Annotated in this window: 49 protein-coding genes (1 of these 49 only partly in view); 32 read left to right on the forward strand and 17 right to left on the reverse strand. The window is 46.2% G+C overall.

Translation table 11 applies throughout. The annotated features are described in order from the left end of the window. Window positions 1-192 precede the first annotated feature (192 nt). Both grxB and J8Z23_RS19515 read left to right on the forward strand, forming a co-directional pair. Window positions 193-822, forward strand: coding sequence for a glutaredoxin 2 (gene grxB, locus J8Z23_RS19510; RefSeq protein ID WP_301658772.1), 630 nt, complete (start codon window positions 193-195; stop codon window positions 820-822). Window positions 823-832: 10 nt separating this feature from the next. Further along, window positions 833-1,957 carry an alkene reductase gene (locus tag J8Z23_RS19515; RefSeq protein WP_140134970.1) on the forward strand — a complete coding sequence of 375 codons (1,125 nt, stop codon included), beginning with the start codon at window positions 833-835 and terminating at the stop codon, window positions 1,955-1,957. 82 nt (window positions 1,958-2,039) lie between these two features. Here J8Z23_RS19515 and J8Z23_RS19520 read toward each other — a convergent pair whose 3' ends face one another. From J8Z23_RS19520 to J8Z23_RS19530, 3 genes are read right to left on the reverse strand one after another with little or no spacing between them, the layout of a single operon-like run. Then, window positions 2,040-3,098, reverse strand: coding sequence for a zinc-binding dehydrogenase (locus J8Z23_RS19520; protein ID WP_301658771.1), 1,059 nt, complete (start codon window positions 3,096-3,098; stop codon window positions 2,040-2,042). 4 nt (window positions 3,099-3,102) lie between these two features. Then, a complete protein-coding gene (locus tag J8Z23_RS19525; protein ID WP_434635788.1) occupies window positions 3,103-3,615 on the reverse strand; it encodes a 2,4'-dihydroxyacetophenone dioxygenase family protein in 513 nt (170 codons plus the stop codon). A 49-nt stretch (window positions 3,616-3,664) separates the two neighbouring features. Further along, window positions 3,665-4,426: an SDR family NAD(P)-dependent oxidoreductase gene (locus tag J8Z23_RS19530; protein WP_258627101.1), complete on the reverse strand. Its 762-nt coding sequence runs from the start codon at window positions 4,424-4,426 to the stop codon at window positions 3,665-3,667. 131 nt (window positions 4,427-4,557) lie between these two features. Between J8Z23_RS19530 and J8Z23_RS19535 the strand changes: the two genes are divergently transcribed. Beyond that, a complete protein-coding gene (locus J8Z23_RS19535; RefSeq protein WP_434635789.1) occupies window positions 4,558-5,559 on the forward strand; it encodes an AraC family transcriptional regulator ligand-binding domain-containing protein in 1,002 nt (333 codons plus the stop codon). A 64-nt stretch (window positions 5,560-5,623) separates the two neighbouring features. On the opposite strand, the gene J8Z23_RS19540 is transcribed toward J8Z23_RS19535, so the two are convergent. From J8Z23_RS19540 to J8Z23_RS19550, 3 genes are all read right to left on the reverse strand, one after another. Next, window positions 5,624-6,901, reverse strand: coding sequence for a TRAP transporter large permease (locus J8Z23_RS19540; RefSeq protein ID WP_005392736.1), 1,278 nt, complete (start codon window positions 6,899-6,901; stop codon window positions 5,624-5,626). Next, window positions 6,898-7,455, reverse strand: coding sequence for a TRAP transporter small permease (locus J8Z23_RS19545; RefSeq protein ID WP_434635790.1), 558 nt, complete (start codon window positions 7,453-7,455; stop codon window positions 6,898-6,900). Before J8Z23_RS19545 ends, J8Z23_RS19540 begins: the two co-directional genes overlap by 4 nt. A 132-nt stretch (window positions 7,456-7,587) precedes the next feature. Further along, entirely contained in the window at window positions 7,588-9,021 is a 1,434-nt protein-coding gene (locus tag J8Z23_RS19550) for a PLP-dependent aminotransferase family protein (protein WP_434635791.1), read from the reverse strand. 273 nt (window positions 9,022-9,294) lie between these two features. On the opposite strand from J8Z23_RS19550, the gene doeA reads away from it, so the two are divergent. From doeA to J8Z23_RS19600, 10 genes are all read left to right on the forward strand, one after another. Beyond that, complete coding sequence (gene doeA, locus J8Z23_RS19555) at window positions 9,295-10,482, forward strand: ectoine hydrolase DoeA (RefSeq protein WP_005392731.1); 1,188 nt, start codon at window positions 9,295-9,297, stop codon at window positions 10,480-10,482. Window positions 10,483-10,536: 54 nt separating this feature from the next. Further along, a complete protein-coding gene (gene doeB, locus J8Z23_RS19560) occupies window positions 10,537-11,544 on the forward strand; it encodes a N(2)-acetyl-L-2,4-diaminobutanoate deacetylase DoeB (RefSeq protein ID WP_006741395.1) in 1,008 nt (335 codons plus the stop codon). A gap of 332 nt (window positions 11,545-11,876) precedes the next feature. Further along, the gene (locus tag J8Z23_RS19565; RefSeq protein ID WP_053808060.1) at window positions 11,877-12,890 is read left to right on the forward strand and encodes a TRAP transporter substrate-binding protein; all 1,014 of its coding nucleotides are present in this window, start codon (window positions 11,877-11,879) and stop codon (window positions 12,888-12,890) included. 91 nt (window positions 12,891-12,981) lie between these two features. Next, complete coding sequence (locus tag J8Z23_RS19570) at window positions 12,982-13,461, forward strand: Lrp/AsnC family transcriptional regulator (protein WP_006741393.1); 480 nt, start codon at window positions 12,982-12,984, stop codon at window positions 13,459-13,461. Between the two features lie 155 nt (window positions 13,462-13,616). Further along, entirely contained in the window at window positions 13,617-15,137 is a 1,521-nt protein-coding gene (locus J8Z23_RS19575; protein WP_074190437.1) for an NAD-dependent succinate-semialdehyde dehydrogenase, read from the forward strand. Window positions 15,138-15,178: 41 nt separating this feature from the next. Then, complete coding sequence (locus tag J8Z23_RS19580) at window positions 15,179-16,585, forward strand: aspartate aminotransferase family protein (RefSeq protein ID WP_074190436.1); 1,407 nt, start codon at window positions 15,179-15,181, stop codon at window positions 16,583-16,585. Window positions 16,586-16,671: 86 nt separating this feature from the next. Further along, window positions 16,672-17,646: a hydroxyectoine utilization dehydratase EutB gene (eutB, locus tag J8Z23_RS19585; protein WP_048624770.1), complete on the forward strand. Its 975-nt coding sequence runs from the start codon at window positions 16,672-16,674 to the stop codon at window positions 17,644-17,646. Window positions 17,647-17,660: 14 nt separating this feature from the next. Next, window positions 17,661-18,620 (forward strand): cyclodeaminase, encoded by a 960-nt coding sequence (locus J8Z23_RS19590; protein WP_046875814.1) that lies wholly within the window; start codon window positions 17,661-17,663, stop codon window positions 18,618-18,620. A gap of 56 nt (window positions 18,621-18,676) precedes the next feature. Further along, entirely contained in the window at window positions 18,677-19,453 is a 777-nt protein-coding gene (locus J8Z23_RS19595; protein ID WP_005392716.1) for a maleate cis-trans isomerase family protein, read from the forward strand. A gap of 47 nt (window positions 19,454-19,500) precedes the next feature. After that, entirely contained in the window at window positions 19,501-20,022 is a 522-nt protein-coding gene (locus J8Z23_RS19600) for a DUF2058 domain-containing protein (RefSeq protein WP_301658763.1), read from the forward strand. A gap of 94 nt (window positions 20,023-20,116) precedes the next feature. On the opposite strand, the gene J8Z23_RS19605 is transcribed toward J8Z23_RS19600, so the two are convergent. The 3 genes from J8Z23_RS19605 to J8Z23_RS19615 form a co-directional block, all read right to left on the reverse strand. Next, entirely contained in the window at window positions 20,117-20,731 is a 615-nt protein-coding gene (locus J8Z23_RS19605; RefSeq protein ID WP_047008055.1) for a LysE family translocator, read from the reverse strand. 79 nt (window positions 20,732-20,810) lie between these two features. After that, a complete protein-coding gene (locus tag J8Z23_RS19610) occupies window positions 20,811-21,203 on the reverse strand; it encodes a ribosome recycling factor family protein (protein WP_301658762.1) in 393 nt (130 codons plus the stop codon). A gap of 3 nt (window positions 21,204-21,206) precedes the next feature. After that, the gene (locus J8Z23_RS19615; protein ID WP_006741384.1) at window positions 21,207-22,076 is read right to left on the reverse strand and encodes a LysR family transcriptional regulator; all 870 of its coding nucleotides are present in this window, start codon (window positions 22,074-22,076) and stop codon (window positions 21,207-21,209) included. Between the two features lie 105 nt (window positions 22,077-22,181). Here J8Z23_RS19615 and J8Z23_RS19620 point away from each other — a divergent pair, with 105 nt between their 5' ends. Both J8Z23_RS19620 and ansB read left to right on the forward strand, forming a co-directional pair. Then, on the forward strand, window positions 22,182-23,438 hold the full coding sequence (locus tag J8Z23_RS19620) for an adenylosuccinate synthase (protein WP_104973443.1): 1,257 nt from the start codon (window positions 22,182-22,184) through the stop codon (window positions 23,436-23,438). A 369-nt stretch (window positions 23,439-23,807) separates the two neighbouring features. After that, window positions 23,808-24,872 (forward strand): L-asparaginase 2, encoded by a 1,065-nt coding sequence (gene ansB, locus J8Z23_RS19625; protein WP_434635794.1) that lies wholly within the window; start codon window positions 23,808-23,810, stop codon window positions 24,870-24,872. An 84-nt stretch (window positions 24,873-24,956) separates the two neighbouring features. Here the strand turns inward: ansB and ppsR are convergent, their stop codons facing one another. Beyond that, entirely contained in the window at window positions 24,957-25,793 is an 837-nt protein-coding gene (gene ppsR, locus J8Z23_RS19630; RefSeq protein WP_005392709.1) for a posphoenolpyruvate synthetase regulatory kinase/phosphorylase PpsR, read from the reverse strand. A gap of 251 nt (window positions 25,794-26,044) precedes the next feature. On the opposite strand from ppsR, the gene ppsA reads away from it, so the two are divergent. The 4 genes from ppsA to tyrS all read left to right on the forward strand — a co-directional run bounded on the left by ppsA (window position 26,045) and on the right by tyrS (window position 31,709). After that, window positions 26,045-28,417 (forward strand): phosphoenolpyruvate synthase, encoded by a 2,373-nt coding sequence (ppsA, locus tag J8Z23_RS19635; RefSeq protein WP_006741382.1) that lies wholly within the window; start codon window positions 26,045-26,047, stop codon window positions 28,415-28,417. A gap of 170 nt (window positions 28,418-28,587) precedes the next feature. Then, window positions 28,588-29,367: a hypothetical protein gene (locus J8Z23_RS19640; protein ID WP_434635795.1), complete on the forward strand. Its 780-nt coding sequence runs from the start codon at window positions 28,588-28,590 to the stop codon at window positions 29,365-29,367. Between the two features lie 193 nt (window positions 29,368-29,560). Then, on the forward strand, window positions 29,561-30,367 hold the full coding sequence (locus tag J8Z23_RS19645; protein WP_041853148.1) for a response regulator transcription factor: 807 nt from the start codon (window positions 29,561-29,563) through the stop codon (window positions 30,365-30,367). An 82-nt stretch (window positions 30,368-30,449) separates the two neighbouring features. Continuing rightward, entirely contained in the window at window positions 30,450-31,709 is a 1,260-nt protein-coding gene (gene tyrS / locus J8Z23_RS19650) for a tyrosine--tRNA ligase (protein ID WP_434635796.1), read from the forward strand. Window positions 31,710-31,787: 78 nt separating this feature from the next. Here tyrS and J8Z23_RS19655 read toward each other — a convergent pair whose 3' ends face one another. Then, on the reverse strand, window positions 31,788-32,147 hold the full coding sequence (locus J8Z23_RS19655; protein WP_434635797.1) for a DUF6559 family protein: 360 nt from the start codon (window positions 32,145-32,147) through the stop codon (window positions 31,788-31,790). Window positions 32,148-32,259: 112 nt separating this feature from the next. On the opposite strand from J8Z23_RS19655, the gene J8Z23_RS19660 reads away from it, so the two are divergent. From J8Z23_RS19660 to J8Z23_RS19680, 5 genes are all read left to right on the forward strand, one after another. After that, window positions 32,260-33,141 (forward strand): LysR family transcriptional regulator, encoded by an 882-nt coding sequence (locus J8Z23_RS19660; RefSeq protein ID WP_005392703.1) that lies wholly within the window; start codon window positions 32,260-32,262, stop codon window positions 33,139-33,141. A gap of 104 nt (window positions 33,142-33,245) precedes the next feature. Beyond that, entirely contained in the window at window positions 33,246-34,328 is a 1,083-nt protein-coding gene (locus J8Z23_RS19665; RefSeq protein WP_434635798.1) for an efflux RND transporter periplasmic adaptor subunit, read from the forward strand. A gap of 10 nt (window positions 34,329-34,338) precedes the next feature. Further along, on the forward strand, window positions 34,339-37,401 hold the full coding sequence (locus J8Z23_RS19670) for an efflux RND transporter permease subunit (protein ID WP_434635799.1): 3,063 nt from the start codon (window positions 34,339-34,341) through the stop codon (window positions 37,399-37,401). Next, window positions 37,398-38,900: an efflux transporter outer membrane subunit gene (locus J8Z23_RS19675; RefSeq protein WP_434635800.1), complete on the forward strand. Its 1,503-nt coding sequence runs from the start codon at window positions 37,398-37,400 to the stop codon at window positions 38,898-38,900. Before J8Z23_RS19670 ends, J8Z23_RS19675 begins: the two co-directional genes overlap by 4 nt. Before the next feature lie 185 nt (window positions 38,901-39,085). Beyond that, window positions 39,086-39,340 (forward strand): hypothetical protein, encoded by a 255-nt coding sequence (locus J8Z23_RS19680; RefSeq protein ID WP_006741374.1) that lies wholly within the window; start codon window positions 39,086-39,088, stop codon window positions 39,338-39,340. An 87-nt stretch (window positions 39,341-39,427) separates the two neighbouring features. On the opposite strand, the gene J8Z23_RS19685 is transcribed toward J8Z23_RS19680, so the two are convergent. Beyond that, a complete protein-coding gene (locus J8Z23_RS19685) occupies window positions 39,428-41,836 on the reverse strand; it encodes a glycosyl hydrolase 2 galactose-binding domain-containing protein (RefSeq protein WP_434635801.1) in 2,409 nt (802 codons plus the stop codon). Between the two features lie 304 nt (window positions 41,837-42,140). Between J8Z23_RS19685 and J8Z23_RS19690 the strand changes: the two genes are divergently transcribed. After that, complete coding sequence (locus J8Z23_RS19690; RefSeq protein WP_005392697.1) at window positions 42,141-43,727, forward strand: BCCT family transporter; 1,587 nt, start codon at window positions 42,141-42,143, stop codon at window positions 43,725-43,727. A gap of 61 nt (window positions 43,728-43,788) precedes the next feature. Here the strand turns inward: J8Z23_RS19690 and J8Z23_RS19695 are convergent, their stop codons facing one another. Next, window positions 43,789-44,517 (reverse strand): UTRA domain-containing protein, encoded by a 729-nt coding sequence (locus J8Z23_RS19695; RefSeq protein WP_006741372.1) that lies wholly within the window; start codon window positions 44,515-44,517, stop codon window positions 43,789-43,791. A gap of 210 nt (window positions 44,518-44,727) precedes the next feature. Between J8Z23_RS19695 and J8Z23_RS19700 the strand changes: the two genes are divergently transcribed. Genes J8Z23_RS19700 through J8Z23_RS19725 form a run of 6 tightly spaced genes read left to right on the forward strand, consistent with a single transcriptional unit; the run spans window position 44,728 to window position 49,988 of the window. Further along, window positions 44,728-45,795, forward strand: a complete 1,068-nt coding sequence (locus tag J8Z23_RS19700) for an ABC transporter substrate-binding protein (RefSeq protein ID WP_005392695.1) — start codon at window positions 44,728-44,730, stop codon at window positions 45,793-45,795. 12 nt (window positions 45,796-45,807) lie between these two features. Continuing rightward, complete coding sequence (locus J8Z23_RS19705) at window positions 45,808-46,632, forward strand: alkaline phosphatase family protein (RefSeq protein ID WP_248379434.1); 825 nt, start codon at window positions 45,808-45,810, stop codon at window positions 46,630-46,632. Next, window positions 46,629-47,519 (forward strand): ABC transporter permease, encoded by an 891-nt coding sequence (locus J8Z23_RS19710; RefSeq protein WP_085343277.1) that lies wholly within the window; start codon window positions 46,629-46,631, stop codon window positions 47,517-47,519. The genes J8Z23_RS19705 and J8Z23_RS19710 overlap by 4 nt, the downstream gene beginning before the upstream one ends. Before the next feature lie 2 nt (window positions 47,520-47,521). Beyond that, a complete protein-coding gene (locus J8Z23_RS19715) occupies window positions 47,522-48,310 on the forward strand; it encodes an ABC transporter permease (protein WP_074189833.1) in 789 nt (262 codons plus the stop codon). After that, complete coding sequence (locus tag J8Z23_RS19720) at window positions 48,307-49,326, forward strand: ABC transporter ATP-binding protein (RefSeq protein ID WP_301658755.1); 1,020 nt, start codon at window positions 48,307-48,309, stop codon at window positions 49,324-49,326. Before J8Z23_RS19715 ends, J8Z23_RS19720 begins: the two co-directional genes overlap by 4 nt. Window positions 49,327-49,328: 2 nt before the next feature. Further along, on the forward strand, window positions 49,329-49,988 hold the full coding sequence (locus J8Z23_RS19725) for an HAD family hydrolase (protein WP_134645433.1): 660 nt from the start codon (window positions 49,329-49,331) through the stop codon (window positions 49,986-49,988). A gap of 534 nt (window positions 49,989-50,522) precedes the next feature. Here the strand turns inward: J8Z23_RS19725 and J8Z23_RS19730 are convergent. The 4 genes from J8Z23_RS19730 to J8Z23_RS19745 all read right to left on the reverse strand — a co-directional run bounded on the left by J8Z23_RS19730 (window position 50,523) and on the right by J8Z23_RS19745 (window position 56,678). Then, window positions 50,523-51,356 carry a DNAase gene (locus tag J8Z23_RS19730; RefSeq protein ID WP_074189829.1) on the reverse strand — a complete coding sequence of 278 codons (834 nt, stop codon included), beginning with the start codon at window positions 51,354-51,356 and terminating at the stop codon, window positions 50,523-50,525. Window positions 51,357-51,745: 389 nt separating this feature from the next. Then, window positions 51,746-52,012, reverse strand: a complete 267-nt coding sequence (locus J8Z23_RS19735) for a hypothetical protein (protein ID WP_046873807.1) — start codon at window positions 52,010-52,012, stop codon at window positions 51,746-51,748. A gap of 342 nt (window positions 52,013-52,354) precedes the next feature. Then, complete coding sequence (locus J8Z23_RS19740) at window positions 52,355-55,507, reverse strand: efflux RND transporter permease subunit (protein ID WP_301658754.1); 3,153 nt, start codon at window positions 55,505-55,507, stop codon at window positions 52,355-52,357. Between the two features lie 13 nt (window positions 55,508-55,520). After that, complete coding sequence (locus J8Z23_RS19745; RefSeq protein WP_006741362.1) at window positions 55,521-56,678, reverse strand: efflux RND transporter periplasmic adaptor subunit; 1,158 nt, start codon at window positions 56,676-56,678, stop codon at window positions 55,521-55,523. A 518-nt stretch (window positions 56,679-57,196) separates the two neighbouring features. On the opposite strand from J8Z23_RS19745, the gene J8Z23_RS19750 reads away from it, so the two are divergent. Further along, a protein-coding gene (locus J8Z23_RS19750; protein ID WP_046873810.1) for a phospholipase D family protein crosses the window boundary here: on the forward strand, window positions 57,197-57,671 show its 5' portion. It continues 1,043 nt past the right edge of the window; only the first 475 of its 1,518 coding nucleotides appear in the window; its start codon is at window positions 57,197-57,199; the stop codon falls past the right edge of the window.

A 57,671-nucleotide genomic window follows, 5' to 3' on the forward strand; every position in this document is an offset into this window, starting at 1 on the left:
GCCCTTATTATTTGGAAAAACTGAATAATCAATTCAGATATTACCCAATTATCAAATTAAATCGAATCCATATACTGACCCTATCGACATTGTTTAGACCCAGAACGTTATGTGACAGGGCAAAGTTAAACGCCGTAACGCTGTTCAACGCACAACAACACGCCCTGCCCAGCCAAGAGATAGGAAACAAAAATGAAACTGTACATTTATGAACATTGCCCCTTTAGCGCCCGCGTCCGTTTTGTTGCAGGCATGCTGAATATTCAGCTCGACGTCATCAACATTGCTTATGACGACGAGAGCACCACCACAAACATCATCGGCGCAAAACAAGTTCCTCTTTTGATCAAAGACAATGGTGAAGCCACGGCGGAAAGCTTAGACATCATCAACTACTTCCTTGAATTGGCATCTTCCAACGAAAGCAGCCAACCCTCAACACCGGTTTTAGACTGGCAAAAACAAGCGTTTTTACCGCTACAAAAAGTCGGGTATCCGCGTTGGTCAAACATGACATTACCGGAATTTGCAACAGAAACCGCTAAACAAGCATGGCGTGAAAAAAAAGAAACCGAAGCGTTAAATTTTGAAGCTTTGATTAACGATACACCTGCGATTGCGAAAGAAGTCGCCGCTTTGATAGAACAAACCAAACCCTTGCTCAACCTAAGTTCAGAAAAGCAAACATCACTGGTTGATCAGGCCATTATGTTCTCCATTCTACGCGGTTTTTTCAGTGCGCCCGAAGTGCAATGGGATCCAGCCGTACTTCACTGGATGGCAACCGCTCGTAAAGCGACCAACGTGCCAGTACTTATCTAAGGAGCGCAACATGAAACAAAGACCAAATAAGCTGTTTGAACCAGCTCAACTGAAATCGTTGTCACTACAAAACCGTATTGTCATGGCACCAATGACTCGCGCACGCACCACTCAGCCGGGCAACATCCCGAATGAGATGATGGCAACGTATTATCAACAGCGCGCTTCTGCCGGGCTGATCATTTCCGAAGCCACACAAATTTCGGACGATTCTCAAGGCTATTCGTTCACACCAGGCGTTTACACCGATGCGCAAGTGGCGGGCTGGCAGGGTGTGACCCAAGCGGTCAAATCACAAGGCGCAGCGATGTTTTGTCAGCTATGGCATGTGGGCAGAGTGTCTCACCCAACATTCCAAAATGGTGAACAGCCTATCGCACCATCTGCGCTCGCTCCGGTAGAGACGCAAGTTTGGATTGCAGATGAACAAGGCAACGGCAATATGGTCGATTGTGTTGAGCCACGCGCAATGACACAAGCGGATATCAACCGAGTTGTCGGTGATTTCGCGAACGCAGCCAAACGCGCCATTGAATCGGGTTTTGATGGTGTAGAAATCCACGGCGGGAATGGGTATCTGATAGACCAGTTCTTAAGAACCAATTCAAACCATCGAACAGACAACTACGGCGGTTCACGAGAAAACCGTATCCGTTTTCTTATCGAAGTAGTGGATGCAGTTATCGCCGCTGTTGGTGCGCATCGAGTTGGAGTGAGATTGGCACCATTCATTACGTTTAAAGATATGGACTGCCCAGATATCGTGCCAACGATCTTAGAGGCATCAAAACAGCTACAGGAGCGCGACATTGCCTACTTGCACTTGTCCGAGGCCGATTGGGCCGATGCACCAACGATTCCCGAGACGTTTCGAATCGAACTTAGAAAGCGCTTTCGCAACGCTATCATTGTCGCAGGTCGCTACGATCCTCAACGAGCAAACGAAGTGTTAGAGAAAGGCTACGCGGATCTTGTCGCATTCGGACGACCATTCGTAGCAAACCCAGACTTAGTCTCTCGCTTGCAACATCACCATCCGTTGGCAGAACTCGATGGCTCAACGTTGTTTGGCGGAAACGAACGAGGCTACACCGATTACCCTGCTCTGCAACAGGAATGCGCAGAACAGGCCTGATAAAAAAGCCCCAACCTGGCTGCTACGGTTGGGGCTGTCACCAAACTAAAATGGTTTTTGGCTGGCTTAAGCCGGCTAAGAGTTAAATCACTTCTAACGCGCCGCGGCGCCAAGGTTCGATAACGACTTTAATATGGTCATTTGGCGTCATTAACTGTCTAAACGCATCTTCCACACCATCGATTCCCACTTTGGCGGTAAGCATTTTCTGCCAAGGCAACTTGTGTTCGGCAATCGCTTGTAGGCATTGCTCAAACTCGTGCGGTTGATAGTAATAAGAGAATCTCAAATCGAGCTCTTTTACGGTCGCGTACGCGTAGTTAATGATTGCGGGTGTCGTATGGATACCCGAGATGACGATTCGCGCTCGGGCAGGAGCGCGGCGCATAAAATCGTCAATCAAGGTATGCTTGCCCACACACTCATAAATGACCAGACGTGAGTTCATCGCGTACTGCTCACCAACGGCGATCTCGTCTTCCTTGGTCGGGTTGATCAATCGATTTGCGCCAAACTCGCTAGCAAGTTGCAGCTTCTCTTCCTGAAGGTCGACCGCAAGAATATTGATCACACCTCGTTGTTTCAGTGCAGCAATCACCGCCAGCCCTATAGGGCCGCAACCGACAACCAGCGCTGTATCTTCCGTTTCGATTTCACTGCGATTGACCGCATGCAAACCGACCGCCAGCGGCTCGGTTAACGCTGCCGCTTCAGACGGCATTTCGTCGGGCACTGGCAGTAGGAGCGCTTCATCAAGTAGGAAATACTCAGAGTAAGCGCCGTAAGTACCCGGAGTGACACCAACGCCTGCGCCATTTTGGCTGAGCAACATCGGCACAGAGGTGACTCGGCTACCGACAGGCAACGTTTGCTGCGTGTCAGCGCCGTATTCGACAATTTCCGCACAGAACTCATGTCCCAACATCACTTGAGCGTGCTCACCTACTTCATCAGGCATCAATCCAAGCTGGTGGAATACATCAAATACTTCATCGGCGTGTCGAGTAATGTGTAGGTCGGAGCCACAAATCCCACAGGCAAGGCTGCGAACCAACACTTGTCCTGCTGCGGGCTGGGGTATTTCGACTTGCTGCAGGCGGACACAGCCATCCAGCATTACGATACTGTTCATCTGTTGCATGGGGTTACTCCGCTAGCTCATCGCTGAGACCAGCAATCGCACCCGGTTTGATGTAGCGCGCGGTGAAGCCTTGTGCTTTCGCTGTTGCAATAACAACTTGCTCAATCCAACCTGCGTCCATGATGTTGAGAAAGTTACCCTCTTCGTCAAAGTTAATGTTCGCACCTTGGATCACCATAAAGCCATCTGCACCACCCGACTCTTCTGGACAGTGGAAGGTATGAATCGAACCACCTGGCTCATATAAATAGCTACCTGCGGTTTGAACTTGGTCTGGGTATTCAATGTAGTGCCAAGCGCCGCTTAGGGTATAGAAGTGCACCACACCAGTGTGGAAGTGCTTAGGCAGAGTGATACCCGGTTTGAATTTGGCACGAATCACCCAAGTACCGTTTTCTGGGTCAAGAAACAACGGATAAACATCAACACCCGGTAACGCGTCTTTAATGATCGACTCTTCAGTAGTATTAAGAGTTAATAGGAAATCTTGATGCTGAATAACTTCTGGTAATGACATAACTTACATCCTCACTATTGCTGTAATTTGGCGTGCTCGCCTATTCCATCTATCCCATGAGCGGGTACTTAAAATTCTCGAAACCGTCAGATGCGCTAATGGTGCAGCCGTTGATACAGTTGGCTTTCTCGCTGACAAGAAACGCCACCACGTTGGCAATCTCTTCTGGTTGCGTGAAGTTTTGACGCATCTGTTCTTTGCGGATGTGGTTCCACAAGCCAATCTCTTCGTATTGCCTTAACATCGGAGTATCAACGCGTCCCGGAGCGACCGCGCACACACGAATATCCAGAGGCGCTAACTCTAAAGCGGCGCATTTGGTCATCATATCGACTGCGGCTTTGCTGACGTTGTAGGTAAACGTCATCTCGGAGGCCATTTGGGCGTAAACGGAAGAGGTATTGAGGATCACGCCCGGTGTCCCTTGCGCTTGGAATTGTCGTCCAGCGGCGAGAATTCCATAGTAAACGCCGTTTTGGTTGACTTTAGAGATAGGCTCAAAGTCGGCGATAGGATCATGTTCAAGCAGAGGTTTCGGTGCGCCGATACCTGCATTGTTGACCATGATGTCAAGTGAGCCAAATTGTTCGCCCGCGTACTTCACCATGGCTTCGACTTGTTGGTAATCGGTGACGTCCGCAACAAAGGTTTCCAACTGCTTAGGGCCAAAACTTGCGTACATTTGCAGTGATTGCTCTGAAATATCGACAGCAAGCACTTTGGCTCCTTGCTCTCTTAGCTTTGCAATAATAGCTTGCCCAATTCCACCCGCAGCGCCAGTCACGATGGCAGTTTTATTGATAAGTTCCATACAGCTTCTCATCCATGCGTTGTTGTTATCGAAATGTAACTTAGATCAACTCACTGGCACTCACTTGACCTTTTACGAAGTAAATTTGATATATTGCGATTTACAATCTGTTAACACTTTAAAATCGAGACATGTATATCGTACGAAGTGGCGCTGCCGATAAATTTGATAGCTTGGTTTCAGAATTAGGTCAGAATCCGCAAGAGATAATGGCCGCTGTTGGCCTGTCTGCCGCGCAGTTTCGCGATCCCGATACCTATCTCGCCTACCCTAGGTTGGCTGAATTACTGGAAGAAGCGGCTGCTCGTTGTCAGCAACCGTTGTTTGGTGCGTTACTCGCCGAGCGCCAAAACCTGCAAAGTTTAGGCGACTTGCCGATGCTGGTTTCCCGTGCTGAAACGGTCGGTGATGCATTGGCGCGGGTGAATGATTATCTCTATCTGCATTCGTCAGGCGTTACTCTCAACATGACGCCACAAGATGATTGGGTACGATTGTCGCTCAATATTGATGTGAATAGTGACCGCGGCATTGCGCAGTTGATGCAGCTCAGTGTGTCACACTTAGCCATGTTTATCGCCAGTTTGCTCGATATTGAAGCAAGCCACTTCGCGCTACATTTGACTCAACACGCAACCTTGGAAGTAGAGCAAAGCAAGTTTGCCCAACAGAACAAACTGCGTTTCGGTGATAAGTTTGACGGTATCCTACTTAAAGCGAGTCTGCTTAACGCTAAGAACCACCAAGACGAAGACGCACTAGAGCGCCATTTTCAGCAACACCTCAAAGAGCTGCAAACTCGCTATCCCAACAATCTTAGTGACCAAGCGGCCAATATGATTGGTCGTTTGCTATCGACTGGAGAATGCAGCGTCGAGCGCGTTGCAAGAGCATTGGATCTGCATCCGAGAATGCTGCAAAACAAGCTGAAACAGCAGGGCACGAGTTATCGACAGCTATTACAGCAAGTGCGTCAGGATTTCGCCGAGCAGCGTTTAAGTGAGAATATTCAGAGTATTACCGATATCGCGTTGCAACTGGGCTATGCAGAAACTGCGGTATTCAGCCGCCACTTTCGCAGTTGGACAGGAAAGTCGCCTAGCCAATGGAGACTGGAGAACAGAATAAGTTGAACCAGTTTGAGAGCATAGATTAAAAAGCCGCCGATATTCAGCGGCTTTGAGCGTTTAGTCGATACTATCTAAACGCTAAATCACGTAAGAAAAGTGAAATCGAAGGGAAGAAAATCAGCATAACAGAGACCAAAAGCAAGATGAACACAAACGGTGGTGTCCCGCGAATCACTTCCACATAAGGACGTTTAAACACGGCAATCGCGGTAAAAATATCACAACCGAATGGCGGCGTTGCAGAACCTATCGCTGCTTGCAAGGTCACGATGGTGCCGACAAGTACTGGGTCAATGCCAGAGGACTTAATCACAGGTGCAAAGATAGGGATCAAAATCAGCATCACTACGATTGGATCAACGAACATACAACCAATAAAGAACGCAATTGAAATAACGACCAGTAACTCGGTCTGCGAAAGATCATTAATCCCGATCATACCCAACAATTCTTGCGGGATCTGGGCAAATGAAATTACCCAAGAAAAAGCAGCCCCTGCTGCGACTAAGATAAATACCACCGCGGTAACCATGCCCGTAGAAAGCGCGATTTCGCCAAGCTCCTTCCATTTCACTTTACGGAAGATAACCATTTCTAATAACACAGCGTACAACACCGAAACCGACGCCGCTTCGGTAGGGCTAAATACTCCAGCATAAATACCGCCAACAGTAATGATCGGAAAACCAAATGGTAAAACCGCTTTACGTATTGTGGTCCAACGTTCTTTCCAGCTGGCTCGCGGGGCATTTTCTACAGAGCTTTTGCCTGCATAAAAATAACAGTAGGCAGAAAACATCAATAAAATCACGATCGCCGGTCCAATACCAGCAATAAACAGCTCAGCAACCGATGTTCCAGACACCACACCATAGATGATCATACCGATACTCGGTGGAATAAGGAGCGCTAAGTCAGAGGCGTTAATAATCAAAGCCAGAGCAAAGCTGTCTTTGTAACCATACTCCAACATTTTCGGTCGCATAATAGAGCCAACAGAAACAACGGTGGCTTGTGTAGACCCAGATACCGCACCAAACATCGCACAGCTAAGCGATGAGGTGATCGCCAGACCGCCACGAACGTGCCCAACAAACGCCATTGCGACATCTAGCAAGCGCGTTGCTGCCACGCCTCGGGTAATAATTTCTGCCGCGAGAATAAACATCGGTACTGCGATCAACGCAGCGGGTTTGATGCCAGCAAGCATTTGCTGGATCATAAAATCTGGCCCCAGACCAAGAAAAACAATAAATCCCAACATGGTCGCCGCTAATAGCGGTACCAACATCGGAAAGCCAAAAGCCAACAACGTGATCATCGTTGCAACAAGAGCGGTCGTCATAGCGCTTTCTCCTGCTTAGTGGCAGAGCCGATGCCATCTGGTCGAGATGAGCGTGAAAGCTTTGTCAGCGTTATAAAACGTTTGATATGGCGACCACCCACACGCGCGAACTGAACCGTGCTAAAGAAAAGGCCAACCGGTGCGATTAAGTACACCCAACTCAAAGGTACTTGCATTGCAGGAGAAAGACGCCCCATTTGGCTCACCTTGCCAATGTATTGCCACGAATACCAAGTTAGTACCGCCACCAATGCAGCGGTGAGTAAATAAATAATGCCGTTGGCTAAAGTTTGTATACGCTTTGGAAGCATATCGGTAAATGCCGTCATACGGATATGGCGAGATTGGCGGGCAGCATAACTGCAACCAATAAACGTGACGGCGATAATGAGGAAATAATTGAGTTCTTCTGAAAAGTAGATGCTTTGGCTAAAGAGGTAGCGCCCTAATACGTTAGCAATTGAGTTCAACGCAATAAGAAGCACCGAGCCAATGAGCAGTGCCGCCTCCGCTTTCTGTATATATTTATCTAGCCACTGAAAAATCCCTTTCATCCGCGCTGCTCCTGATCAACAAAAATGTTAATGAAACGTTATCTTTTTCATGACAATCAAGTCAATCAGGTGAATAAGAAAGATTTTCTGAACTTGGCGCTTTCGCAGAAAAAATTGGTCAGAGCATACTGCTCAGACCAAAAAGTGAGAGGTTGGAGGGTTTGTATCGAGAATTTCTGCAATAACAGATAACCCATGCTTGATGTAGCCTCGATTAGTCTCTGCTCCCAAACTGATTCGCACGTAAGGCATTGGCTGATTAGTATCGAGAACAAAAGGTTTATACCCCGTGATCTGCACCCCAGAACGCTTAGCCGAAGCGACCAGATCATCACTGCTCCACTGCTCAGGTAACCTCAACCAAATGTGCTGACCATTCGGGTGTGAGCTATAAACATGCCCTTCTAAAGTGGCTTTTGCTATTCGCTGGCGCTTGGCAAATTCATTGACTTGAAATCGAATAAGTCGATTTAATGTACCGTTCTCGATCCACAAATGAGCGACTTCAAACGGTAGCGGGGTCGCAGACCAACTCGTCGCTGCTAAACGGCCAATCGCATGCTGCAAAAAATGACGTGGGACCGTTAAATAGCCCGTACGCATACCTGGCGCTACGACTTTGGTTAAACTGGTGACATAAAAAGCCTGCTCGGGTAACAGTGCGGCGAGAGGTGGGACACGATTCGGCTCTAGTGCCCCATACACGTCATCTTCAATCACGTAGATCTCATACTGCTTCGCAATATTTGCTATCGCCTCTCGGCGCGAAATGTCCATATGCGCACTATTCGGATTGGCCATGCTCGGTGTGCAACACAGCGCCTTGATTGGCTTGTGTTTACATGCCCATTCAAATGCATCCGGCGTGATACCAAACTCATCCATCTCAAGCGGTTGTAACTTAAATCCAAGCATTCTCGAGCGAGAGATCAAGCCATGATCGACTAAGTGGCCACAAGCGACTAAATCACCGTGTTCAACAACGGTGCTTAAAGCCAAGGTCAAGCCATGGCATGCACCATTTGTGAGTAATATTTGATCGGTACCAACGTCTAACCCTTGGCTACTGAGAAATCGCGCTCCGGACTCAATATGATGAGGCTGACCTGTTACTGGCTTTGCTTTACTGATCAAACTGCGATTGTTTGTTTGCCCAGCAATTTCCATTAACGCCTGATTAAAAAGCGTAATGTGGCGATCGGTTACTACCGGATGAGCGATCGACATATCAATTTCATCCGGCGTTTCTTTCATCTCTTGCGTCAGCATGAACTCCGTGTCCGTGCTTTCATCCACAAAGCCTGACTTTACAAACGTACCGTTTCCCACCCAAGACTCGAGCGCACCTTTTTTCTCCGCATAACCATATGCATGGCTGACGGTTTGTACGCTCACGCCAATTTGCTCCGCAAACTCACGATGTGTGGGTAGTCGAGTACCGGGTTTTAGGTAACCACTGCGGACACATTCGACAAGATAATTGCCAATGGAGATGTACTTAGCGGTGCCTGGGCGAATGATCGGGTTCAAAGAAATTGTCATGACACAATATTGTAATTGATTCATTTTTAATGCTCATTGTAACTTCAATTTAACAAATGGCGAGTTTTTAGCCATCAAATGCGGTGTAATGCACAAAAATGAGCCACAATTGTAATGATTGACATGAGAAATATAGATTCAACAAAAATGTTAAATGGCATCGTTTAATCCAAACCCAGCCGCAGTGGTGAGTTGCAATAGTTTTTAAACGCAGGTCTGGCTGACCTGGTGGAAGGTAGAAATACCTCAACGTCTCCGAAGGCCCATAAGGCGTCGGATTTTTAACAAGGAGAAAATATGAGAGGCGTTGCTTTGCATTTTACACTGGATGAGTTCCAGGACCGATTAACAAAAGTTCGGCAGTCGATGGAAGAACGAGAGCTGGATGTCCTTATCATTCACGACCCTTCTAACATGGCATGGCTGACAGGTTATGACGGTTGGTCTTTTTATGTCCCACAATGTGTCGTTGTAGGATCATCTGGCGAGCCTGTTTGGTTTGGGCGCTGCCAAGATGCCAATGGGGCATACAGAACTGCGTATATGTCGGCAGAAAATATCACCTACTACCCAGACCATTATGTGATGAACCCACCATTGCACCCAATGGATTTTCTGGTAGAAGCGGTACTCGCCCCACGTCTTTGGGATCGCGGCCGTATCGGAGTGGAAAAAGATAACTATTACTTTAGCGCCACTGCTTACGAGTCACTCACCACGCACTTACCGAATGCTCAACTTCTCGATGCAACCGGGCTAGTCAATTGGTGTCGCGCCGTTAAATCTGATCAAGAACTGGCTTATATGTACCGCGCAGCTCGCATTGTTGAAAACATGCATCGCGTCGCGTTCGATATGATCGAGCCAGGATTGCCGAAACATCACCTTGTCGCCGAGATTAACCGCCAAGCAGTACTTGGGCATGAAGATCACTTTGGCGATTACACCGCGATCGTGCCGCTTTTGCCATCTGGTTCTGATGCTTCTGCACCTCACCTAACGTGGGATGATAGACCTTTCAAAAAAGGCGAAGGTACTTTTTTCGAAATCGCTGGCGCGCATCGCCGTTACCATTGCCCACTCTCTCGTACTATTTTTCTTGGGGAACCGGACGACAAATTCAAACGTGCAGATGAAGCATTAACTTTAGGTCTCGAAGCAGGCTTAGAAGTCGCAAGACCAGGCAATACTTGCGCCGACATCGCCAACGCATTGAACCAAGTTCTGGATAAAGCAGGATTCTCACGTGAAGGCGCCCGCTGTGGTTACCCAATTGGTCTGAGCTACCCTCCTGACTGGGGCGAACGAACCATGAGCTTGCGAGACACCGATAAAACCGTATTAAAAGAAGGCATGACATTCCACTTTATGCCGGGGCTATGGTTTGAAGATTGGGGGTTAGAAACCACCGAAAGCATTGTGATCACCCGTGATGGTGCAAAAACACTGTGTGATTTTCCACGCCACTTATTTGTTAAACACTAATTTTTCAAACCGTAAGTTCTGTTGAACTAGGCTTAAGAACAAAAAGGACTCGATATGCAAAAGAGCTCGATCACAGCCACCGTAGACTTTGACCGAGAAGGCGTGCAGCACGGCTTTTTAGCGCTGCCCTATTCCCATGATGACTCCGCTTGGGGAAGCATCATGATACCTATCACCGTGATCAAAAATGGTCACGGGCCAACGGCGCTGCTTACTGGCGGTAATCATGGTGATGAATACGAAGGTATTACCAGCCTGCTTAAATTGGCAAACTCGCTTCAAGCAGAGCAAATCCAAGGTCGCGTCATTATTGTGCCAATGATGAACTTACCTGCGGTACAAAATGCCTCGCGCACATCGTCTATCGATAAAGGGAATTTAAATCGCAGCTTTCCCGGAAACCCTGTAGGCTCAGTGACCGAAAAAATCGCGGATTACTTTACTCGTTACTTAGTACCCATGTGCGACTTTGCGTTAGACATTCATTCAGGTGGTAAAACGTTAGATATCGTGCCTTTCGCCGCCGCCCACCGCCTCGACAACCTCGATCAAGAAGAAGCATGCATCTTAGGTGCGAAACTGTTTGGCGCACCTTACACCATGATCTTGCTCGAAATGGACGCCACCAGCCTGTACGACACCGCAGTGGAATCTCAAGGCAAAATCTTCGTCACCACAGAGCTCAGAGGTGGCGGAACCAGCACTCCAGAAACCATCGCTTATGCCGACCGTGGTATTCGTAACTTCTTGCGTTTTTCGGGCAACTTATCAGGTGATTACGAAAAACCAACCCTGCCAACTAGGTTGCTTGATATGCCCGATGCAAGTTGCTACGTGCAAAGCCAGCACAACGGTATCACCGAATACTTATTTGAGCTTGGCGATACCATCAAACAAGACGATGTACTGGCAAGAATCTATTCAACCGAGCGTACAGGGAGCGACCCAATCGAATACAAAGCGCAGCGCAGTGGGATTTTTGCTGCACGTCGTTTCCCTGCCATGGTCAACATTGGTGACACGGTCGCCGTAATTGCCGAAGACTGTGGCGAATTAAACTAACTCTTACTAGGGCGTATTGACCTTTCGCGGTTAAATTTTGTTCGAGGTAAAATCGTTTTAGGCGCGGCGAAGACTATGCAGCCTAGTCATTCTAAGCAAATGGTCTTCAACAAAGCATAAAACGATTTTTGCGGGGGCGCCTAGCTCGAACCCTTCGGGCAGCCTTTGTGGTTCATTTCTACTGCGTTATCGGCTTTTTATGCAGGCCACCCACAAATCGCTGCAAAAATCAGCTCGAAAGGTCAACACGCCCTAAACACGACACAACATCGGGTCTGGTGTATCACCTGCCGTTGGTGAATTGACTCACAAACTGATTAAGGAAGAAATGGATGAATCCGATGAAACACAGCTACCTAACGAGTGCCATACTGATCGCTGCCAGCTTTGCCACCAGCAATGTTTATGCAGAGACGTGGAAATTCGCTCTAGAAGAAGTCAAAGGCTCGGTGCAAGATGCTTATGCGCAAGAGTTTAAAAAGCGCATCGAAAATGCAACCGATGGCGACGTCACAGTGGAAGTCTATCCATACGGCACATTAGGTCAGTCAGAAGATCTTACCGAGCTTACTGCGAACGGTATTATCCAATTTACCAACGCATCGCCAGGTATTTTTGGTTCATTCGTGCCCGAAATGCAGGTTTTCTCCATCCCTTACCTTTTGTCGCAAGACAATGATGTGAATAAAAAAGTGCTGAGTTCAAGCCCTACTATCTATGACACACTCGGCGGAAAGCTAGAACAGAAAAACCTCAAACTTCTCACTATGTATCCAGAAGGTGAAATGGTGTGGACGACCAACCGTGAGATTCGTTCTCCAAAAGATTTTGATAACTTCAAAATACGCGTGATGGCATCGCCAATGCTGGTTGAGGCTTATAAATCGTTTGGAGCCGACCCTACGCCTTTGCCCTACTCAGAAGTCTATGGTGCTCTGCAACTTAAAATGATCGATGGTCAAGTAAACCCCGTTTTTGCTATCGAAGAAATGAAGTTCTACGAAGTGAATGACTACATGATCTGGGCAGGACAACAACAATTTACTACTACTGTCATTACCAACAACAGCTGGTTCGAAACCCTCCCACAAGACCGCCAAGATCAGGTCAATAAAGTCATCGCTGGTATGACTGACTTTATATTTGAAAAACAGGATGAGTTTAACCAAAAACGTCTTGATCAAATTAAGCAAGCAAAACCAGATATGCAGATGATCAAACTCGACAGTGACGAACGTGCAGCATTTAAACAAGCCTCTATGCCGATGCGGGACAAATACATCGAGCTTACAGGCGACAGCGGTAAAGCAGTGCTGAGCTCACTGGAACAAGAGTTCAATCAATAACAGAAAAAGGAGTGGCCTTCGGGCCACCTTATAGCGGTTGACCAGTCATCAACTATTCTGAACTGATTGGTATTTTACAGGGAGACCAATTATGCGCCTCGATCGCTACGACGTAAAAATTCTACAAATACTTCATGACAATGGCCGTATTACCAAATCTCACCTTGCCGAGGCCATTAACCTATCCGTGAGCCCTTGCTGGGAGCGTGTCAAAAAACTGGAAGAAGCAGGCATCATTGAAGGCTACGGGGCAAAAGTAAATACCGATGTTTTGTTCAAACGAACGTCGGTCATGGTTGAAGTTACGCTCAAAGAGCACAGCGCCCAAGCGTTCAAACGTTTCGAGCAACTGGTTCAACACTCACCAGAAGTCACTGATTGTTATGCCACAGGCGGCGGTGTCGATTACATCCTCAAAATTCAGTCGGAAGATATTGATCAATATCAGCGGCTTATCGACAACTGGTTAGAGTCAGAAGTGGGCATTGAGCGCTACTTTACTTACATCGTGACGAAAACAATCAAACGTGATGCAGGCACATTAGAAGTGAACCAAAACGCCTTGTTCTAAAAGGGAAAACACGCTTAAAAGACAACCAGAAAAATCACCATATCTAACGGTGTGGAAAAGAAAGTTTTGATGGTTTAAACCTCGGCATCAGAAATTATTTCGGTCACTTCTCCATTACAGTTTAACTATGGACAACGACGCTGGGAGAAGGACTCATGACAGCACTGCACAGCTTACATGCTGAGGAATTAAAAGCCTCACACGACATGATGGCGATAATGAAAGACGTACGTTTGGTGAGAGGTTTAGCGTACGTAAATGGCAAATGGGTAAGTGGTGACCAATTTCATCCGGTGGATAATCCAGCGGATGGGACGGTCATCGGCTACATTACCAAGCTATCTCAGCAACAACTCTATCAAGCGATTGATGAAGCCGACCAAGCCTTTCGTCAATGGCGAAAAATGCAAGCAGAAGAACGCGCTGAAATTCTCATGCGTTGGCACGATCTGATTTTAGAATCAAAACAAGATCTTGCTCGTTTGATGGTTATGGAGCAAGGCAAAACATTAGGTGATGCTTTGGGTGAAATCGACTACGGCGCATCCTTTGTTCGTTGGTTTGCAGAGGAAGCACGCCGCAGCTATGGCGAAACCATCCCAAGTCATATTCCGAATGCGCAGCTATCGACGGTACGCGAACCGATTGGTGTCGCAGCTCTGATTACACCATGGAATTTTCCTAATGCAATGGTCACCCGTAAAGCCGCCGCAGCATTAGCGATAGGCTGTCCGGTGCTCATCAAACCTGCCAGTGAAACGCCTTTCTCCGCATTGGCCTTGGCAGAATTAGCAGACCGAGCCGGCTTTCCACCTGGTGTATTTAACGTGATCACTGGCGATGCGGTGATGGTGTCACAAACCTTGTGTCACTCCGATAAAGTCAAAGCACTCTCGTTCACAGGTTCAACTCGAGTGGGTAAGTTGCTGCTGCGCGACGCGGCACAAACCGTGAAGAAGTGCAGTATGGAGCTCGGCGGTAATGCCCCTTTCATCGTGCTGCCAGATATGGATGTCGAGCAAGCAGCCAAAGCTGCCGTGGATGCCAAGTTTCAAACAGCAGGACAAGACTGCTTGGCCGCAAACCGTATTTTCGTCCCCGAAGATAAGTACGAAGCATTTTTGGAAGCGTTTGCCAAAGAAATGAGCCACATCGTTTTAGGCAATGGTTTAGATGAAAAAGCCACCATGGGGCCGCTGATCAATCGCACTGCGGTGGATAAAGCGCATGATTTGGTGCGTGACGCACTCGACAAAGGCGCGCGATTGGTAGCGGGATACCACCAGCCCGTACCAGGCGAAAACTTCTTCGCGCCGACATTGCTGGCCGATGTCACCCCTGATATGGCGGTGTATCGCGAAGAGAATTTTTGTCCTGTGGCAGGCGTATTGCCTTACCAAGACTTAGATACCGTGATTGAAATGAGCAACGACACTGAGTACGGCTTAGCTGCCTATGTTTATGGCCACGATATTCACCAAATTTGGCGCTGTATGCGTGGTTTGGAGTTTGGCATGGTGAGCGTGAACTCCGTCAAGATGACTGGGCACCCTATCCCATTCGGCGGTGTGAAACAGTCTGGACTTGGACGAGAAGGCAGTCGCCACGGCTTTGAAGAATACAGTGAAATCAAATACTGCTGCTTAGGCGCTTTACCAACCGTCAGTGGCAGTTAAGGCACGAAATATGGATATCCAATTATTCGAGGAGAAGGATCATGAGCAACAAAACCCAACAACTTTTAGAGATCGACCGTCAGAGAGTATTTCATGCCTCAACCCACCTGAAGCAGTATGCGGCTGGGGAGCTTTCGGGAAGAATTATCTCGAGCGGAAGCGGAATACGCATCACCGATTCAGAAGGCATCGAGCTGATAGACGGCTTTGCCGGGTTGTATTGTGTGAACATTGGCTATGGCAGGACTGAAATGGCCGATGCTATTTATGAACAAGCCAAAGAGCTGGCGTACTACCACACTTACGTCGGTCATACGAACGAAGCACTAGTGACACTGTCAGATCGCATCATCAAAATGGCGCCTGAAGGCATGAGTAAAGTCTACTACGGCATGTCAGGCAGCGATGCGAACGAAACTCAACTTAAGTTGGTGTGGTATTACAACAATGCTCGTGGTCTACCAGAGAAGAAAAAAATAATCTCCCGTGATCGCGGCTACCATGGCTCAAGTATCGCTTCGGGTTCAATGACAGGGCTACCTCTGTTCCACGCACATTTTGATTTACCGCTTGAGCGCATCAAGCACACCATGGCGCCGTATTACTATCGCCGTGAAGACGAGAGTATGTCTGAGCTTGAATTCTCTCAATATTGTGCGGATCAACTCGAAGCGATGATCTTGGAAGAAGGCCCTGAAACGGTGGCAGCGATGATTGCGGAACCAGTGCTCGGTACTGGCGGTATTGTGCCACCACCAGAAGGGTACTGGCAGGCGATTCGTAAAGTACTAGACAAATACGATGTACTCTTGATTGCGGATGAAGTGGTCTGTGGCTTTGGTCGCCTCGGCTCCGATTTTGGCTCACTGCACTACGACATGAAACCGGATCTCATCACGGTAGCGAAAGGGTTAACCTCAGCGTATCAACCGCTGTCTGGCGTGATCGTCGGTGAACGAGTTTGGAGTGTGCTAGAAAACGGCACCGACCAATGGGGTGCTATCGGACATGGTTATACCTACTCCGGTCACCCAATGGGAGCGGCAGCCGCGAACTGTAACCTCGATATCATTGAACGTGAAGGCTTGGTGCAAAACGCAGCCGAAGTCGGCGCTTACTTGCAGCAACGTATGGCGGAGACGTTTAACGATCATCCATTGATCGGTGATACTCGTGGCGTTGGCTTGTTGCATGCGTTGGAGTTTTCTTCAGACAAACTCCGCCGAGCACACTTTGATCCAAACTTGAAAGTGGGTCCGCAAATAGCGGCGGCCTGTTTAGAGCAAGGCTTAATCGCTCGCGCCATGCCACATGGTGACATCCTCGGCTTTGCTCCACCGCTTATCGCGAATCGTAATGACATCGACACTATTGTCGACAAAGCGCACCAAGCGGTCAATAAAGTGATGGATAACCTCGTCACGTCTAAACAGTGGCAGCCAAAATAGCCGCGAATTAACCAACTCACAAACCTACCAATGATTACCGCCCCCTCTGACCAAATTAGAGGGGGCGGTCCTAAGAGACGTACTACATGGAAACACAAGCAATCTTTGCCGCAAAGAAAGCGATTAACGGATTAGTCAGTCGCACACCATTACTTCACTCACCACGGTTATCGCAACAATATCAATGTGAAATTTGGTTAAAACTGGAAACACTACAACCTATTGGTGCTTTTAAATTGCGTGGAGCGACTCATGCCATGAACAAACTGAATGAGGAACAAAAACAACATGGCGTCGTCACTTGCTCTACTGGTAACCACGGCCGTGCCGTGGCTTATGCTGGGCAACGACTAGGAGTCCGCACCGTGATTTGTATGTCCAATTTAGTGCCACAAAACAAAGTCGACGCAATTAAAGCATTAGGCGCAGAAGTTAGAATAGTTGGTCAAGCTCAAGACGACGCGGAGCGAGAAGCATTGAGGCTAACAGAAGAAGAGTCGATGACCTATCTCTCACCATTCGAACACCCAGACATCATCGCCGGACAAGGGACCATTGGGCTAGAAATCATTGAAGATCTTCCTGATGTCGACGTCATTTTCGCCGGGTTATCTGGCGGCGGATTGATTGGTGGTATTGGCTTAGCCGCAAAATCAAACAGCAGCAAAGTGAACGTGTATGGCGTTTCCATGGACAAAGGCGCTGCGATGGTAGAAAGCATTAAAGCAGGAAAACCAGTACAAGTTGAAGAGCACGAATCGTTTGCTGACAGCTTAGGTGGCGGCATAGGTTTAGACAATCGCTATACCTTCAAACTCGTGCAAGAAGTCATGGATAAAGCGTTTTTAGTCAGTGAACACAACATCGCCAAAGGCATGGCAGATATTTTCGATGCAGAAAAATTTGCCGTAGAAGGCGCGGCCGCAGTGGGGCTTGCCGCCATTCACCAGCATCAACTGGACTTACGCGGTAAGAAAGTCGTTTTGGTGCTCAGTGGAAAAAACGTCTCTTCAGACACTTTTGAGACGGCATTAAAAATTGGCCGCCAAGTCAAAGAATAACCGAGGTCGTGCGAATGAAAATCTATAATAAATCTCAGATAGAGCAAGTGACTCAGTTAGATCTTAATGCGTTAGCGGCCGTGGAAAATGGCTTCAAAGCGCTTGGGCAAGGCAACGTCACTATGCCTCCGATTCTTAGTATGGCAATCGAAGAGCATAACGGCGAAGTGGATGTAAAAACGGCGCATATCAAAGGTAATGAGCGCTTCGCGATAAAAATCAGCCCAGGTTTTTTTGATAACCCAAAACTGGGACTACCCAGCCTAAATGGTTTGATGGTGCTCTTTAGCGCGAAAACAGGGCTGGTTGATAGCGTATTGTTTGACGAAGGGTATCTAACCGACATTCGTACTGCTCTCGCCGGCGCTATCTCCGCGAAATACCTGTCGAACTCAGAAGCATCCAAAATTACGGTTATTGGCAGTGGGCTTCAAGCAGAACTCCAAGTCGCTGCAATAAAATTAGTTAGGCCAATCTCCCAAGTGAACATCTGGGCAAGAGACAACACAAAATCGCAGGCTTACAAACAACGCATGGAGCAACGATACGATCTATCCGTATCCGTACACTCCTCTATCCAGCAAGCATGCCAAGAAGCCGACATTATTGTCACGACAACACCATCAAAAGAACCTTTGCTAAATTGGGAAGATATCCCATCAGGAGCACACGTGATCGCTATGGGTTCAGACAGCCCTCATAAACGTGAGCTTGCCACCTCGGTCATCCTAAACGCTGAGCATCTGGTGGTTGATCGAATCAGTCAGTCAGAATCACTTGGCGAGCTACGCAGTGTAGATAAACCGCTCACCCGTAGCCTAGTCGAACTTGGCGACATCATTTGCGGCAAGCACCCCTACTCAAGGCGTGTTGACGATGTTTCGGTATGTGATTTAACAGGGACTGGCGTTCAAGACACCGCAATCGCTGACTATACCGCTCAACAACTCACCAGCATTCAATCCACGATGTAACTTATTCCCTGTGACTTTGGCGGTGGGCAACCACCGCACTTTTTGAGGGCCGTAACATGCCAGAGCTCTGTACGTTTCAATCTTTAACCACTCAGTTTGATTTTTCGGCGGATGTATCCACTTATCAACGTTCAATCGGACTCATTCAACTCGCGACCGACTATGTGCTAGAAAACGAATGGCGCGAGCATTTACCCGCAGATGTTCGCTTATACACTTCACGCTTTCTCACCACAGGTACTGTCGATCCTCTGCACTTAACAGACATGCAAAACAGTATCCGCGAGTGTGTACGCACCATCGTGCCAATGTGGCCAATCAACGTCATGGCGTTTGGCTGTACGTCAGCTAGTGTGCTCATTGGCTCCGATCAAATCACTGATTTAATTCGTCAAGAGAGACCCGAAGCCATAACAACTAACCCTTGGCAAGCCGCACTGAGAGCGCTTGAACACCATCAAGCTCAAAGAATCGTTATGCTGACGCCGTATACCAATGACGTCAATCACCCACTTTATGAGTCCATGACCGAACATGGCATTGACGTTCTGGCCTTTGGGTATTTCAATCTCGACTACGATCCCCATATCCCAACCATTGGAGGGCAAGACGTAGAAAATGCCTTAGCGCAGCTGCTTGAGTCGATTGATTGCACTGTGGACGCGGTATTTATTTCATGCACGAACATGCGAGTCATGCATCTACTGCCTTATTTCTCAAGCCGCTTTGGTATTCCTGTACTAAGCTCCAACCAAGTGATGCTTTGGGACGCATTGCGTTTGCTTGAGTCCGATAATTTCTCCGACGTGTCATCATCGCCCTTTCCTTGCTGATAAGGACTCGCTAAAATGCACAAAATTGCGCACTAACTGGATGAAACATGGCAAAACTTACCCTTCAAGAACAAATGCTGAAAGCTGGCTTAGTTAATGAAAAGAAACTAAAGAAAGCGAAGAAAGGCTCTAAAAAATCACGCGTTCAAGCACGCGAAGTAAAAGCGGCGGTTGAAGAGAATAAACGCCAACAGTTAGAGCGTGATAAACAATTGAGCGAACAGCAAAATGCCGAACGTTTGAATAAAGAGATCAAAGCGCAAATCAATCAATTGATTGAGATGAACAAGATCGACTTAAAAGATGGCGATATTAAGTACAACTTCACCCATGGCACCTTGGTTAAGTCACTGTATGTTGATGCTCTCATCCGTGAACAGTTGATTAAAGGCATTCTAGCCATTGCGATTGTCGGTGAAAGCTACGTTGTCATTCCACGCGGAGTAGCGAATAAAATTGCTCAACGTGATGAATCCGTCATCATCGAACAGAAAGAACCAGAATCGGACATTCCAGGAGAAGACGACCCATACGCAGATTTCGTCGTGCCAGATGACTTGATGTGGTAACAACAAACAATAGATGCATCAACGAAAAGAGCCGCTGATATAACATCCGCGGCTCTTTTTTAATAGAAAAAATACGCTACAGACATGATGTGCGTTATTGCTTACTTAGTAGCAAATTCACACCAGATGCGGCTAAAAACAGCGAACATCCCCGATTAAAACGTTTCGCCATTTTTGGATTTGAAAACCAATGTCTAAGGTACAAACCAAAAATCGCGTAAATTGAAATGGCGACCATTTCTAAAATCAAAAACGTGGAGCCAAGGGCAAAAAACTGCTCTTGAACGTTGGCGTTCACGTCTACAAACTGCGGCAAAAATGCAGTAAAAATAAGAATCGCCTTCGGGTTACCGGCGGCAAGCGTAAACTCTTGTTTCGCAAGCCCTGCATAGTTGCGTGAGTTAGTTAACTCAGAGATCGGGCTCGAGTCAGAACGCCAAAGGTTGAATGCAATCCACAATAGATACAACGCACCCACCAGCTTTAACGCTAAAAACAGCATTTCTGATGTGTACAAAATCACGGCGAGCCCAGAGGCAGACAACGCGATCATGCCAGAAAATGCCGTAATACGCCCTAAACTAGCGACAAACGCGGCACGAAAACCGTAACAACGCGCATTATTCATTGCCAATAAGTTGTTTGGGCCTGGAGTCATATTCAGAGCAAAGCAAGCGGGAATAAAAAGGAGGAGCTTCCAAATATCCATGATAAAAAATGGCCTTAATTTTTAGTAATAGCCCGCACCGTAACATTGGCTGCTAGAATGAGTAAATAAAAATTCTACGCTAGAGCATTTCCGCTTCAAACCGAGCTGATCTGGCTTGCGCAATCGTACAGTGCGTTTCTGTCATTAACTCCGCCAAGGTGATATTTGGGTTTTGCGCCACCAACCGAATCAGTTTTTCTTCCAACGGTTCCAGTTTGTCCTGATGAACGGATAACCCTTTCTCCAACTTATTCATCACAAACCTTAGCTCTTCACACTGCCCTGCTTTTAGCTGATCAAGTAACGCTTTTAAGTTCAAAGCTTCTCCAGAAACTTGCCAATGACGTGAGCGCCTAACTCGCTTAACGTCACACCCGCAATCCGCCGCAATGACTTTAATGCGTTTAGCATTCTCACCGCCAATGCGATGAATCAGAGAAGGCAGCGAAACAATAATGTCGTCATCTTTCATCCGTTACTCTCCCACCACTGACACATTCTCTCCAACCCAAGTGAGTAGCTGTTTGGCGGCTTTGGAGAGTACCTGATTTTGGCGCACAATGTAGCCGAAATCGGTGTTTGGAAAACTAGGCAAAGGCGTGACTTCTCGGGAAAGCATTAACCTCGGATCAAGAGAGAAATCCGGCACAATGGCGGTCCCAAACCCCGCTTCTGCCCAGTCGATTTGTGCTTCCACACTGCCCACTTCCATCACGCGATGCTTCGGCAGATTTAACTCAGGTAAAGACGCATCTATCAGCTCACGGGTTCGCGTGTCGTGCCCTAGCAGAATCAACGTCTGGCTCTCTTTTCGATTGTCCTGCCACTCAAAAATGTTATCGCCGAACGCACACCAATGAATCTGCGTGAGAGGCGTAAAATGCAGCGGTTGACTCTCTTTTTGTGCGATAACAAAGCCGATATCGGCACGCGCACTTTTCACCAAATCCACCGCTTGAGAAGACGTGGTATTGAACAATGCCAAGTCGATACCCGGGTATTCACTTTTGAATTGCTGAAATGGTTTGATAAGCAGTAAACGCGAAACGATATCACTTGCCGCGATAGAGAGCGTCCCTTGCGTGAGATCGTTGATGGCATTGAGATCCGATTGGCAAATTTGCAGCTCATTAAGCATCCGCTGCGCCGTATCTAACAAACGCTTCCCCGCCTGCGTCAGCTGTACAGGGTTTCGCTCAATCAATTTCGTGCGCGTGGCCTGCTCCAACTGCTTGATATGCAAACTTACGTTCGGCTGCGTCATGTGCAGTTCCGTCGCTGTTTTGCCGAAATGCTTTACCTCTGCAAGAGTTACGAAGGTTCGCAGCCAGTTCAAATCTAACATTGCCAATTCCGATATGAAATTCTTATCAAGTTAATGAGTATAATTAATTTCTCTTATTATGGCGAACGCCTTAAGATTTTTGCATCTGTTTTTGGAGATTAAATTATGTCGTCTATCGTTGTTGTGGGTGCAAACTGGGGTGATGAAGGCAAAGGCCGCATCGTTGACTTTTTGGCAGAGCAAGCTTCTGCGAGCATTCGTTTCCAAGGTGGTAACAACGCGGGTCACACCGTGGTTAACGATCTAGGTACGTTTAAGCTGCACCAGCTACCAAGTGGCGTATTCAACCCAGACTGTTTGGCAGTGTTAGGTCCGGGTATGGTTATCAGCCCTGCGTTGCTGTCTCAGGAGATTGCGGAAGTTGAAGAAGCGGGCGTAAAAGTGAATATGTGCATCTCTGATCGCGCAACACTGTGTCTACCTCTACACGCACTAGAAGATACGCTAGAAGAACAGCGTTTAGGCGACAAAGCATACGGCTCAACTCGTCAAGGTATTGCACCTGCGTACGGTGACCGCGTAATGAAGAAAGGCATCCTAGTTGGTTGGTTGAAGCAACCAGAAGTATTGGTTGAACGCCTTCAATTCATGATGGATTGGAAACTGCCGCAACTGCGTGCGCTTTACCCGACGTTCGAGTTTGAACAAACCGCTGAAGAAATGGCGAACTGGTTGCTAGAGGTGTCTGCACCTTGGCGCGATTCAATTTGCAACGTAACGCTTCCTCTAAAAGAACTACAGGCGAAAGACAAAACTCTATTGTTCGAAGCGCAGCTTGGCGCGGGTCGTGACCTTGTTTACGGTGAGTACCCTTGGACAACATCTTCTAACGTTGTATCAATGTACGCGGGTATCGGCAGTGGTCTTCCAGCACTTCGTCCTGAACGCGTTATTGCGGTTGCAAAAGCATTCAGCTCATCAGTAGGTACTGGTACGTTGATCACGGCAATGGAAGAGCAAGACGCTTTCCGCGAACTTGCAGGCGAGTTTGGTGCAACTACAGGTCGCCCACGCGATATGGGTTACTTCGACGCAGTAGCAACAAAGAACGGTGTTGAACTTCAAGCCGCAACTGAAATTGCACTAACGAAAGTAGACTGTTTGACTGGTCTTAACGATCTGAAAATCTGTGTTGGCTACGAAGGCGACCACAGCGAAAACCCAATCTGGCCTCAAACTGCATCTCTTGCGCCAATCTACGAGAAGATGGAAAGCTGGAGCGAGGACATCACAGGTTGTCGTAAGTTTGAAGAACTTCCAGTAGCAGCACAGAAATACGTTCTACGCATTGAAGAACTGATGGGCGTACCAGTAAAAATGGTCTCTGTTGGTCCAGGTCGTGAACAAATGATTATGCGATAAGATGTGAATTAACACATCATTGGCAAGCGGCTTTTATCTGTTCCGGGGTAAAGCCGCTTTTTTTACACTGTAAACTTTGAAGAAATTGCACTTCTCAATTCGTGTTTAGTAACCTAATCGCGCCTACCTTCCCTCTTTATTTATCAATCAATAGATTAGAGCATATAACGCATTGTGCACGTTATTAGTACATCTCACTTGTTAAAGAAGCACGTTATTTAAGTTAATTGTTTGAATTAATGTTCTTTAACTGATTGCTTGATCACGATCTTCATCTGCAATTTGTTGAACTAGTGCTCAAAAAATCTAACCCGCTGTTTTTAGGATAGATGAGTTCCCCAACATCCAACCTAACAGCAGGTGATTCCCATGACGAAAAATCTTTTCCGCCTCAGTACAATAACTCTCGGTTTATGCATCAGTTCGTTCTCTTTTGCGCAATCCGATCTTCCGAACATTAAAATCCTTGCCACTGGTGGCACCATAGCTGGAGCAGGTCAATCTGCGACAGAGTCAAACTACACCGCAGGTAAAGTCGGTGTCGAATCATTGATTTCTGCCGTTCCGAGCATGACCAACATTGCCGATATTTCCGGAGAGCAAGTGGTCAGTATTGGTTCACAAGATATGAATGATGAGGTATGGCTTAAATTAGCCAAACGAGTCAACGAACTGCTCGCTCAAGATGATGTTGACGGTATCGTCATCACTCATGGTACTGATACGATAGAGGAAACCGCGTACTTCCTTGATCTGACCGTCAAGAGCAAAAAGCCAGTCGTGATCGTCGGTGCAATGCGTCCTTCCACCGCAATGAGTGCTGATGGCCCAGTTAATTTATACAACGCCGTCGTGACAGCCACCGATGAAGATTCTGAAGGGCGCGGCGTGTTAGTCGCGATGAATGACACTATATTCGATGCGCGAGACGTAACTAAAACAAACACCACTTCCGTCAGTACTTTCCAGTCACCTCACTTTGGCCCTATCGGCTACATTCATAATAGCGATGCCAAATATCAACGAAGCCCAGAGCGTAAACACACCACAGAAACACCATTCGATGTATCAAAACTCAACACGCTACCTAAAGTAGGCATTGTTTATAACTATGCCAATGCGTCGAGCTTACCAGTCAAAGCCTTTGTTGATGCCAAGTTTGACGGTATTGTAAGTGCTGGTGTGGGTAATGGTAACTTGTACCACACGGTCTTTGATGAGCTAGAAAAAGCGAGCAAAGATGGCGTTGTAGTTGTAAGGAGCTCTCGCACACCAACCGGCTCAACCACTTTGGATGCTGAAATTGATGACGACAAATATGGCTTTGTTGCCTCAGGCACACTAAACCCACAAAAAGCACGTATCTTACTGATGCTGTCACTGACTCAAACCAAAAACTATCAAGACATCCAAAAGATGTTCCAATACTATTAAATCATTCTGTGTAAGGCATCTTTAGATGCACAAGAGGAGGAGTTACTCGCCTCCTCTTGCACACGACGATGTTGGTGCCCCCTGTTAACCAAACAAACGGCGCTTCATCCCTGCTTTTTCAAGAATACGCGTGGTGATCTCTTCCACAGAGAGAGAGGACGTATTGATGTATGGGATCGCCTCTCTTCTAAACAACGCCTCTACGGTGTCTAGCTCCAACTTACACTGCTCAGTACTGGCGTAATCACTTCCAGACAAACGATTCTCACGGATTTCAGTCAAACGTTCAGGGTCGATAGTAAGCCCGAATAATTTATGACGATGGATCTCAAACTCAGGCAACAAGCGCATCATCTTCACGTCTTCCGCGATAAATGGGTAGTTCACGACACGCAAACCAAACTGCATCGCCATATATAGGCTGGTGGGGGTTTTTCCGCTGCGCGATACTCCCAGCAGGATGATATCGGCTTGTTCCAACCCTTTTAGCGTGATGCCATCATCATGCGCCAATGTATATTCAATGGCCGCGATACGGTCGAAATAAGTATCGGAATCTTTCCCCACACTGCGAGAACGCTGCAACTTGGGTTTTGGTGCCATCTGAATGTCGTCTTGCACTTTCTGTACAATGCTTTCCAACACATCGTAGCTGTATGCAGGCGCTTCCAGCAGCATTTCACGTACGTCTGGCACCACGATAGAGAAAAACACCAGAGGTTTGACGCCATTGCGTTGGTAGGAAGTTTCAATTTCTTTTACAACGTCAGCAACTTTGTCCTGGCTTTCTACGAACGGAAAGGTTTTTTCGTTAGGAATGAACGGAAATTGACCGAGAACAACATGCCCTAATGTCTCACATGTTATCGCCGTACCGTCAGAAACATAGAACACATCACGACTTTGGTTATTTATTTGCATTTCTGTTTAATTTTTCAAAATCTTTTGAGTAGGATGGTAAACATAATATTAATAAATCAGTTTGGCTTTCAGTTAGGTTCACCACAGCTTTAAAAATTCTTTTGAATTTTTTTCAGCCAGAACGTAATCGTTTGCCTTTGATATCAATCTAAATGAAGCAATGTATGGTCAAAGTGTAATAACAGCCAACATGCGATTGTTTAGAGCGATTTAAGTCCCCCTACTAAGCTGCAATGTTTCTGGAGAAAGACATGCAAAAGAACACCCTCTGGTTCAATGGCCTATCCATGGATGATGTCGACAAAGTCGGCGGTAAGAATGCTTCACTTGGCGAAATGGTTTCTAACCTAGCGAACGCAGGCGTTTCTGTACCAAATGGTTTTGCGACAACCTCATACGCGTTTAACCAATTCCTTGACCACGAAGGTTTGGATGAGCGTATTCACCAATTACTTGATGAACTAGACGTTGAGGATGTGGAAGCTCTGCGTAAGACAGGTGCAACCATCCGTCAATGGGTATTAGAGGCCCCTTTCCCTGCGGACCTTGAACAAGAAATCCGTGAAAACTACCAAGAACTGATTGAAGGCAACCCTGAGCTTTCAGTCGCAGTTCGTTCATCTGCTACGGCAGAAGACCTGCCTGATGCCTCTTTTGCTGGTCAGCAAGAAACGTTTTTGAACGTGAAAGGCATCGACGCAGTACTAGAAGCAACTAAGCACGTTTACGCTTCTCTATTTAACGACCGTGCGATCTCTTACCGTGTACACCAAGGTTTCGACCACCGTGGTATCTCGCTATCTGCGGGTATCCAACGTATGGTGCGTTCAGACAAAGCTTCTTCGGGTGTAATGTTTACGCTTGATACTGAGTCTGGTTTCGACCAAGTTGTCTTCATCACCTCTTCATGGGGCCTAGGTGAAATGGTCGTTCAAGGCGCAGTAAACCCTGATGAATTCTACGTTCATAAGCCAATGCTTGAAGCAGGTGAGCACCCGATCGTTAAGAAAACATTTGGTTCTAAGTTGATCAAAATGATCTACTCTGACAACCAAGAGATCGGCAAACAAGTTGATATCGTTGATACTTCTGATGAAGAGCGCAACACATTCTCACTGAACGACGAAGAGATCAAAGAGCTCGCCAAACAAGCGATGATCATCGAGAAGCACTACCAGCGTCCAATGGACATTGAGTGGGCAAAAGATGGCATCGACGGCAAACTGTACATTGTTCAAGCGCGTCCTGAAACCGTATGTTCACAAACGGAACAAAACGTGATTGAGCGCTACGAGCTACAAAACAAAGCAGATGTTTTGATTGAAGGTCGTGCAATCGGTCAACGTATCGGTAAAGGTGCAGTACGTTTGGTTGACTCTCTGGACCAAATGTCATTGGTTCAAGAAGGTGATGTGTTAGTTACAGACATGACTGACCCAGACTGGGAACCAGTGATGAAGAAAGCTTCTGCTATTGTTACCAACCGTGGCGGACGTACTTGTCACGCAGCAATCATTGCTCGTGAACTCGGTATTCCTGCAATCGTTGGCTGTGGCGATGCGACAAGCAAACTGACTGATGGCGCAACAGTGACCGTATCTTGTGCAGAAGGCGAAACGGGTTACGTTTACCAAGGTGAACTTGAGTTTGATGTAAAACGCTCTTCTGTTGATGAACTGCCACTACTGCCGACCAAAGTGATGATGAATGTGGGCAACCCAGATCGCGCATTCGACTTTGCTCAGATTCCAAACGAAGGTGTTGGCCTTGCTCGTCTAGAGTTCATCATCAACAAGATGATCGGTATTCACCCGAAAGCATTACTTAACTTTGATGCGCAAAGCGATGAGCTAAAAGCAGAAATTAAACAGCGCATTCGTGGTTACAAAGATCCTATCGATTTCTACGTGAGCAAGCTGACTGAAGGCATCGCGACTATCGCTTCTGCTTTCTGGCCAAAACGCGTCATCGTTCGTATGTCTGACTTTAAGTCTAACGAATACAGCAACTTGGTTGGTGGTAAAGCCTACGAACCGCATGAAGAAAACCCAATGCTCGGCTTCCGTGGTGCGTCTCGTTACATTTCTCCAGTGTTTGAAGATTGCTTCGAGTTAGAAACTCAAGCTATCAAACGCGTTCGTAACGAAATGGGTCTGAAGAACGTTGAAATCATGATCCCATTCGTGCGTACACCAAGCGAAGCTGCATCAGTGATTGATTTGCTAGCGAAGTTTGATCTGCGCCGTGGCGACCAAGGTCTGAAAGTCATCATGATGTGTGAACTGCCATCCAACGCGGTACTTGCCGATGAGTTCTTGAAGTACTTTGACGGCTTCTCGATTGGTTCAAACGACATGACTCAGCTAACGCTTGGTCTGGACCGTGACTCTGGCGACGTTGCTCACCTATTTGATGAGCGTAACGCGGCGGTGAAAATCATGCTGAAAATGGCAATTGACGCAGCAACCAAAGCTGGCAAGTACGTAGGTATTTGTGGTCAGGGCCCATCAGATCATGAAGATTTGGCGGAATGGTTGATGGAGCAAGGCATCAGCTCTGTTTCACTAAACCCAGACACCGTTATCGATACTTGGTTACAGCTCGGTAAAGTTAGCAGCAAGTAACGCACTAAAAACTCAAGCCCTCACAATCCCCTTGTGAGGGCTTTGTTATTCATACGTCATTTCGCAATCAGTTCGTGATTCCTCTCTCAAGATCGCCATTTAGTCAATTTCATTATCAAAGTCTGATGACCTAGAATGAATGATGTATCGACAACTCCAGAGAGAATTTGATGAAAAAGTCTATCGCACTCATTACCACATTGATGCTCCTAGCCTCTCCCGCTTACGCAGATTGGGATGATATTTCCAACAAAATGTCTGAGCTAGGCGAAGCGGTTTCTGATACTGCGCAAGATGCTTGGGACGATACCAAAGCCTTTTCAAAACAAGCGTGGCAAGATTTCACGAACTGGTCCGAGGAAGCAATCAATACCGCGGGCGAGTGGACAGAAGCTAGTATCGAGAAAAGCAAAGAATGGATAGATGCAGCCGACAAGAAAATTGATGAACTAATGGAAGGCGACACGCCAGAAGAAGCTCGCCAAGCCGTAGACTTAATGGCGGATAGTGCTTTGCTCAAGTTGTTTAATGAAGAGCCGGAGGCCAAAGCCATTTACGACAACGCTTACGGCTACGCGGTCTTTGATTCTCGTAAATTGTCTTTGTTGTTTCACACCAACTCAGGGTCAGGTGTCGCAGTAAATAAGGAAACAGAAAAACGCACTTATATGAATATGTTTGGTTTGGGCGTCGCACTTGGGGCTGGCGGCAAGTTTTACCAACAAGTGATTCTGTTTGAGAGCAAAGAAGACTTTGATACGTTCGTCAACGAGGGATGGGAAGCGACCAGTGAAGCCTCTGCTGTAGCTGGCGAAGACTCAGAGCAACTTTCAAAGCAATTTAACAGTGGCGTCGCCGTTTATCAGTTGAATGCAAAAGGCTTGCTCATCGATGCCAACGTGTCTGATTCTAAATATTGGGTTAACGAAGAGCTCACCAACTCGCAGTAACGCATAGCGACTAATTGCTTAAACAGAACGGTTGTTATGCACCCTTATCAATAAGTTAACGCAGCTATGACTCCTCAAAACTGAGTACTTGTGCAACTTTCTCATGGGAAGTCACCAGAAGATGGTGACTTCCCTTTCTCGTTGGATGGCTTTTCGTTATGCTTGCCCAAAACCATCTGCGATTCGGTATCCCATGCCTGACAATAACTTTAATAATCTGCTGGCAGAAGCAATTTCTGCTCTTAATACGCCTAACTTTACTCCTAAGCTTATGCGTGTCATTCGCACTCTTTTTCATTTTGATTGCGCGGTTATTTTAGGTTATCGAGAAGGTAAACATCCTATTTATCTCTACGACTCGATTGAGAACGAGCGAGAATTACTTTTTCAACGCTACCTTACTGACTCATTTCAAAATGACCCTTTTTTTCTCAAACTAAACGAGACAAAACAACAAGGCATATTTACGCTCAAAGACGTGGCGCGTAAAGGCGTTGACTTCACCTCATACTGCGAGCAGTTCTACCATCAGACAGGGTGGAAAGACGAACTGAGCATGCTAGTCGAAGTCGAACCTGGCCGTTGGGTCATGCTGTACTTCGGGTATATGAATGATGGAAAATACTTTTCTCAACAGCAAATCAATAAATTAAAGCCCTACTTCCCGATAATCCAATCGCTTTGTCAGCAGCACTGGAAACAAACGGAGTTTACCTTTTCTGAGCCTGTTTTTGCCCAGAGTGCTTATTCTGGCAGTATGCGATTGGCCATTGAGCAAGCTTTAGCAACATTTGGCGTAGAATCACTCACTCGTCGCGAGCAAGAGGTGGCTTCACTCCTCGCTCAAGGGTTTGACACCAAAGAAATTGCCGCGCGGTTACACTTAGTGCAAGGCACGGTCAAAAATCATCGAAAACGCATTTACTCGCAGTTAAATGTGTCTTCATTGAGTGAGTTATTCCAGCTTTTCCTCAATCACCTTATTCTCCATTCAAGATAAAAAACTGTCCCTTAAGGGATATATCGACAAAAGGTGTCGCGTTTTAGTCTGAATACAACAACCACTAAGACAGACAAAAAGAATGATGACACCATTACTGCAAGATTTACAAGATCGTGGCTTGATTGCGCAGGCCAGCGATTTGGAAGAAATTCAGACACTTCTCTCACGGCCACAAACCGTTTACTGCGGCTTCGATCCTACAGCTGGTAGCTTGCACATCGGCCACCTCGTCCCTTTGATCATGCTTAAGCGCTTTCAAGATGCCGGACACCAAGCAGTTGCCCTGATTGGCGGCGCAACGGGCATGATTGGCGACCCAAGCTTTAAAGCGACCGAGCGCAGCCTGAACTCTTCAGAAATCGTCTCAGGTTGGGTTAACGATCTTTCTAATCAAATTCAGCAGTTGATGAATCACCAACTGACCAAGCCAATGATCATGGTGAACAATGCTGACTGGATGAAAGCGATCAACGTCATCGACTTCTTCCGTGATGTGGGTAAGCACTTCTCGATCAATACCATGATCAACCGAGAATCGGTAAAACAACGCCTGCAACGACCTGACCAAGGTATCTCCTTCACCGAATTTAGCTACGCTCTGCTGCAATCGTACGATTTTGCCGAGCTAAACCGTCAATACGGTTGCCGTCTGCAAATCGGTGGCAATGACCAATGGGGAAACATCGTCAGCGGGATCGATTTAACTCGTCGCCAAAATGGTGAGCAAGTATTTGGCTTAACTCTGCCGCTGATCACCAAATCCGATGGCACCAAATTTGGCAAAACCGAAGGCGGCGCAGTGTGGCTAGACCCTAGCAAAACCTCACCTTACGCCTTCTACCAGTTCTGGCTTGGCGCAGAAGACGCCGACGTTTACCACTTCTTGCGTTACTACACGTTCTTGAGCTGCGAAGAAATTGCCAGCATTGAAGCGCAAGACCAAGCAAGCCAAGGCAAGCCACAAGCACAACGTATTCTCGCTGAAGAAATGACGCGATTTGTTCATGGCGAAGACGGCCTATCTAGTGCCGAGCGCATCACTCAAGCACTGTTCAGCGGTAATGTGCAACAACTGAGTTTGGGTGAATTAAAACAGTTGGAATTGGATGGTTTACCAAGCATTGAGAGTGCACAACAAGATTTGGTTGAGCTGCTGGTTGAGTCGGGTTTAGCAAGCTCGAAACGTGTTGCGCGCGAACACATCAGCAACAACGCCATCAGTGTAAACGGTGAAAAAGTGTCGGCTGATAACCCGAGTTTAAGCTTCCCACTGTTTGACCAATACTGGTTACTACAACGCGGTAAAAAGCACTTCTGCCTCGTAAAGCGTACCGCTTAACAAAGCATCGGAGTGACACCTCACAAGGCAAAGTGATATAGCGAGTTAACTGACAAGACTTTATAAGGTTAGCTCGCTCTAGTATCGGCTGTGCATACCAAAATGATGAGACATTCCATCTTCCATTCGGCCGCCTTTCCAGCCACCAGCACCGAATAAATTAAGCACATCTTGAGCGGTATAATCGGCACCAGAAAAGAAGTCATTCGCCACATCAGAGCGGATGGCTTGCAACTCTGGTTGATTTTCCAAATCAAGATCTTGCGGATTCGCGTACAACGCCAACGCAATTTTTTGTTGGCACGTGCTTAACTCACTGGTGCTCGTCTTTGCCTGACCGACGGAAAAGTACTCACGACTGCCGTATCCCACCACCAATCTGGTACTCATTAGCTTAATCACTTTCTTAATGCGGCGACGTTGTATAAATCTCAACATGTTGAAGCCCTTATTTATATTTCGATAATTAATAATAAGTTTTGTATACCACACATCAATACTCTAGAGTGTCAGGGTTTAGTACGGCGCTCAAAGAGTATGGAGTTCAAGAGTGAAAATTGACGATCTAAAACTGTTCACCAAAGTCGTCCAACTTGGCAGCTTTACAGCGGCAGCCAATGCTTTGGACTTGCCACGAGCAAATGTTAGCCGACGCATTGGAGAACTGGAACGTTACCTCGGAACGCAACTTTTTCACCGCACCACTCGCAGCCTTTCGCTGACAAACAAAGGCGATGCCTACTACCAAGATCTACAAAAAGTACTCACCTTGCTTGATTCGGCAAACCAGCAAGCCAGTAACGAAAGCATCGAGGTCAGAGGAAAAATCAAACTTGGCCTTCTGCCAGAAACCTATGAACCTCTTCAACCCATTTTGTTTGAATTTCAGGATCAATACCCGCAGGTTGAGCTCGACATTCGCAATATCAACAATGGCTTTATTGATATGTTTCAGCAGGGGTTGGACATCGCGCTGCACGGCGGCATGCTGTTTGATTCAGACATTGTCGCGAGAAAGATCTTAACGCTAGACCGATGTGTCGTTGCCTCACCGAACTATCTTCAAACTCACGGCACGCCCGCCACATTAGAAGAGTTGAGCGATCATCAGTGCATTTGTTTTCGTTGGCCAAATGGCAATGTCGACAACCTTTGGCATTTTCAGGAACAAAACGTAGCGCTCAAACCGAAACTCATTTCCAACAACATCGGCTTTATCAAAAGCTCCACAGTGCTTGACCGCGGCATCAGTTATATCCCAAAACTGTTGGTAAAAAATGAGCTCGAATCCGGTGCATTGGTGCAAGTATTGTCTCAATATGCCGTCACAGAAGAAACGGGGTGGTTACTCTACCCTAAGCCGAAAACGCTGAACCAAGCTAGCCGGTTACTTATTGAACATTTGTGCAATAAAATTCCAAAACTTTTGTAGTTTACATTTATTGTCATAAAATTCGTGACATTGAATCATGCGTACGCATGATTATCTGAACATCTGTGAATTATAAGATGGCGCCGAAATTATGGAGCCATCTTATGAATCATCAAATTAAAACCGCCGCGCTGAGCACTATCGCGCTCTCTCTACTCGGCTGTAATCAAACTCAACCTCAGGTTGAGGAGCCTAGCGCATCCAGACCCGTTCAAGTGATTGAAGTCAACGAAAGGAATGAAGAACTCAACAAATCATTCAGCGGGATCGTAAAAGCAAAAGAAACCGCCTCACTCTCTTTTCGTGTACCTGGCACCGTGGAAAGCGTGTTCGTAAATAAAGGCAGCGTGGTAGAAAAAGGCCAAGTCATTGCCACGCTGGACAAGCACGATTACCAAGTCTCACTAGAAGAATTACAAGCGCGCATGTTAGAAGCGCAATCAGCACACAAACTCGCGAAAGCCGAGTTAAAGCGCGTAAAACAAGCAACTTCTGATGATGCCATTGCCAGCGTAAACTTAGATCGAGCCATCAGCAGCTACGAACGTAGCGTCTCTGCCGTCAAAGTGGTTGAGAAAAACATCCAACGTGCAAAAGATGCTCTACGTTACACCACTCTACGTGCACCATTCACTGGCATTGTTGCCGACGTTTCTGTTGATCCACATGAACAAACCTTGCCGGGCGGCAGTGTTGTGTCAATTCAGCAAGAAGGCAGTTGGGAAGTCGACATCGACGTACCGGAAAATATGATTGCGCAATTCGCACTAGGTCAGCCAGCATCGTTGACTTGGTATGATTCGGAGCAATCCTACCAAGCAACCGTGGCAGAAATCGCGCCGAAAAAGCACCTGCTCAAACAAACCTATACCGTCACGCTAGACATCGATTCCATTTCCAGCGCGCTATTCAACGGTAAAGCAGTCACGGTAAATACCACGCTCAACACCAGCAACTCAAGCCATTGCTTCCCTTATTCTGCAATTTTGGGGGAGAAACAAACTCTGCACGTGAATGTGGTTCGTGATGCGGTTATTCATTCAGAGCCGGTCAATCTTGACTCTATCGATGCATACCAAGCGTGTGTGACCGGAAGTTTTGAGCAAGGCGATTATGTGGTGATCAGCGGTAGCCATTATCTGAGCGAGGGCGATGCCGCCCCAAACCTGACTATCAAGACGTTGTAGGTGCGAATCCATGATCAATTTAGCTGAATTCGCGATTCGCCAACGTAAGTTCGTTCTGTTCTTTATCGTATTGAGCGTGATCGCTGGCATCTATTCTTACTTCGACTTAGGCAAGTTGGAAGACCCGAGCTTTACGGTAAAAACTGCGGTAGTCGTGACCCTTTATCCGGGTGCGTCTGCCGAAGAAGTCGAGCACCAAGTCACCGATACCGTGGAAACCAAATTGCAGGAAATGGCGGAGTTGGATCGCTTGCGCTCATTGTCTCGCCCCGGTTTGTCTATGGTCTTTGTTGACCTCAAAGAGAGCCTTAATTCCAAAGCACTTCCGCAGGAATGGGACTTATTGAGACGCAAAGTGGACGATGTAAAACTGCAGCTGCCTTCCAGTGCGCAGATCAGCGTAGTACAAGACGAGTTCTCTGAAGTCTACGGCATGCTTTTCTCTATCCACAGCACAGATGCTGCGCCAGAAGAGTTACGTCGCTACGCCGAAGAGCTGCAACGCCAAATCAAAGCCGTCGACGGCATCAAAAAGATCGAGCTACACGGCATTCAACCTCGCGTTGTACATATCGATATGCCAGACGAGCGCTTGGCTCAATATGGTTTGTCGATCGCACAAGTTTGGAACCAACTGAGCACACAAAACAGCACGTTCGAAGCGGGAAAATTCGATGCAGGTACAGAGCGTATTCGTATTGCGCAAACCAGTGAGTTTCAGTCTCTAGAAGACATTCGCAATTTAATCATCAATGGTGGCACCGGCGAGTTTGGCTCGGGGTTGATTCGTCTTGGTGACATCGCCGACATCACCATGGGTTATCAAACACCAGCATTGGCAGAAAACCGCTACAACGGAGAGCCCGCTGTCACCTTGGCGGTGAGTCCAGTTCAAGGCATTAACGTGGTGTCACTTGGCGATACGATTCAAGACATCATCGCTAACTACCAAGCAACACTGCCGCTGGGCGTGGACATCTCGACCGTTGCTTATCAACCTGAAGAAGTACAAAAGTCTATCGACGACTTTGTTGGCAACCTGCTTGAAAGTGTCGCGATTGTTTTTGTGGTGTTGTTGGTTTTCATGGGCTTTAAGAGTGCAACCATCGTTGGCGCAAGCTTGCTCCTGACGATTTTGCTCACGCTTGTATACATGAACATCGCCAGCATCGATTTGCACCGTGTCTCGCTAGGTACGTTTATTCTCGCACTGGGCATGTTGGTAGATAACGCCATTGTGATCACCGATATGATGATCGCTAAGCTCAACAAAGGTATCGAGCGAACTCGCGCCGCGATTGATTCCGTCAAAGAAACCGCTGTGCCACTTTTAGGCGCAACTGTCATCGCGATTATGGGCGCAAGCCCAGTGTTGTTCTCCAAAACCGACTCTGCCGAGTTTGCGAGCTCTGTGTTCTACATTGTGGCATCGTCACTGTTGCTTTCATGGATCGTCGCGATGACGTTTACGGTATTAATGGCTTGGATGTTCATCAAGCCAAAAGCTAACAACGAAGAGACCAAACCGAGCCGTTACAAACAGTTGGTATTCTGGACGGTGGACAACCCGCGTAAAGCATTAGCCGCTTTGGTTCCGTTGATTTTAGTCACCGCCGTGGCAATCCCGTATGTGGCCGTGAACTTTATTCCTCAGTCGGATCGCTCAATTGTGTTTCTCGATTACTGGCTACCCAATGGTGCCAAGATTGAACAAACCTCGGCAGACATGCGCAAAGTTGAAGAATGGTTGGTCGCACAACCAGAAGTGGAAAGTATCTCTAGCTATGTCGGCACCAGTGCACCTCGCTTCTCGGTAACGGTAGAGCCTGAGCCGCTCGACCCTGCTTACGGGCAGATTCTGATCAACACCAAAGACTACGAGAGCATCAGTTACTTGGTGACGCGTGGTGATGATTGGCTGAAAGAGGCGTTTCCGGATGCCGAACCTCGCTTCCGAGCACTGAAGTTGGCAACCAAAGATAAGTTCGCGGTTGAGGTGCGTTTTTCTGGTCCGGATGAAACCGTATTACATCAACTAGCGGCGGAAGCGAAAACGATTTTTGCTTCAAACCCTGATGCAAAATACATTCGCGATGATTGGCGCCAAGAAAGCAAAGTGCTCAAGCCGATTCTAAACCAAGACAAAATGCGTCAAGCAGGCATTAACCGCGCCGATGTCGCTTTCGCGCTAAAACGTGCATCAGACGGCATGCCGCTCGGACAAATGAACCTGAATGATGAGCTGATTCCAATTCAGTTACGTGGCACATCGCAAAACATGGCGTCACTAGAAACGCTACCTGTGCGCTCGCTACTTGGCTTTAACAGCGTTCCGCTTGGTCAAGTCGTGGATGGATTCGAACTGGTTACCGAAGAGAGCATGATTTGGCGACGAGACCGCGTGAAAACCATCACAGTTCAAGCGGGTGTGAGCCGAGACTCCACACCAGCGAACGTTAGGAATGCCATTAAAGATCAGGTTGAAGCTATCCAACTTCCGGCGGGTTACAGCATGGAATGGGGCGGCGAATATTACGATGAAGACAAAGCGGTCACCGACATCATGAAGCAGCAACCAAAAGCAATGCTGATCATGGTTATCATCCTAGTCGCTATGTTCAACGGCTTTAAGCAGCCAATCATCATCCTCGCAACGCTACCACTGGCGGCATCAGGTGCCGTGTTTGCTCTGCTGGGATTCGATAAACCATTTGGCTTTATGGCGCTGATCGGAGCCATCACGCTGACCGGGATGATCATCAAAAATGGCATCGTACTAATGGATCAAATTGAGCTCGAACGCGCAAATGGCATGAGCTTGTCTGACGCCATCAAAGAAGCCACGGTCAACCGTACTATGGCTATTTCTATGGGTGCGTTAACGACCGCGCTCGGCATGATCCCGCTGCTGTCAGATCTGCTGTTTGACCAAATGGCGGCAACCATCATCGGAGGCTTGGCGGCCGCAACCATATTGTCACTGTTTGTCATGCCGGCACTGTATCGCCTTGCTTATAAAGAAAAAGCACCGTCCACACAAACCAACGCTGAGCTAGAGGAGGCGTCATCGTGAAAAAATTCATTCTAACGCCTGTCGTTCTAGCCCTAAGTTTAGCAGGTTGTGCAGTGGGCCCCGACTACCAAGCACCGACCACCAGCATGGCAGAAACCTACTTGAACGCCGAAAATGCAGGGTTGAGTACCGATTCACAACACATTGAGTTTTGGTGGACTAAGTTTCACGATCCGGTGTTGAATCAAATGGTTCAAGACATGCAGAGCCAAAACATTCCGCTGAAAGTGGCGGCCGAGCGGGTGAAAATGGCCAACAACTATAAAACAATGGTGGAGTCATTCAAAGTGCCAACGATTAATCTCGGTGCGGGTTACATGAACTATCAGTTCAGTAAAAATGACTCTTCACTCGGTCCAATATTGAACCCACTCAGTGATGCCGTGCCGGGTCTACCACCTCAAATTGGTAACGTCACCCTAATGGATAATCAGCACGATGGTGTATTTGCAGGCGCGAGTATCGCTTGGGAAGTTGATCTGTTTGGGCGCATTGACCGCCAAGCGAACGCGGCGCATATTCGTCTCGAACAAGCTCAGATTTATCAAAGCGGCTTGAACACAGTGATCACGGCGGATTTGATTCACAACTACTTGCAATACCAAGGTGCAAGCGAGCGCCTTGAGTTGGCAAAGTCGAACTTAGAAGATCAACGACTTACACTCGACCTCGTCGAGAAAATCGTGCGCAGCGGCTACGGTTCTGATCTCGATTTAGCCCAAGCAAAGGCCACGCTTGCGGCGATGGAATCGCTCGTTCCGCAGTTAGAAATTGCACAACAAGCGCACAAACATCGTTTAGCAGTATTGCTTGGTGAGCCGCTAACGCAAGTCGAAATCCGTCTGTCTAAGCAGCATAGTGGACCTGTCATGCAAGACATGGTGCCGGTCGGTTTACCTTCCGATCTGTTGAAACGTCGTACCGATATCCGCTTAGCAGAGCGCGAAATGGCCGCGCTCAATGAAGAGTTAGCAGCAAGTGTTGCTGATCAATATCCGAAGTTCTTTTTGACAGGCGCTCCGGGGTTGTCGGCGTCAAGCTTTGACGATCTTTTCAGTAGCGATTCTTTCGGTTGGATGGGCGCGGCAGGCGTAAGCTGGAACTTGTTCGATGGGGGGCGTGGGGAGGCGATTGAAGCCATCAACCAAGCGCGTTTTGATTCGGCGACATTGTCTTATCAACATACGGTCGAGGCAGCTTTGGCAGAAACCGAATCCTCGCTGTTTGCTTATGGTCGCAGCCAAGAAAATCAGCGCCGAATCGATGATGCATTGAAAGCCACCAATAACGCCGTCAATAAAGCCAAGTCACTGTACCGAGCTGGCTTGATTGATCACTTATCGGTTTTAGATGCGCAACGTCAGCAACGCATGATGCAAGATCAGCGAGTCGCAGCAAAGTTACAAACCGCACACGCTACGATTGCGCTCTACAAATCGCTTGGTGGTGATTGGACGCTACAACCAGAAGCACAACCCGACACGAATGCCAAAGGTTAGGTTTCTTACAAGCCTCACACCTTTGCGTCATAACGGATGCCGTTAAATCGGTTAAAAAGAGGCCACTTAGATGGCCTCTTAGTTTGTGAGGCAAATATTTCTACCACCTATACCCTCTCTCGGTTGTATAATATCGGCTCTGAAATATTTTGTTACGTTACCTCGGTAACACCTGAGATTACAACATGAACAACAGCAGATGGGTCGGCTTTATAGGCGGCACGATTGTCTTACTTAGTACCTTTATCCTCTTCGGATCTTCCGTCCACTCTGCTTGGTACCGAATCCCTGCGGAAGCCATTCATGGTATCGCCTTCACTCTGGCTTTTGGTTTAGGGTTAAACAGTCTACTGGCGTACGCGACGGCAATGCTTACTCTCGCAGCGCTATTCTACATAGGTTTTGTTGTTGGCTACCGTATTCATCAGAAACTTAAATAAACTTCTGTCTCAACCTGAGCTTGATAACTAAAAAGGGAGCAAAGGCCCCCTTCCCAGATATCAGCATATAGATGTTCTATGCTCGTTTTAATCATTAAGGTGGTATACCCTCAACGACTGTTGCATGCCTAAAACATCATCACCTAAATACTCAACCGTCATTGGAACGTTGGTCAGCAGAGTAAAACTGGAGTCACTGAACCTTCCATCAACATCACTTTCCAAATGAACAAAAAACGCAGGCTTGTCAGCAATCAATGTAATTTGGCTTCCGTCAATAGAGACATCAATATTGGCTTTTGCCATAGGCAAAGTTTTCAGCTCATGAGTGCAAAACCATGTGTTGCTTATTCTGTCTTCACCGATTTGCGCTTCAACATAGAAGAAGCCTGACGTAAGTTCATCCTTCTCAACCGATTCATTCAATTGCCACAAAATCGTATTGCTGTCTGCTATGACCGTTTGTTCTAAGCTCCAACATTGCTTTTCTTCCCCTTGCCAATCTACCCACTTGAGCAGTGCGTTGACGCTTGCGGGCTCTTTGGCATCATTGAGCAAATGCAGGCTCAACTTGCCTGTATGCTCGGAAAATACCAAATACTGCGGCGCAAAAAAGCGTTTTGCATGGTAGTGCAACTGCTTCCAACGACCACTGTATTCCAAGCTAGACCAAGAACTGACAGGCCAGTTGTCGTTGAGTTGCCAGTACAGCATGCCGCGACAAACTGGAGAAATGGCACGCCAATGATCGCACGCAGTTTTGATCGCGATTGCCTGCTGAACTTGGCTTAAATACAGCATGCTCTCGAATCCAGAAGGAAAACGAAAATAACGCGTGAACATCTCTGTGATGATACTGTTACCACGAGGATTCTTCTGATGTTGTTCAAAGGTTAGGGACGTGATATTCCAATCTTGCTCCGGGACAAACTGCTTAACTTCTGCAAAAGACGGCCAAGATTGAAAACCAAACTCAGAGCAAAAACGAGGATTCACGTCAAGGTAGGCATTGAATGATTTTCCTGAGTGCCAAACGTCCCAAAAGTGCATATCGCCTTTACTATCATCATGCCACGCGTCACCGAAATCCAGTTCACCATTACACGGGGAACTTGGCCAGAAACGACGAGCGCTATCGTGCTCAGTAGTCACCTGCTCAATCATGCGGTTGAGGCGATCGTAGTTAACCGTGTATTTGACTTTGTTGTGCTTGGATTCTTCATACCAACCAATGGCACCAATCACTTCATTGTCACCACACCAAAGTGCTATTGATGGGTGCTCTTTAAGCCTAGGGATTTGGTATCGAAGCTCATCTTCGACCTCTTTTAAGAAGTCATTATCAGATGGGTACAGTGAACATGCGAACATCATGTCTTGCCACACCAACAAGCCAAGTTCATCACAAAGGTTATAAAAGGTTTCACTCTCATACTGACCACCGCCCCACACACGTATCATATTCATGTTGGCGTCAACCGCACTTTGCAAAAGGTTGCGATAACGTGTTTCGCACTCTCGCCCCGGCATTGCGTCAATAGGGATCCAGTTGGCGCCTTTGGCATTAATTGGTACGCCATTGACGATAAATTCCATCGCAGAGCCATGTTCATCAGCTTGGTTATTTAGGGTTAACTGACGCAAACCAACGTTGCGCGTTAACTTTTGCTCTCTGCAAGAAATGGTAATGGGGTAAAGATAAGCTTCGCCATAACCCGATGGCCACCAGCGTTGAGGGTCCGAAATGTGGAACTGGCAATGATAGTGACCACTTCCTTTTGTTTGAATGCATTGACGCTCACCATTAAATTCAACAATCAGTTCATGGCGTTGACTGTCCGTTTCCACTTCAACTAATACATCAAGAAACACACTCTCATCGGCTTGCCATTGCTGCTCTGTCGAAAAGCCTTTGAGCCAAAGCTCATTCACAATGTCGATTTGAATGGGGTCGTAAATACCCGATACCATCAAGCAAATGCCCCAATCCCATCCGGAATGACATTGCGTTTTTCGGATCAAATTCATATGCGGAATTTGATTATTTCCCATTGCGGAAGGGATTGGGAAAGGCAATTTTTTGGCGCGTTCCACACCTTCTATATCGACTCTGGCGAATTGAACAAGAACAGTATTTATGCCCTGTTTTAAATAAGGTTTGATATCAACTCGTTGTTGAGTAAACATGTTGCTGCAAGTTAGTGCTAACTCACCATTAATATAGAAAGTTGCCAAGGTATCGACACGAGTTAGCGTCATCCAAACTTGCTTGGCAGACAACGTAAACGCATCAACTTCAAACTCACGCGAGATATGCCACTCACACTCTTCAATCCAACGAACTTTGTTTTCATTATCGGCAAAATAAGGATCCGGAATGCGCTCTGCTTGTAAAAGCGCCGAAATATTATCGCCCGGAATAGACATTGGAATTTCAATATCGGGACGCTGTGGCGAGGTAAGTAACCACTGTCCATTAAGTTCGAAGTGAGCCATTGAGTAAACCTCAGTTTGGAGAAGAAACATGTTTGCTCAATGTAATCCTGAGTAATCCATGCAAAAACAAGGGAAATGTTATTTACATACGAAATGCGGTGCACTTCACGTAAAAACACTTTCCTTTGATCTCTACCCAAAAATCAGCAACTTGGCTAACCTGTTAAAAATTAATCGAAATCTAAGGTTATATTTGCAACTTCGACATGTTAACATCATCGGCTTTTTGAACATCCTCACACTTTTCGTCGAAACGATGTGAGGGGAAATGCACGGCTTCATAGCCCTAAAAAGCGAAGTAATTATGTCAAATATGACGAATGCCGCCTCCCACACAGCGCCTATTCAGGATGCTGACTATTCTGCGATTCATCCCCCATCTCTGCTCAAGCGCCTCGAACTCACCAATCCTGTCTTTTGGTTAAGTGGTAGCTTCCTCACTCTATTCGTTTTACTTGCCCTAACGAATACCGACTCTCTAACCGCAATGGTTAACACCGGCTTCGGCTTTGCTACTAAATATTTCGGAGCTTACTGGCAAGTACTGCTTCTTCTGAATTTCCTTATTGGTTTGGCTCTTGCGTTTGGTCGCACTGGTTATGTGCGTCTAGGTGGTCTAGCGAAACCTGATATTGATAACTTTAAATGGTTGTCAATTGTACTCTGTACCCTACTTGCAGGTGGTGGTGTGTTCTGGGCTGCTGCTGAGCCTATCGCGCACTTTGTGACTGCCCCACCTTTATACGGTGAAGCCTCTCCGAAAACTGCCGCAATCAATGCTCTATCTCAGTCTTTTATGCACTGGGGCTTCTTAGCTTGGGCGATCCTTGGTGGTCTATCTTCCATTGTCTTAATGCACTTGCATTACGATAAAGGCCTGCCTCTTAAGCCGCGTACTCTGCTTTACCCTGTGTTTGGCGATAAAGCCATTAAAGGCTGGATTGGTGATGTTGCTGACGCATGTAGCATTATTGCCGTAGCAGCAGGAACCATCGGTCCTATCGGCTTCTTAGGTTTACAAATTAGCTACGCGCTAAACTCATTGTTTGGCCTGCCAGATACGTTCGTAACGCAAAGCATGGTTATCATGGCAGCGATCCTGATGTATACCCTTTCCGCACTAAGCGGTTTGAGCAAAGGTATTCAAATCGTCAGTCGTTACAACATTATTTTGTCTGTGCTGTTAATTGGTTACATCCTGTTCTTTGGACCGACAAGCTTTATTGTTGATGGCTACGTACAAGGCGTTGGTCGCATGGTAGATAACTTCTTCCCAATGGCGCTTTACCGTGGTGATACGGGCTGGCTAAGCTGGTGGACAGTATTCTTCTGGGGTTGGTTTATCGGTTATGGCCCAATGATGGCGATCTTTATTGCTCGTATCTCTCGTGGTCGTACAATTCGCCAATTGATCATGTCTATTAGCATCGCAGCACCGCTGATTACTTGCTTCTGGTTTAGTATCGTTGGCGGCAGTGGCCTTGCGTTTGAACTTGATAATCCTGGTTTGATTTCATCTGCGTTTGAAGGCTTTAACTTGCCTGCAGCACTGCTAGCGATTACCGGTGAATTACCTTACCCAATGATCATTTCGGTTCTGTTCCTGATTTTAACGACAACATTTATCGTGACGACGGGTGACTCAATGACTTACACAATCAGTGTAGTAATGACGGGCTCAACAGAACCAAACGCAGTGATTCGCTCATTCTGGGGCTTGATGATGGGTATTGTCGCTATCGCGCTTATCTCAATGGGCTCTGGTGGTATTTCTGCATTGCAGTCTTTCATTGTAATTACCGCCGTGCCTGTGTCTTTCATTTTGCTGCCAAGCATTTGGAAAGCGCCTGGCATCGCAAGTAAAATGGCAAAAGAGCAAGGCCTAGTTTAAACCGCCTCTCTAACCAATATGCGAAAAGAGCCCTTCATTGGGCTCTTTTTAATTCTGCACTTTATCCCACGCTATCAATGCGAATTATCACTGCGTCTGGACGCCAATACTCAAATTCGCAGTCCATTAATTTGCCATCTTGTTTGTAGTTTACTCGGCGAATTTTCAGAACCGGCTGTCCTTCAGCCAAGTTCAACGCTTTAGCGACATGAGCAGGCGCTGACGTTGGAATCACATCAAAACGAGAGCGCTTTGTCTCGTAACCATACTTCTCACGATAAATGCCCGTCAGCGACATGGTGAGGTTCTCGGACAATATGCCTTCAAACAGTGCCGATTTGAGTACATTTTCAACAAACAATACCGCTCGCCCATCAATAAAACGCAACCGTTCAATCACATAAATTGGGGTAATTCGCTCAACCTCTAACGATTTTGCATATTCACCTGCAGCCATTTCACTTCGTACGTTGAGTAACTTGGTTTCTGCAATACGATGCTGCTCTCTAATCATTTGATGGAAGTGAGAACGAGACAACGGGTTGTAACAGATCCGCTCTGGAGATACGTACCAGCCACGACGCTCTTCTCGGTAGATCAGGCCTTCAGTTTCTAAAGACACCAATGCATCTTTGATAGTGATTCGAGTCGTAGAAAATAGTTCACTGAGCTCTCTTTCTGATGGCAATTTTTGTCCTTCCGACATGATGCCGGAAAGAATCTGCTGCTTTAAGCTGCTTCTAATTTTTCCTAATTGGGTACCAAATTGTCCGGTGCCTGTCGCTCTCATTCTGATCTAGTCCAACGATAATTTGATGAACAACATAAGGCGTGTAAGTAACAAAAATATGACATTAATCAACAGAACACATATTGAGCGTATGAAATATAAGTGCCATAGAAATTAATAAAAACTGTCAAATTACTTGCGCTAAATCGTCACATTCCATCCATAGCATACAAAGCGAACTTACTGACCTAGTCCAGAAGGATGGAGACAATGAAAACTTTGCTAAGTCGTTCAATTACTGCACCAGCGGCAATCATCGCGGTAACGCTTGCAGCACCAACAGTAGCGAAAGAAGCCGATATTGAGTCATTGGTTACCGCAGCACAAAAAGAAGGAGCGGTTTACAGTGTAGGTATGCCTGACAGTTGGGCGAACTGGAAAGACACTTGGGCTGATTTAAAGTCAAATTACAACCTTAAGCACCAAGACACGGATATGAGCTCGGCTCAAGAAATCGCAAAATTCGAAGCTGAGAAGAAAAACGCGACCGCAGACATTGGTGACGTAGGCTTTGCCTTCGCACGTGTAGCGGTTAAAAAAGGCGTCACTCAACCATACAAACCAACAACTTGGAATGACATTCCAGATTGGGCAAAAGACGAAGATGGTCATTGGGCACTTGCTTACACTGGCACTATTTCTTTTATCTCCAACAATAACCTCGTAAAAGACGCGCCAAAAACGTGGGATGACCTCTTAAAAGGCGACTACAAAGTGACCGTAGGTGACGTCGGCGTAGCAGCACAGGCAAACAACGCGGTTCTCGCCGCAGCGTTCGCCAACGGTGGGGACGAATCCAACCTCAAGCCTGCGCTCAAGTTCTTTTCTGAACTCGCGAAGCAAGGTCGTCTTTCATTTACCGATCCGAACATCGCCAACTTAGAAAAAGGCGAAGTGGAAGTGGCGATCATGTGGGACTTCAATGCGTTGAACTATCGCGACAAAATTGACCGCGACCGCTTTACAGTGAGCATTCCTCAAGATGGCTCTGTGATTTCTGGTTATACAACCATAATCAATAAATATGCGAAGAACCCTAATGCAGCAAAGCTTGCTCGTGAGTACATCTTCAGCGATCAAGGGCAAATCAACTTAGCAGAAGGTTATGCGCGTCCAATCCGCACCAACATCACACTGCCTCAAGCAGTGCAAGACAAGCTAATTGCTAACGACCAATACAGCAATGTTCACCCAGTGACTGACTTCTCAGCTTGGGAAAAGTCCGCGCGTAAGCTGCCACGTCAATGGCAAGAAAGTGTCTTAATCCACCAGCAATAAGAGTAAGTCGTTATGAGCAATAAGGTCATCCTTGTTGTTCTAGATGGACTGAACTATCAGGTAGCCCGTGATTGCATGGGCTACCTCAATGGTCTTCTAGAACAAAGTCGTTCCCAACAAGAAACTCGCGCAACGCTTTATCCTGTGCAGTGTGAGCTGCCCTCTATGTCTCGCCCACTTTATGAGTGCATTTTAACGGGCGTTAGCCCTGTAGAAAGCGGCATCGTAAACAACAATATCGTTCGTCTATCCAAACACGATTCCATTTTCAGTCTGGCAAAAGCCCAAGGCAAAGTGACCGCTGCGGCTGCCTACCACTGGGTAAGTGAGCTTTATAATCGCGCACCATTTGAACCTGTTCGCGATCGTTTCACACATGATGAAACCTTGAATATCCAACACGGCTGCTTTTACTATTGGGATCATTATCCTGATGAAGCCTTGTTCCTGGATGCAGAGTATTTACGTCGCAACTATAAACCTGATTTCTTACTGATCCATCCGATGAATATCGACGATACAGGACATAAGTTTGGCCTAGACTCTCGCCAATACCGCAATTGTGCGCGAGGTGCAGACATTATTCTTTCCAACTACATCGAACAATGGCTTGCTGATGGGTATCAAATCATTGTGACCAGCGATCATGGCATGAACAACGATCTTTCTCACGGTGGGATTTTACCTGAAGAGCGAGAAGTTCCCCTGTTTGTCATTGGTGATAAGTTTACCCATCAAGATTGTCATATTAAGCAAACTGATATTTGTGGCACCGTTTGTCAATTGCTAAACCTTGACCACACGAAGCCATACACTCAGGAATTGTTAGCACTATGAGCAGTTCTGTCCTCTCCCCAAGCTCTAGCGAATCTCGCTCAAATTTGGCAAGTACTTGGTTAAAGCGCTTTAAGCCAGCCATTTGGTTAGTGCCTTTCGCGCTGTTTTTCTACCTATTTCAACTCGCACCGATGATTTGGGTACTGTTAAACAGCTTTATCTACGATGGCGAGTTTGCCTTAGATAACTACATTGAAGTGCTCGACTCTGCCTTTATGATGCAGGCGTTTGGCAACAGCTTGTGGTTAGCGGTGTGGTCGAGCATTTTTGGCTTAGCCATTGCGACTTTGTTGGTCTCTTCTCTACGCAGAGTCGATTCTAAAGTCCGCGACGGTGTGATTGCGTTTACGAACATGAGCAGCAACTTTGCGGGCGTACCTCTGTCATTCGCTTTTATTATTATTTTGGGCACCAATGGGGCAATTACCCTTTTGCTCAAGCAGTATGGCTTACTCGGTGATTTCGACCTTTATGGTAAATGGGGCCTGCTGGCCATTTACATCTACTTCCAAATCCCGCTGGCGGTGTTGTTGCTCTACCCTGCGTTTGACGCGCTGAGTGATGATTGGCAAGCAGCCGCTGCGCTACTGGGAGCCAAAACATCACAGTATTGGGCGAAAATCGCTCTGCCAGTGCTCTCACCAGCCTTATTCGGTACCTTTATTATCTTAATAGCCAACGCAATCGGCGCATATGCGAGTGTTTATGCGTTGACCTCCGGTAACTATAACGTCATCACAATTCGAATTGCGAGTCTGGTATCGGGAGACCTGTTCCTTGAACCTAATCTCGCCGCTGCAATTTCGGTGATTCTAATGGCGTTACTTGCCTTTATCACAGTGATTAACCAATGGCTCATTTCGAAAAGCTATGCAGGTAGGAAGTAGTCATGCACAACGTTAATACTCGATTCCATAAAACAGTGGTTTATTCCATTGTTGGGATCATGCTCATCCCGATTTTAGCGACCTTTGTCTATTCGCTTTCATCACGCTGGGGCGCCACGGTGCTTCCGGATGGTTTCACTTTTGATTGGTACGTTAAATTGCTGACCGACCCACGTTTTTTGCAAGCGTTTGGGCGTTCGCTGTTTATTTGTATTGCTTCGCTAACCCTCAGTGTGCTTCTGGTTCTGCCAGCGATATTCGTGGTGTTTTACTACTTCCCGAAGCTCGATAAGCTCATGAACGTACTAATTTTGCTACCATTCGCTGTACCACCAGTGGTGTCATCCGTCGGCTTGCTTCAACTTTATGCTGACAGTGAAATATCTCTTATCGGTACCCCTTGGATTTTAATAGGCACTTATTTCACCATCGCGTTACCGTTCATGTATCGTGCGATTTCTAATAGCTTCGAAGCAATTAACCTTAATGATTTAATGGATGCTGCACACTTGCTAGGGGCAAGCACAACCAAAGCGTTTTTGATGGTCATTTTACCTAACCTCAAAAAAGGATTGATGGCATCGCTTTTCCTTTCATTTTCATTTCTATTGGGAGAGTTTGTGTTCGCCAATATTTTAGTCGGCACACGTTATGAAACCCTGCAAATCTACTTGTATAACATGCGTCAGACGAGCGGCCACTTTACGTCTGCCTTAGTGATGACCTACTTCCTATTTATTTTTTTCCTGACTTGGTTGGCAAGTCGTTTCAGCCGAGGAGTCAAACAATGAGCTACGTAACAGCGAAAAATCTGGCTAAACGTTTTGATGATAACACCGTATTTGAGGACATTCACTTTAACATCGAGCAAGGTGAATTCATTACGCTTTTGGGCCCTAGCGGTTGTGGTAAATCGACACTACTTCGCAGCCTTGCTGGGCTTAACCCTGTCGATGGAGGCGAGATTTGGGTAAACGGAGAAGATATCACGCATCAAGCCCCGCAAGAGCGTGGTATTGGGATGGTCTTTCAATCGTATGCGCTGTTTCCCAATATGACCGTCGAAGGCAACATAGCATTTGGCTTAAAAATGAAAAAGCTTTCGAATGATGATATTCGACGTGAAGTGGCTAAAGTCATCAAACTGGTGGATCTGGCAGGTAAAGAAAAACACTATCCACATCAACTTTCTGGCGGTCAGCGCCAGCGTGTCGCACTCGCCCGAGCGTTGGTGGTGAAACCTCGCATATTATTGCTTGATGAGCCACTTTCTGCGCTTGATGCCAAAATCCGCAAACATCTTCGTCAGCAAATCCGAGATATTCAGAAAGAGATGAATCTCACCACTATCTTCGTAACTCATGACCAAGAAGAGGCGATGATTATGTCTGATCGTATCTTCCTAATGAGTAAAGGGGAAATTGTTCAAGCAGGAACACCTGAAGAAATTTATACTCATCCTGCTAACGAGTTTGTTGCCGGTTTCATGGGACACTACAACCTTGTAGAGGCCAATAAAGCCAAGCAACTCTTCAACATTGATACCGAATGGAAAGTAGCGATTCGCCCAGAGTCTATATATGTAAAAGAGCAAGGTCGTCAATATGATAGCCACATCTCAGCGCCACAAGTAGGTACGATCACCAACCACCAGCTTCTAGGTAATGTTATTCGCTACCAAGTGAACGTTGAAGAGTGTGAGCTCACTGTTGACTTGCTTAACCGCTCTTCAGAACGCTTACTAGCGAATGGCAGCCAACTAGAGCTACTCTTTAACCTAAACGAAATTCAACCAGTGAGAGCCTAAACATGTCCAAACCTTTGTATGTTTTTGATATGGATGAAACCCTAATAAACGCTGACTGCGCAATGATTTGGAACGAGTTTATGGTTGAGAGAGGCATCGCGACTGATCCTTTATTTATTAAGGAAGATCAGCGTCTAATGGCCTTGTACTCTGAAGGTAAAATGGACATGGAAGACTATCTAGCGTTCTCCATGAAGCCGCTAGAAAACATGCCGATTGAAGAAGTAAACGCCTTGGTTGAAGAATGTGTTGAAAGCCATATTTTGCCTAAACAGTTTCCTCAAGCCAAAACTCTGATTGAGCAACTGTCTCGTGATGGTATAGAGATGGTTATCATCTCTGCCAGCGTCACTTTTTTGGTGGAAGCCGTTGGTCACCGTCTTAATATTCCAACCGCACTTGGCATTGATTTAATCGAGAAAGACAACCGTTATACCGCTGAAATCGACGGTGTCCCTAGTTATCGTGAAGGTAAAGTCACACGCTTAAAACAGTGGCTAGAAAATCAGGCTGAGCCTTATTCAGAAATCCACTTCTATACCGATTCAATCAACGATTTGCCGCTCTGTGAGTACGCGGACTACGCTTACCTGGTAAATCCATGCCCACGCCTAAAAGAACACGCGAATCGATCACATTGGACGCTATTACGTTGGAATTAGCCTTCGGTCTTTATAGCAATAAAGGGCAGCTAACTGCTGCTCTTTCCCTTTAATTGTCTGGTTATACGTGAACTCAAATTTGAGACCATCGAAAACTAAAACACTTCAGTAACAAAATGGCGCAACTAATGTCAAATTATTAAAAATAATGAAGATTTAGCAGTGTGATATGACAAGATTTATATAACCAAAACGGATAAAGAAAGGGTCATCTATATCTCATGATGCATTCAAATTCGACAGTCAAGCATTCCAGGAACAATAGAACAACATATTCACAATCCAGACTAACGATAATGAAAACATTGATTGAAGAATTAACATTTTAACAATCATTGCAACAATGTTAACTTTAGCTCCGTTGGTCGCGCTGGTAGTAAGCCTCTCACCAAGCCTATTGTCAGTTTTATATGGACGTTCGACCACCTCCAAAATGAATAGACACCCAATTTGGTGCCCTTTATTACGCCCGCAGAGGAAATTCTTTGCGGGCTTTTTTCTTTAAGTTGAAAGTCAGAGCGCACAGGATCAATTCTATTTGGTCAATCTCTCTACCTTGGAGGTAGTATACGAATCAACAAGCGGAGACAATTCTAGTAACTCTAACACCTTTTTCTCAAAGGTTTCATCAGCACTTCTCACCCAATCTAAAAACTTTTTTTGAGCAAACATAGGCTCGATTTCGTATAAAAACTCGATACTAAAGTAAAACTCATTTTTGATATGCAAATTGTAAACTCTTCGATAGTCCCTCTTATACTCCAAGTTACCTTCTACGTATTTTGAGTACGTTTTCTCTCCAACATCAATAGCCTGGCATTTAATTGGGGGGTAGCTGCGAAGAAACTCTCCTACGAGAAACTCTTCTTTCGCTCTCTTTTTTTCTTCGTTTATCGGCTCTAATCCCCAGCGATGATTTGCGTAATCGTTAGCATCATTCATCATCTCTGTATGATCTCCTTTCTTAGATCCTTCAGGAGACTCTAGAGCATGATAAAACTCCACATACTCTTTTTCTATGAATGAAGATAATTGATTGACAGATCTAATATTCTCATTGGCAGACTTGATCCTTAGCCTAATATATAAACCACCTTGTTTATTTATAGGTAATAGAGGGTTTAATATTTTTTTTTGAAATGAGAAATAAATAGAAGCCAATTTTATTAACTTTTCATGCCGTTCTTCTTTTGAGTCAACATCGAATTGTTTTAACTCCACAAGATCTTGGTATACATGCCCTTCATATATATTGTTCGGACACTCAAATGACAATACTAAGTCATCTATCTGGAATACATTATGTAGCAAGTTTGAAAAATCTGGTTTTCCTCGAAAGCCATCTTTACAAATTTTAATAAGGCCCATATTTCTAACTCTTGTTCTTTAAATATGCATCAATACCTTTAAACGAGAGCCTGCAATATGAGTTCTAATTCAAGTAAAGGTAAGGCACATACTAAGGTATGATGAAGGTCAAAAAGGAGAACGGCTCTTTTCTAAATTTAAAATATCTAACATCGCCTCCAGTTTACTGAAATCTACACTTTTAAAAGTTACATCCGCTCCAGCGATAGCTCATCAAACACGCCAACGATTGATAATAAGCTTGAGGCTCTGAGACCACCTATAAAATGAGAAACAAAAAAGCCAGCCTTAAAAGGCTGGCAAGTAGAGCAACAAGGTCAGTGCTTACTGCTAACTAGCACTGAACTCGTATTGGATTCATTTTCGTCTGTTAGTCTCTTCATCGGCGGTTATGACTTGCTTGCTTTCTCTTTGTGGCACGTTACCTTTACTAACTGTTCTTGCTCATCTTTAATGTTTTTCACGATACGCTCATCGCGTGCGTGGATGGCATCCATATTCATTTGCTGAATATCTGCTACAGCTTCATGCTTCATTTCAGAAAAGTCCTGACGTAAATCTGAGCTCCACTCCTCTTTGTCTAAAGTGTTAGCAGCAGCGATTGGTGATGACATTACAACAATAAGACTTAGAGTAGATAGAAATACGCTTTTCATAATAAGCTCCTTGAGGATTAGCAGTTCGTTTTAGTTACAATTTATATATTGCACATACGATGCCAACTTTTATTTTGTTATTTTTCAATAACTTAATCAAGCCCATATATTCATCATTATCTCCATCTGGTAAATTTCGCTAACCAAGTGTTAAATTAACCAAGGAAATCAAACACGCAAAGGGTATTCATAAAAAGAATAACTTATCAGGAGATTTTCTCGCTGTTCTTTCATCGAATAAATTACGTAACAACCCACTCTAGAACTGCTTTGAATCAAAATACAGAAATAAAAAAGCAGCCCGAAGGCTGCTCCTAATCGTTAACATCAAGCTTGTTAACTCTATATATTTACTTCAACGCTCGACGTCACTGGCGACTTTCTGAAACGATTGATAAAGCGATGAATAAACCCCTTAATCGATCTGAAAATATTTTTAATATCTTCAAGCATTAAATACAAACAAGGCACCAGCACTAAAGTCAGAACCGTTGCGTACAACACCGCAAAGCCCAAAGCTACAGCCATTGGTATGACAAAACGCGCCTGCAAGCTCGTTTCAAACATAATCGGCAATACACCCGCAAACGTCGTTATGGAGGTGAGCGTGATCGCTCGAAAGCGTGCACAGCCCGCTTCAACCACCGCTTGTTTGATGTTCATACCCTTTTCTCTCACTTGGTTTACGTAATCTGTCATAACTAGAGAGTCGTTGATAACCACGCCAGCAGCGGCGATCAAACCAAATGTCGACATCATACTGATATCCAAACCTAGCCAGAAGTGGCCCCAAATCGCCCCCGTCAGACTAAATGGAATGACTGACATTACAATCAAAGGTTGGGTATAACTTTTTAACGGTACGGCTAACAAGATGTAGACGATGATCATGCCTGCAATAAAGAACAAAATCTGTTCATTACGCTGCGCTGCCTGCTCTTCAATATCACCACCTAATTCCGTTTTCACACTCGGGAAGGCTTGCTTCATGTCCGGTAAGATATTGTCGTCGATGACCTTCACGATTTCTTGAGGTTCAACCAATTCTTCGTCTATCGAACCATAGACATAAACGGTTTGATACCCACCTTCACGTCGAATGCTACTCACGCCCGGCTGCTCGTTAATCTTCACCACATCACCCAGCATGACCTTCTTACCTGCTGGCGTGGTAATCACAGCGTAACGTAATGATGAAAATGCTTCACGTGTCAGTTGCGGGTAACGCACCATAACTTTGATTTCTTCACCATCACGAATAAGACGCTGTGCTTCACCACCGTAGAAGCTGCCACCCACTTGCTCTGCGATCATGGTGAGATCCAGTCCGAGATCGTACGCTACAGGCGCAAGAGAAAGGAGCACTTCTTTGCTTCCTGAATCAATAGAAGATGAAATATCGTATAGCCCTTCTTCCTGCTGTAAACGCTCTATCAAGTAACGCCCAGCCTCGTTCAATTCATTAATATTAGAACCAAACAGCAAGTAACCAAACTCATCTCTGTCACCGCCACCCGCGCTCTGCTCGCGGATTTTGATGCTCTTCATTCCAGGAATAACTGGCATAGCTTCACGCCAACGTCGAGCAAGTTCAAATGTATTGAACGGGCGTAATTCCTCATCAACCAATGGCACTAAAACACGGCCTTCGGTACGGCTTCGGTTGTACGAAAGCACATCACGAATCATGCCTTGACCATGTTCTGCGATGGTCTCTGATTCAATTTTTTGCATCACACGTTCGATGGTCTTAAGAGCGCTGATTGTTTGCTCACTTGAAACGGTATCGTTCATTTCAATAGTGATCGCAGGATAATCAGTAGGCACTTTAGGGTTAGGGATCACCCGAACATAATTCGCGTTGACCAAAGCCGCACTGATCAGCAGTAAACCGCAAAACACAGCAAACACTGTCCAGCGCCAATGCGTACATGTCGTGACAAAATTACGATAAGTGCCGTTTACAAAGCCAAAAAAGCGTTGGTTAAATCGGTCACGCCAGCCACCAGGTTTAACTGGCTTAAAGTGGGTATGTGCGAGGTGAGCAGGAAGGATTAACTTTGATTCAATCAAACTGAAGATCAAACAAAGAATCACAACACCCGCGATACCATAGAAGAAAGCACTGTCAATACCGCTAGACAACAAGAAAGGGGCAAACACGGCAATTGTGGTCAAAACACCAAAAGTAGCTGGCGTGGCAACACGTTTGACGCCGCGAACCACATTTTCGACGCCACCGCCTTTTTCTTCAATTTCGCTGTAGGCGCTCTCTCCCATCACGATGGCGTCATCGACCACAATACCGAGCACCATAATGAAGGCGAAAAGAGATACGATGTTTACCGTGATCCCTAATGCAGGCATCATCATCACCGCGCCAAGAAAACACACTGGCAGCCCAATCATTACCCACATTGCCAAGCGAAAGCGCAAGAAAATGGTCAGCATAATCGCCACTAAAGCTGCGCCTTGCAGCAAGTTTTTCAACATCATGTCGAGACGACCATTTAAATAATAGGTCGTATCCACTAAGACTTTGAGCTTAACGTCCTGCGGCAATGTCTTGTTTTTTGCTTCGATATAATTACGAACAGACTCGGCAACAGGGATAATGTTCTGATCACGAGTCGCTTCAACAGACATGTAGATCGCATTTTGCCCTGAGTATTCAAAGTAGCGCTCTTCTTCCGTAAAGCCATCTTTGATCGTGGCGATATCTTGCAGTAAAACCTTCGCACCATTTGCGCCAAGCTTTACAGGAATATTCCTAAATTCATCACCACGGTAGTACTGATTTTCAATCCTTACTGCGATCATCCCTGAGTTTGTTTTGACTTCGCCCGCAGAAAAGTTGGCAGAATAACGACTGATCGCGCTGCTGATATCGCTCAACGTCAAGTCGTATTTACGAAGAACGAGTGGATCAACTTCAATCGCTATCTCTTCCTCTGGTGCACTCAAATACACCAACATGACATTTTTGAGTTGAAGTAATTCATCCTCGACTTGCTTAGCAATGGGTTTGAGCTCTTCAAGCGGTCGGTCCCCAACTAACCCCATTTCGATTACATCTTGGCGCCACTCAACTTGGTAGACATTGATCGGTTCCATACCGGCAGGTAAGTTGGATAAAGTATCAATGCGTTGATTTACATCATCCAAGACACGCTTGATATCAGCATTAACGTCTACCTCGATAGAGACATACGCGCTACCTCTAGAGGCCGTTGAGACCGTTTTTTTAATCCCGGTGACATCTTTAATCGATTCCTCAACCTTAACGAGAATGCTTTCTTCAATTTCTTGAGGTGAAGCGCCAGGATAAGTCGCACGAACATCAATGTAGTTCACCTCAATATTCGGAAACATCTGCCTTTGAATAAAGAGAAAACTCACCACACCCATGATGATGATGAACACCATCAAAAGGTTGGCAGCGACGGGGTTATTCGCAAAATAGGCAATTAAGCCCTTTTGTTTAGTATCTTCCATGACAAACTCCTACTTACTGTACGACGGTTTCGGAGTCGTCACTCTTTTTTGCGATTTGTACCGCCATGCCTTTTTGAGGGTACTCCGGCAAGGTAAGTACCAACTTATCACTTTGCTCTAAGCCTTCCCCCACGAGTAAAAACTCACCTTCTGCTCTCAAGACCGTTACCGTCCGAGGTTGAAGTTGATTCTCACCATTCACTACCCATACCGTGCGATTTTTGACTAATTCCTGTGGCAGGCGATAGATATGCTTTAGCTCCTTACCTGTGAAGCTCACTTCAACGTAGGAGCCAAATTTAATTGGAGGCTGCTGATTATCAATACCATATGGGTCAGCGATTTGAATGACCATGTTAATCATTCGGGTAGCGCTATCAATCATGCCTAAATCACGAACCACTCGACCTTCTCTAGTGGTAGAAAACACACCTTGCTGCGTTACTGTCGCAGTGAGCTCACCAATGGATTCGGGTAAAAATGCACTATCAAAACCGGCAATTGGTACGTGCACCTCCGCCACTTCAATGTTGTTTAGCGTGGCAACTCGAGAGCCAGATGTAACAAATTGACCAACACCAATATCACGCTCAACAACCAGCGCATCGTAAGGTGCAACGACTTTGCAATTTTCTAAATCTCTTTTTGCTCGTTTGAGTGCTGCTTGAGCCGACTTCACTTGCGCTTGCGCGCTCAAAACGTGAGGCTTACGTAAATACAGGTCTGTCACTTGCTTATCGCTCAGTCTCTTAGCCTGGCGTTTTGCTACTTCCGCTTTGGCTTGCTCCTCAATCAAGCTCGCACGTGCGCTAGCTAAATTGGCTTCGGCTTGCAAAACCGACGCTTCGTAGTTGTCACTTTCAATCGTGAACAGCACTTCTCCCCGTTTCACGATCCCACCCGTTACAAAATTAGGGTGCCAACTTATCACTTCACCACTGACTTGCGCGGAAAGGTGTGTTTTTTCAAAAGGGACTAACTCACCATGGCTGGTTATCACCACTTTATGATCGGTAGGAAAAAGAGAAGAAGCCTGAACGGTAGGCTCTGTAATGGCATCTTTAGTTGACTCTTTTTCCGGAGCTGTCGCGGCGATTGCGGCATATCCTGCATAAGAGCCACCAACGACAACGAAAGGTAAAAGCCAACGTAATACGGGTTTTGCTAACATCGAAAATCCTTTTTTATTGTTGTTTTCATCACCATGCTTTTATTAAATCTTTGACTCCCTGTAAGCATGATGGTGAGGGAATTACATTTGAATAGACGTCAAAGCAGCGCGTACCTTGCTTTTTCGGTTGCTAACTACAGAGTTATTGCCAATTCAAAGTTAATAAAATTAACAAAAAATTAACCAACTTCGCAAGTTGCCCTGACTTAACTCTTCTTTTAAATAGCAAGGGACGTGCCAGGCATTTATTTATTAAAATTCAAATAGTTATTATTACTCAACTATTTTAACCAGTGTGCTATTGGTCATAATCACCAGATATTAGTGATTATGACCAATTCAGACACAATCATAATTAAAATAAATGATTATCTGCGTTCAAAAAGGTGAACTTAATCCCGAGAACATGACAATTCATTGATTAATAGCCCGTTATCCAACCTTGTTGGATGCACGCTGCGGCAACTTAGGTCTATAATTTCTGATAAGTAACACTCTGTAAGACAAGGAAATGTACTTTGTTACATACACTCGCTAAGCTGCTCTTCCCTTCTTTATTCACAATTTTATCGGCATGTTCATCCGTGTCATTGAACGATCCCAGTGAAAAATCCACTAGCTTCCAACTTGGGTATCAAGGTGACTCTGTGCTTGCACAGTACTTTGAAGCTTACGGGAAAGACCCAAAGTCAATCACTGGCTTTTCTCCTTTAAATCAAGGACACGATGCCCTTCTTGCTCGCACCTCTCTAATCGAGTCCGCACAAAAAAGCCTTGATCTTCAATACTATATTTACCGTGGTGACGAAACGAGTCAGCTAATAACGTGGCGCTTGTATGAAGCTGCAAAGCGTGGAGTCCGAGTAAGGCTGTTGCTTGACGATATGCAAAAGCGAAACGATGACGTGATGGCTGCCCTCAATGCACATCCTAATATCGAAATCCGCTTATTCAATCCGCATCAGTATCGCGACTCCCGCTGGTTCGCACTTG

It is taken from the genome of Vibrio sp. SCSIO 43086 (genome assembly GCF_051132235.1).
GTDB lineage: Bacteria > Pseudomonadota > Gammaproteobacteria > Enterobacterales > Vibrionaceae > Vibrio > Vibrio diabolicus.

Coding starts and splice junctions, on each gene's coding strand:
- grxB (WP_301658772.1), top strand. CDS start 193: ATGAAACTGTACATTTATGAACATTGCCCCTTTAGCGCCCGCGTCCGT.
- J8Z23_RS19515 (WP_140134970.1), top strand. CDS start 833: ATGAAACAAAGACCAAATAAGCTGTTTGAACCAGCTCAACTGAAATCG.
- J8Z23_RS19520 (WP_301658771.1), bottom strand. CDS start 3,098: ATGCAACAGATGAACAGTATCGTAATGCTGGATGGCTGTGTCCGCCTG.
- J8Z23_RS19525 (WP_434635788.1), bottom strand. CDS start 3,615: ATGTCATTACCAGAAGTTATTCAGCATCAAGATTTCCTATTAACTCTT.
- J8Z23_RS19530 (WP_258627101.1), bottom strand. CDS start 4,426: ATGGAACTTATCAATAAAACTGCCATCGTGACTGGCGCTGCGGGTGGA.
- J8Z23_RS19535 (WP_434635789.1), top strand. CDS start 4,558: ATGTATATCGTACGAAGTGGCGCTGCCGATAAATTTGATAGCTTGGTT.
- J8Z23_RS19540 (WP_005392736.1), bottom strand. CDS start 6,901: ATGACGACCGCTCTTGTTGCAACGATGATCACGTTGTTGGCTTTTGGC.
- J8Z23_RS19545 (WP_434635790.1), bottom strand. CDS start 7,455: ATGAAAGGGATTTTTCAGTGGCTAGATAAATATATACAGAAAGCGGAG.
- J8Z23_RS19550 (WP_434635791.1), bottom strand. CDS start 9,021: ATGAATCAATTACAATATTGTGTCATGACAATTTCTTTGAACCCGATC.
- doeA (WP_005392731.1), top strand. CDS start 9,295: ATGAGAGGCGTTGCTTTGCATTTTACACTGGATGAGTTCCAGGACCGA.
- doeB (WP_006741395.1), top strand. CDS start 10,537: ATGCAAAAGAGCTCGATCACAGCCACCGTAGACTTTGACCGAGAAGGC.
- J8Z23_RS19565 (WP_053808060.1), top strand. CDS start 11,877: ATGAATCCGATGAAACACAGCTACCTAACGAGTGCCATACTGATCGCT.
- J8Z23_RS19570 (WP_006741393.1), top strand. CDS start 12,982: ATGCGCCTCGATCGCTACGACGTAAAAATTCTACAAATACTTCATGAC.
- J8Z23_RS19575 (WP_074190437.1), top strand. CDS start 13,617: ATGACAGCACTGCACAGCTTACATGCTGAGGAATTAAAAGCCTCACAC.
- J8Z23_RS19580 (WP_074190436.1), top strand. CDS start 15,179: ATGAGCAACAAAACCCAACAACTTTTAGAGATCGACCGTCAGAGAGTA.
- eutB (WP_048624770.1), top strand. CDS start 16,672: ATGGAAACACAAGCAATCTTTGCCGCAAAGAAAGCGATTAACGGATTA.
- J8Z23_RS19590 (WP_046875814.1), top strand. CDS start 17,661: ATGAAAATCTATAATAAATCTCAGATAGAGCAAGTGACTCAGTTAGAT.
- J8Z23_RS19595 (WP_005392716.1), top strand. CDS start 18,677: ATGCCAGAGCTCTGTACGTTTCAATCTTTAACCACTCAGTTTGATTTT.
- J8Z23_RS19600 (WP_301658763.1), top strand. CDS start 19,501: ATGGCAAAACTTACCCTTCAAGAACAAATGCTGAAAGCTGGCTTAGTT.
- J8Z23_RS19605 (WP_047008055.1), bottom strand. CDS start 20,731: ATGGATATTTGGAAGCTCCTCCTTTTTATTCCCGCTTGCTTTGCTCTG.
- J8Z23_RS19610 (WP_301658762.1), bottom strand. CDS start 21,203: ATGAAAGATGACGACATTATTGTTTCGCTGCCTTCTCTGATTCATCGC.
- J8Z23_RS19615 (WP_006741384.1), bottom strand. CDS start 22,076: ATGTTAGATTTGAACTGGCTGCGAACCTTCGTAACTCTTGCAGAGGTA.
- J8Z23_RS19620 (WP_104973443.1), top strand. CDS start 22,182: ATGTCGTCTATCGTTGTTGTGGGTGCAAACTGGGGTGATGAAGGCAAA.
- ansB (WP_434635794.1), top strand. CDS start 23,808: ATGACGAAAAATCTTTTCCGCCTCAGTACAATAACTCTCGGTTTATGC.
- ppsR (WP_005392709.1), bottom strand. CDS start 25,793: ATGCAAATAAATAACCAAAGTCGTGATGTGTTCTATGTTTCTGACGGT.
- ppsA (WP_006741382.1), top strand. CDS start 26,045: ATGCAAAAGAACACCCTCTGGTTCAATGGCCTATCCATGGATGATGTC.
- J8Z23_RS19640 (WP_434635795.1), top strand. CDS start 28,588: ATGAAAAAGTCTATCGCACTCATTACCACATTGATGCTCCTAGCCTCT.
- J8Z23_RS19645 (WP_041853148.1), top strand. CDS start 29,561: ATGCCTGACAATAACTTTAATAATCTGCTGGCAGAAGCAATTTCTGCT.
- tyrS (WP_434635796.1), top strand. CDS start 30,450: ATGATGACACCATTACTGCAAGATTTACAAGATCGTGGCTTGATTGCG.
- J8Z23_RS19655 (WP_434635797.1), bottom strand. CDS start 32,147: ATGTTGAGATTTATACAACGTCGCCGCATTAAGAAAGTGATTAAGCTA.
- J8Z23_RS19665 (WP_434635798.1), top strand. CDS start 33,246: ATGAATCATCAAATTAAAACCGCCGCGCTGAGCACTATCGCGCTCTCT.
- J8Z23_RS19670 (WP_434635799.1), top strand. CDS start 34,339: ATGATCAATTTAGCTGAATTCGCGATTCGCCAACGTAAGTTCGTTCTG.
- J8Z23_RS19680 (WP_006741374.1), top strand. CDS start 39,086: ATGAACAACAGCAGATGGGTCGGCTTTATAGGCGGCACGATTGTCTTA.
- J8Z23_RS19685 (WP_434635801.1), bottom strand. CDS start 41,836: ATGGCTCACTTCGAACTTAATGGACAGTGGTTACTTACCTCGCCACAG.
- J8Z23_RS19690 (WP_005392697.1), top strand. CDS start 42,141: ATGTCAAATATGACGAATGCCGCCTCCCACACAGCGCCTATTCAGGAT.
- J8Z23_RS19695 (WP_006741372.1), bottom strand. CDS start 44,517: ATGAGAGCGACAGGCACCGGACAATTTGGTACCCAATTAGGAAAAATT.
- J8Z23_RS19700 (WP_005392695.1), top strand. CDS start 44,728: ATGAAAACTTTGCTAAGTCGTTCAATTACTGCACCAGCGGCAATCATC.
- J8Z23_RS19705 (WP_248379434.1), top strand. CDS start 45,808: ATGAGCAATAAGGTCATCCTTGTTGTTCTAGATGGACTGAACTATCAG.
- J8Z23_RS19710 (WP_085343277.1), top strand. CDS start 46,629: ATGAGCAGTTCTGTCCTCTCCCCAAGCTCTAGCGAATCTCGCTCAAAT.
- J8Z23_RS19715 (WP_074189833.1), top strand. CDS start 47,522: ATGCACAACGTTAATACTCGATTCCATAAAACAGTGGTTTATTCCATT.
- J8Z23_RS19720 (WP_301658755.1), top strand. CDS start 48,307: ATGAGCTACGTAACAGCGAAAAATCTGGCTAAACGTTTTGATGATAAC.
- J8Z23_RS19725 (WP_134645433.1), top strand. CDS start 49,329: ATGTCCAAACCTTTGTATGTTTTTGATATGGATGAAACCCTAATAAAC.
- J8Z23_RS19730 (WP_074189829.1), bottom strand. CDS start 51,356: ATGGGCCTTATTAAAATTTGTAAAGATGGCTTTCGAGGAAAACCAGAT.
- J8Z23_RS19735 (WP_046873807.1), bottom strand. CDS start 52,012: ATGAAAAGCGTATTTCTATCTACTCTAAGTCTTATTGTTGTAATGTCA.
- J8Z23_RS19740 (WP_301658754.1), bottom strand. CDS start 55,507: ATGGAAGATACTAAACAAAAGGGCTTAATTGCCTATTTTGCGAATAAC.
- J8Z23_RS19745 (WP_006741362.1), bottom strand. CDS start 56,678: ATGTTAGCAAAACCCGTATTACGTTGGCTTTTACCTTTCGTTGTCGTT.